Source organism: Streptomyces sp. NPDC046379 (genome assembly GCF_055587785.1).
On sequence record NZ_JBVJFP010000009.1, the window covers coordinates 1,118 to 43,325 of the forward strand.

Annotated in this window: 36 protein-coding genes; 28 read left to right on the plus strand and 8 right to left on the minus strand. The window is 73.8% G+C overall.

The features are described 5' to 3' along the window. The first annotated feature begins 192 nt into the window (after nt 1-192). Nucleotides 193-930, plus strand: a complete 738-nt coding sequence (locus ACZ6KF_RS17065) for a tetratricopeptide repeat protein (RefSeq protein WP_356627125.1) — start codon at nt 193-195, stop codon at nt 928-930. An 80-nt stretch (nt 931-1,010) separates the two neighbouring features. Here ACZ6KF_RS17065 and ACZ6KF_RS17070 read toward each other — a convergent pair whose 3' ends face one another. Further along, entirely contained in the window at nt 1,011-2,303 is a 1,293-nt protein-coding gene (locus ACZ6KF_RS17070) for a DUF1015 domain-containing protein (protein ID WP_469239080.1), read from the minus strand. An 82-nt stretch (nt 2,304-2,385) separates the two neighbouring features. On the opposite strand from ACZ6KF_RS17070, the gene ACZ6KF_RS17075 reads away from it, so the two are divergent. From ACZ6KF_RS17075 to ACZ6KF_RS17090, 4 genes are all read left to right on the plus strand, one after another. Further along, entirely contained in the window at nt 2,386-3,414 is a 1,029-nt protein-coding gene (locus ACZ6KF_RS17075) for an HAD hydrolase-like protein (RefSeq protein ID WP_469239081.1), read from the plus strand. Between the two features lie 107 nt (nt 3,415-3,521). Further along, on the plus strand, nt 3,522-4,565 hold the full coding sequence (locus ACZ6KF_RS17080; RefSeq protein ID WP_356626827.1) for a FecCD family ABC transporter permease: 1,044 nt from the start codon (nt 3,522-3,524) through the stop codon (nt 4,563-4,565). After that, nucleotides 4,562-5,623: a FecCD family ABC transporter permease gene (locus ACZ6KF_RS17085; protein ID WP_356626829.1), complete on the plus strand. Its 1,062-nt coding sequence runs from the start codon at nt 4,562-4,564 to the stop codon at nt 5,621-5,623. The genes ACZ6KF_RS17080 and ACZ6KF_RS17085 overlap by 4 nt, the downstream gene beginning before the upstream one ends. An 83-nt stretch (nt 5,624-5,706) precedes the next feature. Next, nucleotides 5,707-6,528, plus strand: coding sequence for an ABC transporter ATP-binding protein (locus ACZ6KF_RS17090; RefSeq protein ID WP_356626831.1), 822 nt, complete (start codon nt 5,707-5,709; stop codon nt 6,526-6,528). Nucleotides 6,529-6,637: 109 nt separating this feature from the next. Here ACZ6KF_RS17090 and ACZ6KF_RS17095 read toward each other — a convergent pair whose 3' ends face one another. After that, on the minus strand, nt 6,638-6,985 hold the full coding sequence (locus tag ACZ6KF_RS17095; protein ID WP_469159073.1) for a sterol-binding protein: 348 nt from the start codon (nt 6,983-6,985) through the stop codon (nt 6,638-6,640). 42 nt (nt 6,986-7,027) lie between these two features. Between ACZ6KF_RS17095 and ACZ6KF_RS17100 the strand changes: the two genes are divergently transcribed. From ACZ6KF_RS17100 to ACZ6KF_RS17120, 5 genes are all read left to right on the plus strand, one after another. Next, on the plus strand, nt 7,028-7,366 hold the full coding sequence (locus tag ACZ6KF_RS17100) for a hypothetical protein (protein WP_469239082.1): 339 nt from the start codon (nt 7,028-7,030) through the stop codon (nt 7,364-7,366). A gap of 7 nt (nt 7,367-7,373) precedes the next feature. Beyond that, nucleotides 7,374-8,189, plus strand: coding sequence for a hemolysin (locus tag ACZ6KF_RS17105; protein WP_356626837.1), 816 nt, complete (start codon nt 7,374-7,376; stop codon nt 8,187-8,189). After that, the gene (locus ACZ6KF_RS17110) at nt 8,186-9,091 is read left to right on the plus strand and encodes an NAD kinase (RefSeq protein ID WP_356626840.1); all 906 of its coding nucleotides are present in this window, start codon (nt 8,186-8,188) and stop codon (nt 9,089-9,091) included. Before ACZ6KF_RS17105 ends, ACZ6KF_RS17110 begins: the two co-directional genes overlap by 4 nt. A gap of 166 nt (nt 9,092-9,257) precedes the next feature. Further along, nucleotides 9,258-11,000 (plus strand): DNA repair protein RecN, encoded by a 1,743-nt coding sequence (gene recN, locus ACZ6KF_RS17115; protein WP_469239084.1) that lies wholly within the window; start codon nt 9,258-9,260, stop codon nt 10,998-11,000. Between the two features lie 237 nt (nt 11,001-11,237). After that, nucleotides 11,238-12,374: a glycosyltransferase family 4 protein gene (locus tag ACZ6KF_RS17120; RefSeq protein WP_356626843.1), complete on the plus strand. Its 1,137-nt coding sequence runs from the start codon at nt 11,238-11,240 to the stop codon at nt 12,372-12,374. 127 nt (nt 12,375-12,501) lie between these two features. Here the strand turns inward: ACZ6KF_RS17120 and ACZ6KF_RS17125 are convergent, their stop codons facing one another. Then, nucleotides 12,502-14,148: a PucR family transcriptional regulator gene (locus ACZ6KF_RS17125; RefSeq protein WP_356626845.1), complete on the minus strand. Its 1,647-nt coding sequence runs from the start codon at nt 14,146-14,148 to the stop codon at nt 12,502-12,504. 57 nt (nt 14,149-14,205) lie between these two features. Beyond that, nucleotides 14,206-16,008: a glycoside hydrolase family 15 protein gene (locus ACZ6KF_RS17130; RefSeq protein ID WP_356627126.1), complete on the minus strand. Its 1,803-nt coding sequence runs from the start codon at nt 16,006-16,008 to the stop codon at nt 14,206-14,208. A 421-nt stretch (nt 16,009-16,429) separates the two neighbouring features. On the opposite strand from ACZ6KF_RS17130, the gene ACZ6KF_RS17135 reads away from it, so the two are divergent. The 14 genes from ACZ6KF_RS17135 (at nt 16,430) to der (ending at nt 33,667) form a co-directional block, all read left to right on the plus strand. Then, on the plus strand, nt 16,430-18,097 hold the full coding sequence (locus ACZ6KF_RS17135) for a CTP synthase (protein ID WP_469239086.1): 1,668 nt from the start codon (nt 16,430-16,432) through the stop codon (nt 18,095-18,097). A 100-nt stretch (nt 18,098-18,197) separates the two neighbouring features. Beyond that, the gene (locus tag ACZ6KF_RS17140; protein ID WP_356626849.1) at nt 18,198-18,824 is read left to right on the plus strand and encodes an NUDIX hydrolase; all 627 of its coding nucleotides are present in this window, start codon (nt 18,198-18,200) and stop codon (nt 18,822-18,824) included. A 473-nt stretch (nt 18,825-19,297) separates the two neighbouring features. After that, nucleotides 19,298-21,364: a tetratricopeptide repeat protein gene (locus ACZ6KF_RS17145; RefSeq protein WP_469239089.1), complete on the plus strand. Its 2,067-nt coding sequence runs from the start codon at nt 19,298-19,300 to the stop codon at nt 21,362-21,364. 139 nt (nt 21,365-21,503) lie between these two features. Continuing rightward, nucleotides 21,504-22,619, plus strand: coding sequence for an alanine dehydrogenase (gene ald / locus ACZ6KF_RS17150; protein ID WP_469176571.1), 1,116 nt, complete (start codon nt 21,504-21,506; stop codon nt 22,617-22,619). 545 nt (nt 22,620-23,164) lie between these two features. Beyond that, entirely contained in the window at nt 23,165-24,157 is a 993-nt protein-coding gene (locus tag ACZ6KF_RS17155; protein ID WP_356627128.1) for a ParA family protein, read from the plus strand. Next, nucleotides 24,154-24,681, plus strand: a complete 528-nt coding sequence (locus ACZ6KF_RS17160) for a hypothetical protein (RefSeq protein WP_356627129.1) — start codon at nt 24,154-24,156, stop codon at nt 24,679-24,681. Before ACZ6KF_RS17155 ends, ACZ6KF_RS17160 begins: the two co-directional genes overlap by 4 nt. A gap of 803 nt (nt 24,682-25,484) precedes the next feature. Then, a complete protein-coding gene (locus ACZ6KF_RS17165) occupies nt 25,485-26,507 on the plus strand; it encodes a segregation and condensation protein A (RefSeq protein ID WP_469239229.1) in 1,023 nt (340 codons plus the stop codon). Then, on the plus strand, nt 26,504-27,157 hold the full coding sequence (scpB, locus tag ACZ6KF_RS17170; protein WP_356626855.1) for an SMC-Scp complex subunit ScpB: 654 nt from the start codon (nt 26,504-26,506) through the stop codon (nt 27,155-27,157). Before ACZ6KF_RS17165 ends, scpB begins: the two co-directional genes overlap by 4 nt. Continuing rightward, the gene (locus ACZ6KF_RS17175) at nt 27,157-28,230 is read left to right on the plus strand and encodes a pseudouridine synthase (RefSeq protein WP_356626857.1); all 1,074 of its coding nucleotides are present in this window, start codon (nt 27,157-27,159) and stop codon (nt 28,228-28,230) included. Before scpB ends, ACZ6KF_RS17175 begins: the two co-directional genes overlap by 1 nt. Before the next feature lie 96 nt (nt 28,231-28,326). After that, nucleotides 28,327-29,349, plus strand: a complete 1,023-nt coding sequence (locus ACZ6KF_RS17180) for an ADP-ribosylglycohydrolase family protein (protein ID WP_469239091.1) — start codon at nt 28,327-28,329, stop codon at nt 29,347-29,349. Between the two features lie 240 nt (nt 29,350-29,589). Further along, the gene (locus tag ACZ6KF_RS17185) at nt 29,590-30,675 is read left to right on the plus strand and encodes a prephenate dehydrogenase (protein ID WP_469239093.1); all 1,086 of its coding nucleotides are present in this window, start codon (nt 29,590-29,592) and stop codon (nt 30,673-30,675) included. Between the two features lie 115 nt (nt 30,676-30,790). Then, nucleotides 30,791-31,477, plus strand: coding sequence for a (d)CMP kinase (gene cmk, locus ACZ6KF_RS17190; protein ID WP_356626863.1), 687 nt, complete (start codon nt 30,791-30,793; stop codon nt 31,475-31,477). Then, the gene (locus tag ACZ6KF_RS17195) at nt 31,474-32,172 is read left to right on the plus strand and encodes a lysophospholipid acyltransferase family protein (RefSeq protein ID WP_356626865.1); all 699 of its coding nucleotides are present in this window, start codon (nt 31,474-31,476) and stop codon (nt 32,170-32,172) included. The genes cmk and ACZ6KF_RS17195 overlap by 4 nt, the downstream gene beginning before the upstream one ends. Before the next feature lie 16 nt (nt 32,173-32,188). After that, nucleotides 32,189-33,667 carry a ribosome biogenesis GTPase Der gene (gene der / locus ACZ6KF_RS17200; protein WP_356626867.1) on the plus strand — a complete coding sequence of 493 codons (1,479 nt, stop codon included), beginning with the start codon at nt 32,189-32,191 and terminating at the stop codon, nt 33,665-33,667. An 88-nt stretch (nt 33,668-33,755) separates the two neighbouring features. Here der and ACZ6KF_RS17205 read toward each other — a convergent pair whose 3' ends face one another. Together ACZ6KF_RS17205 and ACZ6KF_RS17210 are read right to left on the minus strand one after the other, a co-directional pair. Then, the gene (locus tag ACZ6KF_RS17205) at nt 33,756-34,226 is read right to left on the minus strand and encodes a hypothetical protein (protein WP_356626868.1); all 471 of its coding nucleotides are present in this window, start codon (nt 34,224-34,226) and stop codon (nt 33,756-33,758) included. Between the two features lie 69 nt (nt 34,227-34,295). After that, nucleotides 34,296-35,078, minus strand: a complete 783-nt coding sequence (locus ACZ6KF_RS17210; RefSeq protein ID WP_356626870.1) for a hypothetical protein — start codon at nt 35,076-35,078, stop codon at nt 34,296-34,298. A gap of 543 nt (nt 35,079-35,621) precedes the next feature. Between ACZ6KF_RS17210 and ACZ6KF_RS17215 the strand changes: the two genes are divergently transcribed. From ACZ6KF_RS17215 to ACZ6KF_RS17225, 3 genes are all read left to right on the plus strand, one after another. Beyond that, complete coding sequence (locus ACZ6KF_RS17215) at nt 35,622-36,269, plus strand: LysM peptidoglycan-binding domain-containing protein (RefSeq protein WP_356626872.1); 648 nt, start codon at nt 35,622-35,624, stop codon at nt 36,267-36,269. Between the two features lie 118 nt (nt 36,270-36,387). Further along, nucleotides 36,388-37,011, plus strand: coding sequence for a transglycosylase family protein (locus tag ACZ6KF_RS17220; protein ID WP_469239095.1), 624 nt, complete (start codon nt 36,388-36,390; stop codon nt 37,009-37,011). Nucleotides 37,012-37,280: 269 nt separating this feature from the next. Beyond that, entirely contained in the window at nt 37,281-37,496 is a 216-nt protein-coding gene (locus ACZ6KF_RS17225; protein ID WP_356626876.1) for an I78 family peptidase inhibitor, read from the plus strand. A 22-nt stretch (nt 37,497-37,518) separates the two neighbouring features. Here ACZ6KF_RS17225 and ACZ6KF_RS17230 read toward each other — a convergent pair whose 3' ends face one another. Then, on the minus strand, nt 37,519-38,571 hold the full coding sequence (locus ACZ6KF_RS17230) for a phosphatase PAP2 family protein (RefSeq protein WP_356626877.1): 1,053 nt from the start codon (nt 38,569-38,571) through the stop codon (nt 37,519-37,521). A 186-nt stretch (nt 38,572-38,757) separates the two neighbouring features. Continuing rightward, nucleotides 38,758-39,999, minus strand: a complete 1,242-nt coding sequence (locus ACZ6KF_RS17235; RefSeq protein ID WP_469239097.1) for a hypothetical protein — start codon at nt 39,997-39,999, stop codon at nt 38,758-38,760. 272 nt (nt 40,000-40,271) lie between these two features. Between ACZ6KF_RS17235 and ACZ6KF_RS17240 the strand changes: the two genes are divergently transcribed. After that, nucleotides 40,272-41,999, plus strand: a complete 1,728-nt coding sequence (locus tag ACZ6KF_RS17240) for an MFS transporter (RefSeq protein ID WP_469239099.1) — start codon at nt 40,272-40,274, stop codon at nt 41,997-41,999. Nucleotides 42,000-42,208 lie beyond the last annotated feature (209 nt).

Genomic DNA, 42,208 nt, shown 5'->3' on the forward strand with positions numbered 1-42,208 from the left:
CGTGGTGAGCGTCCCCCCTTCCGTCGGGACGACCGCCGGGATGATCGGCGTGACGACCGGCGTGACGACCGTCGCGACGACCGCGGTGGCCGTCCCGGTGGTGGGTTCCGGGGGCGGGACGACCGTCGTGGCGGTCCTGGTGGCGGGCGTTTCCGTGAGGAGCGGGAGCGCGACCGGGAGCCGATCAAGCGGCTGCCGATTCCCGACGACGTCACCGGCGACGAGATCGACAAGGATGTGCGGCAGGAGCTCCAGAGCCTGCCGAAGGGGCTCGCGGAGGACGTCGCCAGGAACCTGGTGATGGTCGCCCGGCTCATCGACGAGGAGCCCGAGCAGGCCTACGCCTACTCCAAGGTCGCCCTCCGGCTCGCCTCGCGCGTGGCCGCCGTACGGGAGGCCGCCGGGTTCGCGGCGTACGCCAACCAGAAGTACGCAGAGGCGCTCGCCGAGTTCCGGGCGGCGCGGCGGATGACCGGCGGCGTCGACCTGTGGCCCGTCATGGCCGACTGCGAGCGCGGGCTCGGGCGGCCGGAGAAGGCGCTGGACATGGCCGGGGCCCCCGAAGTGCACAAGCTCGACAAGGCCGGTCAGGTGGAGATGCGGCTCGTGGCCGCCGGCGCCCGCCGGGACATGGGACAGCTCGACGCGGCCATCGTCACCCTGCAGAGCCCCGAATTGGCCTCCCACTCCGTACAGCCGTGGACCGCGCGGCTGCGGTACGCCTACGCCGACGCGCTCCTCGAGGCCGGGCGCGAGCGGGAGGCGCGGGAGTGGTTCGCCAAGGCCGTCGAGGCCGACCGCGACGGCAGCACGGACGCGTCGGACCGGCTGGCCGAGCTGGACGGCGTCGAGTTCGTGGACGCGCTCGACGAGGACGACCTCGACGAGGACGTGGACACAGCGCCCGGCAAGGACGGCGACGAGGACTGACCTCCGGCGCACCCGCGCACGCGACGAGTGGGGGCGGGATCCGAAACGGATCCCGCCCCCACTCGCATGTCCGGGGCGCGTCAGAGATCCAGCGCGCGCAGCACCAGGCCCGACGCCGGCTTCGGACCGAAGGACGTCGACTTGCGGGGCATCGTCACGCCCTGGCGGGCCAGGTCGCGGACCACGTCCTCATGGACCGGGTGGAGCAGGACGGCCGTACCGCCGTCGCGTTCGGCCTTGCCGACGGTGGCGGAGGCGTCGTGGATGTAGGCGATGTGGGCCGGGGAGTCCTCGGGAATGCCCCAGACGTGGCCGAGGAGCGTGGCGTGCAGGACCGTCGCGTCCAGGGCGCGCCAGGCCGGAGGACGGTCGGCGGGGACCGTGCGGGCCAGCAGGTCCGGGTCGGGGCGGTCGACCAGATGGAAGGCGCCGTCGCCCGCGAGGAGGAAGGCGTTGCCGTCCGCCGCCGCTTCGCCGAGGAGTGCGAGGGCCTGCGGGAGCGGGGCCTGGACGCGGCGGACGCGGAACAACCCGTGCAGGGCCGCGACGGCGTCGGAGACCGGGAGGCCGTGCAGCAGGCGGTGGATGGCGCGGACCCGCAGCGGGTGGCGGGCGGTGTCGACCAGGAGGACCAGGCCGTGGTCCCAGGGGCTGGGGGAGGGGTGCTCGGCGCGGAGCCTGCGGTAGGTGGCCCAGCGGTGGTGGCCGTCGGCGATCAGGGCCTGGCGGCCGGCCAGGCCGGAGCGGACGCGGTCCAGGTCGCCGGGGTCGGTCACGGACCACAGGCGGTGGCGCACGCCGTCCTCCGTGGTGGTGGCGAGCAGCGGGGCCCGTTGTGCGGTGCGTTCGACGACCTCGGCGGCGGGGTCGGCCGGGCCGTCGCCGCGGTAGGTGAGGAGCAGCGGTTCGAGGTTGGCGCTCGTGGCGCGCATCAGGGCCGCGCGGTCGGCGACGATGTGCGGCATGACGTCCTCGTGCGGCAGCACGACGCCCTCCTCGGGGTCGGACACCCGCAGGGCCCCGATGATGCCGCGCTGGAGCGAGCCGTCGACGTCCCGCTGCTCGTAGACGTAGAGGGCGGGCTCCGGGTCGGCGGCGAGGACGCCCTCCGACAGCCAGCGGCGCAGGGTGCGGGCGGCCTGTTCGTTGCGGGCGTCCGGGGTGGCGGCCTCGGGCAGGATCAGCCGGACGATGTTGTGCGGGTCCGCGGACTGGAGTGCGTGGACGCCGTCCGGGCGGACCACCACGTCGTACGGAGGGGACGTCACGGCGGCCAGACTGCCGACCCGGTCGGGGTCGTAGCGAAGGCCTCGGAACGGGGTGAGTTCCAGGCCTCGGCGCGTCGTTGCTTCCGGGTGACCTGCTGTGTTCATCACGGCATCGTACGGGGCGTACGGCTGTCGGTGGCATGGGGGATGATCGGGGGAAAGCCGTCCGAGCGAGGAGCGATGTGGAATGAGCCGGGGCGTCAGGAGCAGGCCCGAGGGCAGTGGGCGGGCGCTGAGCGAGGCGTACGACACGGCGCTGCTCGATTTGGACGGGGTGGTGTACGCGGGCGGTGACGCCATCGCCCACGCGGTGGAGTCGCTGGGCGCGGCGAGCGCGGGCGGGATGCGGCTGGCGTACGTCACCAACAACGCGCTGCGCACGCCGGAGGCGGTGGCCGGACATCTGACCGAGCTGGGGATACCGGCGGAGGCGTCGGAGGTGATCACCTCGGCGCAGGCGGTGGCCCGGCTGATCGCCGAGCAGGTCCCGGCGGGAGCGCGAGTGCTGGTGGTCGGCGGTGAAGGGCTGCGGGTGGCGCTGCGCGAGCGGGGTCTGGAGCCCGTGGAGTCGGCGGACGACGATCCGGCGGCGGTGGTGCAGGGGTACGGCGGACCGGAGCTGCCCTGGGGGCGGTTCGCGGAGGCGTGCTATGCCATCGCGCGCGGGGTGCCGTGGTTCGCGTCCAACACCGACCTGACGATTCCGAGCGCGCGGGGCATCGCGCCGGGCAACGGGGCGGCGGTGCAGGTCGTGCGGATCGCGACGGGCGCCGAGCCGCAGGTGGCGGGCAAGCCGCTGCCGCCGATGCACCGGGAGACGATCCTGCGGACGGGCGCGCGGCGCCCGCTGGTGGTCGGGGACCGGCTGGACACCGACATCGAGGGCGCGTTCAACGGCGACGTCGACTCCCTGCTCGTGCTCACCGGCGTGACCGACGGCCGCCGGCTGCTCGCCGCGCCGCCGCAGCACCGGCCGACCTACGTCGACGCCGATCTGCGCGGGCTGCTCACCGGGCAGCCGGACGTGACGGAGGCCGCCGGCGGTTTCCGCTGCGGGGGCTGGACGGCCACCGCCGGTGCGGAGGAGCTGGAACTGGAGGGAGACGGCGAGGCGCTGGACGGGCTGCGGGCGCTGTGCGCGGCCGCCTGGACGGGGGCCGGCGAGGGCTCGTGCGCGCTCGACGGCAGCAAGGCGCTGGCGAGGCTGGGCATCTGAGGCCCTGTCGGGACTGACGGGCGCGACGGTCGTGAGGTGATGTGATCGTCACCTTTCGACCGTGCTCAGGATCTTGATCCAATAGGAGGGTAGGCTAACCTAACCTCGTGTTGGTTGAAAGTCCTCCCGAACAGCGCGCGGACATCGCCCCTGCGCCCTCGAACCGCCGGGCGATACGTGCCTTCGGGCTGCTCGTCTCCGTGGCGATCCTGGTGCTCGTCGCGCTGGCGAGCATCGCGATCGGCGCGAAGGAGCTGTCCCTGGACGAGGTCTGGCACGGCCTGTTCCAGGACACCGGGACGTACGCCGACGTCGTCGTCGGCGAGCGGCTGTCCCGGACGCTCCTCGGGCTGCTCGCGGGCGCCGCGCTCGGCCTGTCCGGGGCGGTCCTCCAGGCCCTGACGCGCAATCCGCTGGCCGACCCCGGCCTGCTGGGCATCAACGCCGGCGCGTCCGCCGCGGTCGTCACGGCCATCACCTTCTTCGGCGTCACCAGCGTCAACGGCTATGTGTGGTTCGCCTTCCTCGGCGCCGCCTCGGTCGGCGCGCTGGTCTGGTTCCTCGGCGGCAGCCGGGGCGCCACGCCGGTGCGGCTCGCCCTCGCGGGCACCGCGATCAGCGCGGCCCTGTACGGCTACCTCCAAGCGCTGATGATCATGGACGAGGCGGCGCTGGACCGGATGCGCTTCTGGACCGTCGGCTCGCTGGGCTCCGCGACCGACCGGACCATCGTCCAGGTGCTGCCGTTCCTCGTCGTCGGCTCGCTCCTCGCGCTCGCCCTGGCCCGGCCGCTGAACGCCATGGCCATGGGCGACGACACCGCCAAGGCGCTCGGCGCCCATCTGAACCGCAACCGCGCGCTGTCCATGCTCGCCGCCACCGTGCTGTGCGGGGCGGCGACCGCCGCGTGCGGGCCGATCATGTTCGTAGGCCTGATGGTGCCGCACGTCGTACGGTCCTTCACCGGGCCCGACATGCGCTGGATCCTGCCGTACGCGGCCGTCCTGTCGCCGGTGCTGCTGCTCGGCGCCGACGTCCTCGGCCGGATCGTCGCCCGGCCCGCCGAACTCCAGGTCGGCATCGTCACCGCGCTCCTCGGCGGCCCGGTCTTCATCTTTCTCGTACGACGGCGGAGGACGGCCCAGCTGTGAAGAACGCCCTTGCTGTGAAGTCCGACGCTCCCCGTGCCGTGCGGTCGCCGGGCGGGCTGTCGCTCCGCCTGGACCTGCGGGCCCTCGTCGTCGTCGTGCTGCTGCTGGTGCTCGTCCTCGCCGCCGGCGTGCTGCTCATCGGGACCGGAGACTTCCCCATCGCCGCCGGCGACGTGCTCAGGACGCTGTTCGGGCAGGGCGACCCCGGGCAGGAGTTCATCGTCAACGACCTGCGCCTGCCCCGGGTCCTCGTCGGGCTGCTGGTGGGCGCCTCGCTCGGCCTCGGCGGTGCGCTGTTCCAGTCCATCTCCCGCAATCCGCTGGGCAGTCCGGACGTCCTCGGCCTCGGGCAGGGGGCGACGGCGGGCGCGCTCGTGGTGATCGTGCTGGTCTCCGGCGACGCCCGTGACGTCACCATCGGGGCGCTGATCGGTGGTCTGGCCACCGGCCTCGCCATCTATCTGCTGGCGTGGAAGCAGGGTGTGCACGGCTACCGGCTGGTGCTGGTCGGCATCGGCATGTCCGCCATCGTCACGGCCGTCAACGGCTATCTGCTGACCAAGGCCGACATGGTCGACGCCGCCCGCGCGGTGGTGTGGATGACCGGGTCGCTCAGCGGCCGCGACTGGGAGCAGGTCTGGCCGCTGCTGTGGCTGTGCGCAGTCCTCGTGCCGCTGGTCCTCGCCAACGCGCGCGGGCTGCGGATGCTGGAGATGGGCGACGACGTCTCCCACGCCCTCGGCGTGCGCGTCGAGCGGGTGCGGGCGGTGCTGCTGGTGGCCGCCGTGCTGCTGACCGCCGCCGCCACCGCCGCCGCCGGCCCGGTCAGCTTCGTGGCGCTCACCGCCCCCCAGCTCGCCCGCCGGCTGACCCGCTCGCCGGGCCCCAACCTGGTCCCGTCGATGTGCATGGGCGCCGCCCTCCTCCTCGTCGCCGACTGGACCTCGCAGCGCGTCTTCGGCGCCGACCAGCTGCCCGTGGGCGTCGTCACCGGCGTGCTCGGCGGCGTCTACCTGCTGTGGCTGCTGGTCACCGAGCGCAGGGCGGGCCGGGTATGAGCGCCGGCAGCGCGACGGCGCCCCCGGCCGACCGAGGGCCGAACCACCATGTCAGCAGCGGGCTGACCGACCGAAGGAGCACCGTGAACCGTCTGTCCGCCGAGAACGTCACCCTCGCGTACGACCAGCGCGTCATCGCCGAACAGCTGTCGGTGTCCATCCCCGACAACTCCTTCACAGTCATCGTCGGCCCCAACGCCTGCGGCAAGTCCACGCTGCTGCGCGCCCTGTCGCGGATGCTCAGGCCCAGCGAGGGCCGGGTGCTGCTGGACGGGCAGGTCATCCAGTCGATGCCCGCCAAGAAGGTCGCCCGCACCCTCGGGCTGCTGCCCCAGTCGTCCATCGCGCCCGACGGCATCACGGTCGCCGACCTGGTCGGCCGCGGCCGGTACCCGCACCAGGGCATCCTGCGCCAGTGGTCGACCGAGGACGAGCGGGTCGTCCAGGAGTCCATGGCGCAGACCGGGGTCGCCGAACTCGCCGACCGGTACGTGGACGAGCTGTCCGGCGGCCAGCGCCAGCGGGTGTGGATCGCGATGGCCCTCGCCCAGCAGACGCCGCTGCTGCTGCTGGACGAGCCGACGACATACCTGGACATCCAGCACCAGATCGACGTGCTCGACCTGTGCGCCGAGCTGCACGAGGAGCAGGGCCGCACGCTGGTGGCCGTGCTGCACGACCTCAACCACGCCGCCCGCTACGCCACCCACCTCATCGCCCTGCGCGGCGGCACGGTGGTCGCCGAGGGCGCGCCCAACGACATCGTCACCGCCGAGCTGGTGGAGGAGGTCTTCGGCCTGCGCTGCCAGGTCATCGAGGACCCGGAGACGGGCACCCCGCTGATCGTGCCGGCCGCCCGCAAGGCGCGGGAGCGGGTGACGGCGTCCGCCGCGGAGGCTTCCTGAGCGGGAGGACTGCGCAGGCTTCATGGCCGGGAGGCCACAGGGCTTCCTGAGCCGGGGACTGCGCGGGCTTCCTGGCCGGAGAGCTACGGAGGCGTCGTGAGCCGCGGGGCTACAGCAGCTTCCTGAGCCGGAACAGGTCCCGCAGCCCCGCCTCCAGCTTCACCCGGCCCGAGCCCCAGGCCCGGGCGAAGTCCAGCTCGCCGTCGACCAGGGCCACCAGGTCGCCGCCGGCCAGCGCCAGCCTGATCTGGGCCTTCTCGCGCGGCGGGCCCGGGAACGTGTCGTGCACCTCGATCCGGCCGTCCATGAGGCGGCCGGCGAAGGTGACGTCCAGGTCCGTGACATGGCAGCTCACCGAGCGGTCCATGGCGGCGGCGTCGCGCGCGTCGCCCTCGGCGCCCCGCAGGTTCTCCGAGAACTTCTCGAGTGCGGTACGGCACTCCTCGATCGTGGCCATCGCCACCGACGGTACCGCAGCGGATCGCGGTAGCGTCGGGGCATGAGCGACACCGTTCCCGACGCAGGGGCGCCCGAGGAGCGCGAGCAGGGGCCCGAGCCCGGCCCCGCCGCCCCGGCCCCGCTGCACGTGCCCCGCACCCCCACCGGCGACGCCGGGATCGACGCCTGCCTGGAGCGGCTCGCGGACGCCGACTACCTCGCCACGGACGGACACGTCGAGGTGTACGAGGATGTGCACCGGGGGCTGCGCGACGCGCTCACCGCGCTCGACGCCCGCCCGGGACCTCCGGCGCCCCCTTCCGTCCGTCACCCGACCACCACCCCCCGACCAGACCCTTCGGGCCGCGAGCCCGGCACGCCGTACGCGAACAGGAGCTGAACCGAACGTGGCAGGAGTCGCACGCCGCCGTCTCGACGCGGAGCTGGTCCGCCGCAAGCTGGCGCGCTCGCGCGAGCACGCGAGCCAGCTGATTGCCGCCGGCCGGGTCAGCGTCGGCAAGACCGTCGCGACCAAGCCGGCCACGCAGGTGGAGACCGCGGCGGCCATCGTCGTCGCCGCCGACGACGGCGACCCCGAGTACGTCTCCCGCGGCGGCCACAAGCTCGCCGGCGCGCTCGCGGCGTTCGTCCCGCAGGGGCTCACGGTCGAGGGGCGGCGGGCGCTGGACGCCGGCGCGTCCACCGGCGGTTTCACCGATGTGCTGCTGCGCGCGGGCGCCGCGCACGTCGTCGCCGTGGACGTCGGGTACGGGCAGCTGGCCTGGTCGCTGCGGAGCGATGAACGCGTCACCGTCAAGGACCGTACGAACGTACGCGAGTTGACGCCGGAGGCGATCGACGGCGAGCCGGTGGACCTGGTCGTGGGGGATCTGTCCTTCATCCCGCTCGGGCTGGTGCTGCCCGCGCTGGTGCGGTGCGTGCGGCCGGACGCCGACCTGGTGATGATGGTCAAGCCGCAGTTCGAGGTGGGCAAGGAGCGGCTGGGCAGCGGGGGAGTGGTCCGCAGTCCGCAGCTGCGCGCGGAGGCCGTGCGCCAGGTGGCCGAGCGGGCCTGGGAGCTGGGGCTCGGGGTGAAGGGCGTGACCGCCAGTCCGCTGCCCGGGCCCTCGGGGAACGTCGAGTACTTTCTGTGGCTGCGGGCCGGGGCTCCCCGACTGGACCCGGCCGACGTAGACCGTGCAGTGGCGGAGGGGCCGCGTTGACACAGAACCGAGCTCGTACTGTTTTCCTGCTCGCCCACACCGGGCGGCCCGCGGCCATTCGCAGTGCCGAACTGGTGGTGCGGGGCCTGCTGCAGTCCGGGCTCGGGGTGCGGGTCCTGGAGGCGGAGGCGCGCGATCTGCCGCTGCCGGGCGAGGTGGAGCTGGTCGGCGAGGCGACCCCGCAGTGCCTCGACGGGTGCGAGCTGCTGATCGTGCTGGGCGGCGACGGGACGCTGCTGCGCGGCGCCGAGTTCGCCCGGGCGTCCGGGGTGCCGATGCTCGGCGTCAACCTCGGGCGGGTCGGTTTCCTCGCCGAGGCCGAGCGCGACGACCTCGACAAGGTGGTCGACCGGGTGGTGTCCCGCGCCTACGAGGTCGAGGAGCGGATGACCGTCGACGTCGTCGTCCACCGCAACGGCGACATCGTGCACACCGACTGGGCGCTGAACGAGGCGGCCGTGCAGAAGGCGGGCGCCGAGAAGCTGCTGGAGGTCGTCCTCGAGATCGACGGGCGGCCGGTCACCGGGTTCGGCTGCGACGGCATCGTGCTGTCGACGCCGACCGGGTCCACGGCGTACGCGTTCTCCGCGGGCGGGCCGGTGGTGTGGCCCGAGGTGGAGGCGCTGCTCATGGTGCCGATCAGCGCCCACGCCCTGTTCGCCAAGCCGCTGGTGACCTCCCCGGACTCGGTGCTCGCCGTGGAGGTGCTGCCGCACATTCCGCCGGGCGTGCTGTGGTGCGACGGCAGGCGGACGGTGGAGCTGCCGGCCGGGGCGCGGGTGGAGGTGCGGCGCGGGGCCGTGCCCGTGCGGCTGGCCCGGCTGCACCACGCCTCGTTCACCGACCGGCTGGTGGCCAAGTTCGCGCTGCCGGTGTCCGGGTGGCGGGGGGCTCCGCACTAGGGGGTAGGTGTCAGACACCCCCTGGCCGCTCCGCGGGGCGGGGCCGGGTGTCGTCGGCGTGTGCGGGTTGTCCGGGGCTGGCCGCGCGGTTTCCCGCGTCCCTCGGCAGCGTCCCTCCTGTGGGTGACAAGGGTGGGCCGGTCGCACATCGCGGCGCCGACCTCGTATGGTCGTGTCCGTGTTGGAGGAGATGCGGATACGGTCGCTCGGAGTCATCGACGACGCGGTCGTCGAGCTGTCGCCCGGGTTCACGGCGGTCACCGGTGAGACGGGCGCGGGCAAGACGATGGTGGTCACCAGCCTGGGCCTGCTGCTCGGCGGGCGCGCGGACCCGGCGCTCGTGCGGATCGGGGCCAGGAACGCGGTCGTCGAGGGGCGGATCACCGTGCCCGCGGACGCCTCCGCGGCCGTACGGGCCGAGGAGGCCGGCGCCGAGCTGGACGACGGGGCGCTGCTGATCAGCCGTACCGTGTCCGCCGAGGGGCGCTCGCGGGCGCACCTGGGCGGGCGGTCCGTGCCCGTGGGGGTGCTCGCCGAGCTGGCGGACGAACTGGTCGCCGTGCACGGGCAGACCGACCAGCAGGGCCTGCTCAAGCAGTCCCGGCAGCGGCAGGCCCTGGACCGGTACGCCGGGGACGCGGTCTCCGCGCCGCTGGCCGAGTACACCAAGGCGTACAAGAGGCTGCGGGCCGTCTCCGCCGAGCTGGAGGAGATCACCACCCGGGCGCGCGAGCGGGCCCAGGAGGCCGACATGCTGCGCTACGGGCTCGACGAGATCGCGGCCGTCGAGCCGCGCGCCGGCGAGGACGCGGAGCTGGCCGAGGAGGCCGAGCGGCTCGGGCACGCGGAGGCGCTGGCCTCCGCCGCGTCGGCCGCGCACGTCGCGCTGGCGGGCAACCCCGAGGACCCGGAGAGCGTGGACGCCGCCACGCTGGTCGCGGGCGCGCACCGGGCGCTGGAGGCCGTACGGTCGCACGACCCGGCGCTGGCCGCGCTCGCCGACCGGATCGGGGAGATCGGCATCCTGCTGGGCGACGTGGCCGGGGAGCTGGCCGGGTACGCCGACGACCTGGACGCCGATCCGCTGCGGCTCGCGGCGGTCGAGGAGCGGCGGGCCGCGCTCACCGCCCTCACCCGCAAGTACGGCGAGGACGTGTCGGCCGTGCTGGCCTGGGCCGAGCGGGGCGCCGCCCGGCTGACCGAGCTGGACGGCGACGACTCCCGCATCGACGAGCTGACCGCCGAGCGGGACGCGCTCCGCGCCGAACTGGGCGGCCTCGCCCAGGCGCTGACGGACGCGCGGACGGCGGCGGCGGAGAAGTTCGCCGCGGCGGTGACGGCCGAGCTGGCGTCGCTGGCGATGCCCCACGCGCGGGTGTCGTTCGCGATCCGGCAGACCGAGGACCCGGACGGCGTCGAGGTCGGCGGCCGCCCGGTGGCGTACGGGCCGGCCGGCGCGGACGAGGTCGAGCTGCTGCTCCAGCCGCATCCGGGCGCGCCGCCCCGGCCCATCGCCAAGGGCGCCTCGGGCGGTGAGCTGTCGCGTGTGATGCTCGCCGTGGAGGTGGTCTTCGCGGGTACGGACCCGGTGCCGACGTATCTCTTCGACGAGGTGGACGCCGGCGTCGGCGGCAAGGCGGCGGTCGAGATCGGGCGGCGACTGGCGCGGCTCGCGAAGACCGCGCAGGTCGTCGTGGTGACGCACCTGCCGCAGGTGGCCGCCTTCGCGGACCGGCAGCTGCTGGTGGAGAAGACCAACGACGGGTCGGTGACCCGGTCCGGCGTGAAGGTGCTGGAGGGCGAGGACCGGATCCGTGAGCTGTCGCGGATGCTGGCCGGCCAGGAGGACTCCGAGACGGCCCGGGCGCACGCGGAGGAGCTGCTCGCCACGGCCCGGGCGGACGTCTGAGGCGCCGGCCCGGCGGAACCGGTCGGCGGGGTCACTCGTGTGAGTGACCCCGGTCCCCGTCCGGGGCGGGGGCGCGGGAGCCGGCGGTGCCGCAACCGCCGTCCGCCCTGGCATGCTTGGCGGGTACGGGCAGGAGCCCGGGCGGTACACCCCATCCGTCCGGTCCTTCTGTACGTTTCTCCGTGACCGTCGTGAACGTCGTGACCGACCGACGCCGAATCAGGAGCCCCCGGCCAGGTGACCCCCGTGAGCAGCCGCGCACCGCACGGCCAGCCGGCGCTACGCACCGTGCAGGTGCTGGGCGGCGGCAACGCCGGCAGCAGCGCGCACGTGCGCTCGCTGTCCGCGGGGCTCGTCGCGAGGGGCGTGCGCGTCACGGTGTGCGCCCCCCTGGAGGCGGATCACACCCACGACTTCACCGGGGCCGGCGCCGACCTCGTTCCCGTGCCGCGCAGCAGCGACCCGGCGTCCGTCGGCGCGCTGCGGGCCGCGTGCCGGGACGCCGACCTCGTCCACGCCCACGGGCTGCACGCCTCCTTCCGGGCCGTCCTCGCGCTCGGCGGGCGCGACACCCCGCTCGTCGTCACCTGGCACGACCGGGCCCACGCCGAGGGCGCGCGCGCCCATCTGCTGCGCCTGCTGGAGCGGCGGGTGGCGCGGACGGCGTCGGTGGTGCTCGGGACCACCTCCGGCCTGGTCGACCGGGCGCGACGCTCCGGTGCCCGCGACGCCCGGCTCGCGGGGATCACCCTGCCCGGACGGCGCACCCCGCCGCGGCAGGGCGACCCCGACCGGCTGCGCTCCAAGATCCGTGCGGAACTCGGCGTCACCGGCCGCCCGTTGCTGATGGCCGTCGGCTCCCTCGACGGCCGGCGCGGCTACGACGTCCTGCTGGACGCCGCGCACGCCTGGCGCCGGCTGGACCCGGCCCCGCTCGTCGCCATCGCCGGAGAGGGGCCGCTGCGCCCGGAGTTGCAGCGCCGCATCGAGGGCGAGGACCTGCCGGTGCGGCTCATCGGCCGCCGTGACGACGTGGCCGAACTCCTCACGGCCGCCGACCTCGCACTGCTGCCGAGCCACTGGGAGTCCCGTTCCGTCCTCGCCCAGGAAGCCCTGCACGCGCGGGTGCCGCTGGTGGCCTCCGCGGTCGGCGGCATCCCCGAACTCGTCGGCGACGCCGCCGAACTCGTCCCGCCGGGCAACGCCCGAGCCCTCGCCGACGCCGTCGTCCGCCTCCTCGGCGACCCCGAACGCCGGGAGGAGCTGCGGGACAGGGGCGTACGGCAGGCGGCCACCTGGCCGACCGAGGACGAGACGGTCGCCCAAGTCCTCAGCGTCTACGACGAGTTGACGCAGCCCCGGCCGCTGATCTGACCGGCTCGGCCAACGGCGACTCGGCGGGCCGGACCCACCGGTCGACCCGCGAGCCGGCCGGGCCCGGCCCATCGACGAGCCTGCGCGCCGGACCGGCTCCGCCGATCGGCGAGCCGACCCGGCCCGGCTATTCCACATGTCTGCGCGCCCGCAGTGCGAGGCTCAACGCCAGGACGGTCTGCGGGTCGTCCAGGTCGGTGCCGAGCAACTCGCCGATCCGGGCGAGGCGGTTGTAGAGGGTCTGCCGGTTGAGGTGCAGCTCGCGCGCGGTCTCCGCCTTGCGGCCGGCGTGCGCGAGATAGGTCTCCAGGGTCGGCAGCAGCGGCGGCCGGGAGCGTCGGTCGTGCTCGCGCACCGGCCCGATCGCGCGGTCCACGAACGCCGCGAGGTCAGGGTGGTCCCGCAGCCGCCACAGCAGCAGGTCGATGTCCAGGCGGCGGGCGTCGTACCACGGCTGCTCCGGCAGTCCCCGGGCCGCGTTCGCCGTCTCCGCCGCGTGCCGCAGCCCCGCCGACGCCGCCGCCCAGCCTCCGGCCACCCCGACGACCACCACCGGCGGCTGCGCGCCCGGCCGCCGTACCCCCGACCGCTCCACACCGGCCCGCAGCGCCGCCGCCACCCGGTCGGCCACCGCCGGGCGCTCCGACTCCGACCGCAGCCCCAGCAGCAGCGGAACGCGTCCCTCCACCGGCCGTACGCCCAGCAGCGCCGGCACGCCCACCGCGGCCAGCTCCTCCGTGACCGCCCGCGCCAGCACCGCCCAGCCGCCGCCGGGCGACAGCACCTCGCCCAGCCGCATCACCACCGGCAGCAGCGGGCCGTCGCCCGGCCGAAAACCCAGCACCCGTGCCTGCGCCGGGGCGTCCTGCGCGGCGATCCGGCCCTCCGCCAGGTCGGTGAGGAAGTCGCCGCGTCCGCGCGCGGCCAGCTCCTCCTCCTGGCGGGCCTGCATCAGCACCACCGCCAGGATGCCCGCGGTGCGCTCGGCGGCGATCCGGTGCACCGGCGCCAGCGGCCGCCGCACCGGCAGCAGCACCAGCCGCGCCCGCACCGGGCCCGACCCCGCACCGGCCCCGCCCGGCACGTCCACCAGCACCGACCCGGCCGGCGGCGGCGCCTCCCGGTGCGGGCCGCGCAGCCCCTCCCACACCTGGAGCGGGTCGGCGCCCTCGGGACCGGCACCGGCGGCGTACAGCAGCCGCCCGTCCGAGGTCTCCAGGAAGACCGGGTTGCCGCCGAAGTCGGCCAGAACGGCCAGCACCTGCGGCGCCCCACCGCCCGCCAGCAGCGCCTCCGTGCACCGCCGGTGCACCTCCTCGGCCTGCTGGAGCAGCGCGTAGTGGCCGTTGACGATCTCGGTGTGGATCTCCTCCGTGACCGTGACGAACGGCACCTCGCGGTGCAGCTGGACCAGCGGCAGCCCGGCCGAGCGGGCCGTGTCCACCACGGTCGCGGGCAGCCGGGCGAAGCGCGGCCCCAGCTCGATCACCAGGGCCGCGATGCCCCGCTCGGCCAGGGTCCGCACGAACGCCCGCTGCTCGGCGGGCCGCGTGCCCATGCCGTACCCGGTGGTCAGCAGCAGCTCGCCGCCCTTCAGCAGCGAGGCGATGTTCGGCACCTCGCCCGCGTGCACCCAGCGCACGGTCCGCCGCAGCCGGTCGGCGCCCGCGAGCACCTCCGGCAGGCCGCTGCGCAGCCCGGGCAGCTCCAGCGCCCGCTGCACGGTGATGCCGGCGCCCGGGCCGTCGAAGGGATGGTCGGTGCGGCTGTTCATGCAGCGGACGCTACCCGGACGCCCGTTCGACGGGCATCTCCGGGGGCGGGCGCCGGCTCAGCCACCGTACGCCCCCGACGCCGTCAGCCGCAGCGCGGTGTCGATCAGCGGGACGTGGCTGAAGGCCTGCGGGAAGTTGCCCACCTGGCGCTTGAGCCGCGGGTCCCACTCCTCGGCGAGCAGTCCGAGGTCGTTGCGCAGGGAGAGCAGCTTCTCGAACAGCTTGCGGGCCTCGTCCACCCGGCCGATCATCGCCAGGTCGTCCGCCATCCAGAACGAGCAGGCCAGGAAGGCGCCCTCGTCGCCGGGCAGGCCGTCGACGCCCTCGTCCTCGCCGGAGGTGGGGTAGCGCAGGATGAAGCCGTCCGGCGTGGACAGTTCGCGCTGGATCGCCTCGATGGTGCCGATCACCCGCTTGTCGTCCGGCGGCAGGAAGCCCATCTGCGGGATCAGCAGCAGCGAGGCGTCCAGCTCCTTGGAGCCGTAGGACTGGGTGAAGGTGTTGCGCTCCTTGTCGTAGCCCTTCTCGCACACGTCCCGGTGGATGTCGTCGCGCAGCTCGCGCCAGCGCTCCAGCGGGCCGTCGGCGTCGCCGGACTCCAGCAGCTTGATCGTGCGGTCGACGGCGACCCAGGCCATGACCTTGGAGTGCACGAAGTGGCGGCGCGGGCCGCGCACCTCCCAGATGCCCTCGTCCGGATCCTGCCAGTGGTCCTCCAGGTAGCGGATCAGCTTCAGCTGGAGCAGCGAGGCGTAGTCGCTGCGGGCCAGGCCGGTCATGTGGGCCAGGTGCAGGGCCTCGGTGACCTCGCCGTACACGTCCAGCTGGAGCTGGTGCGCGGCGCCGTTGCCGACGCGGACCGGGGCGGAGTTCTCGTAGCCGGGCAGCCAGTCCAGCTCGGCCTCGCCCAGCTCGCGCTCGCCCGCGATGCCGTACATGATCTGCAGGTTCTCCGGGTCGCCCGCGACCGCGCGCAGCAGCCACTCGCGCCAGGCGCGGGCCTCCTCGCGGTAGCCGGTGCGCAGCAGCGAGGACAGGGTGATCGCGGCGTCCCGCAGCCAGGTGTAGCGGTAGTCCCAGTTGCGCACGCCGCCGATCTCCTCCGGCAGGGAGGTGGTCGGGGCGGCGACGATGCCGCCGGTGGGAGCGTACGTGAGCGCCTTCAGGGTGATCAGGGAGCGGACCACCGCCTCGCGGTAGGGGCCGTGGTACGTACAGTGCTCGACCCACTCGCGCCAGAAGTCCTCCGTCGCCTCCAGCGACTGCTCCGGCTCCGGCAGGGGCGGCGGCTCCTTGTGCGAGGCCTGCCAGGAGATCGTGAACGCGATCCGGTCGCCGGGGCCGACGGTGAAGTCGGAGTACGTGGTGAGCGCCTTGCCGTAGGTGTCCACGGGGGTGTCGAACCACACCGAGTCCGGCCCCGCGACGGCGACCGTGCGCCCGTCGTGCTTGTGCACCCACGGCACGATCCGGCCGTAGGAGAACCGCATCCGCAGCGCGGAGCGCATCGGGACCCGGCCGGAGACGCCCTCCACGATCCGGATCACCTGCGGCGCGCCGTCGCGCGGGGGCATGAAATCGGTCACGCGGACCGTGCCGCGCGGGGTGTCCCACTCGGATTCCAGGATCAGCGAGTCGCCGCGGTAGCGGCGCCGGGTCGCCGTCGGGGGCTCGGCGTCGGCGGCGTGCGCCGGGCCGATCCGCCAGAATCCGTGCTCCTCGGTGCCCAGCAGGCCGGCGAAGACGGCATGCGAGTCGAAGCGGGGCAGGCACAGCCAGTCGACTGTGCCGTCCCGGCAGACCAGTGCGGCGGTCTGCATGTCTCCGATGAGTGCGTAGTCTTCGATGCGCCCGGCCACGTGCAACTCCAGTCGAACGGCCACGTAAGCCCCATGGGGGGCTGTCGCTAGTGCGGTCAAGGGGTTTTGTAGTGCGTCGTCGAGCGGTGGGGCACAACCGTCGTGATGCCCCGGGGGCAAACGACCATTGTCGCTCAACGAACTGACGAGCTCTCGTTGTTCCGGTGCCTACGGGCGGGGGTGGTGCCGTTTCTCCGGCGTGCTCGGCAGCGAGTGTCCGAGCAGGATACGACGCACGCTGATGATCCGCGGCCCGCTCCGCGGATAACGCATGGGTATTACACCTCCGTGTCGGAGCGCGTACGCACCGTGCCCGGACGCCGTCCGGCCCGGTCGCTGATACCCTGGTAGCCCGTGGACCGGTGGGCGAGAAACCCCGGCACCGCACCCCCAGACCGACCACGGGAGCCTCCTCTTGGCCATGCCGCCCGCTGCTTTCCGAAACAGCACCGCCACGACGACCAAGCACATCTTCGTCACCGGGGGTGTCGCCTCCTCGCTCGGCAAGGGGCTGACCGCCTCCAGCCTGGGCATGCTGCTCAAGGCGCGGGGCCTTCGTGTCGTGATGCAGAAGCTCGACCCGTACATCAACGTGGACCCGGGCACGATGAACCCCTTCCAGCACGGCGAGGTGTTCGTCACCAACGACGGCGCCGAGACCGACCTGGACATCGGCCACTACGAGCGCTTCCTCGACCGCGACCTCGACGGCTCCGCCAACGTCACCACCGGTCAGATCTACTCCACGGTGATCGCCAAGGAGCGGCGCGGCGAGTACCTGGGCGACACCGTCCAGGTCATCCCGCACATCACCAACGAGATCAAGAACCGCATCCGGCGCATGGCCACCGACGAGGTGGACGTCGTGATCACCGAGGTCGGCGGCACGGTCGGCGACATCGAGTCGCTGCCGTTCCTGGAGACCGTCCGCCAGGTCCGCCACGAGGTCGGCCGGGACAACGTCTTCGTGGTCCACATCTCCCTGCTGCCCTACATCGGCCCCTCGGGCGAGCTGAAGACCAAGCCGACCCAGCACAGCGTCGCCGCGCTGCGCAACATCGGCATCCAGCCGGACGCGATCGTGCTGCGCTGCGACCGCGAGGTGCCGACGGCGATCAAGCGCAAGATCTCGCTGATGTGCGACGTGGACGAGGCCGCCGTGGTGGCCTGCCCGGACGCGCCGTCCATCTACGACATCCCGAAGACCGTCCACTCCGAGGGCCTGGACGCCTACGCGGTCCGCAAGCTGGACCTGCCGTTCCGCGACGTGGACTGGACGACCTGGGACGACCTGCTCGACCGCGTCCACAACCCCGACCACGAGATCACCCTGGCCCTGGTCGGCAAGTACATCGACCTGCCCGACGCCTATCTGTCGGTGACCGAGGCGCTGCGCGCCGGCGGCTTCGCCAACAAGACCCGCGTCAAGATCAAGTGGGTCACCTCCGACGACTGCCGCACGCCCGCCGGCGCCGCCCAGCAACTGTCCGACGTGGACGCCGTCTGCATCCCCGGCGGCTTCGGCGACCGGGGGGTGTCCGGCAAGGTCGGCGCGATCCAGTACGCCCGCGAGAACCGCATCCCGCTGCTCGGGCTCTGCCTGGGCCTGCAGTGCATCGTCATCGAGGCCGCGCGCAACCTGGCCGGGATCACCGATGCCAACTCCACCGAGTTCGACGCGGCCACCTCCCACCCGGTCGTCTCGACCATGGCCGAGCAGCTCGACATCGTCGCCGGCGAGGGCGACATGGGCGGCACCATGCGCCTGGGCATGTACCCGGCCAAGCTGGCCGAGGGGTCCATCGTGCGCGAGGTCTACGACGGCAAGGAGTACGTGGAGGAGCGGCACCGGCACCGCTACGAGGTGAACAACGCCTACCGCGCGGAGCTGGAGAAGAAGGCCCGCATCGTCTTCTCGGGCACCTCTCCCGACGGCAAGCTCGTCGAGTACGTGGAGTACCCGCGCGACGTCCACCCCTACCTGGTCGCCACGCAGGCCCACCCCGAGCTGCGCTCGCGGCCGACCCGGCCGCACCCGCTGTTCGCCGGGCTGGTGAAGGCCGCGGTCGAGCGGAAGAACGCCAAGTAGCAGGGCGGTTGTACGGTGGCCGGGGTGCCCGCCCTCGACGGGTGCGCACCCCGGCTCGCTGTGTTCGTACGTGTTGGGTGCACATGGGGAAGGACAGGGCATGACGATCAAGGACACCCCCGAGGAGTGGGAGATCCGGGCGACGGACACCCCCTTCGTGGGCAACAAGACCTCCGTCCGCACGGACGACGTGGTCATGCCCGACGGGACGGTGGCCCGCCGCGACTACCAGGTCCACCCGGGATCGGTGGCCGTCCTTGCCCTGGACGACGAGGACCGGGTCCTGGTCCTGCGCCAGTACCGGCACCCGGTGCGGCACAAGCTGTGGGAGATCCCGGCCGGCCTCCTGGACGTTCCCGGTGAGAACCCGCTGCACGCTGCCCAGCGCGAGCTGTACGAGGAGGCGCACGTCAAGGCCGAGGACTGGCGGGTGCTGACGGACGTGTACACCACGCCGGGCGGCTGCGACGAGGCCGTGCGGATCTTCCTCGCCCGTGATCTGGCGGAGGCGGAGGGGGAGCGGTTCCAGGTCGAGCACGAAGAGGCCGACATGGAGATCCGTCGCGTCCCGCTGGAGGACCTCGTGCGGGGCGTGCTGGCCGGTGAGCTGCACAACAACTGCCTGGTGGTCGGCGTGCTGTCCCTGGCCGCCGCGCGCGCCGGCGGGGACCTGGACGCCCTGCGCCCGGCGGAGGCGCCGTGGCCGGCGCGGCCGTTCGACGCCTGAGTCCGTCCGCTCCGCGGGTGGGGCTGGGAGCTGGGGGCCGCGGGGCGGTACGGGTCCGTGCGCGGTCGCGGACCCGGGATCCTCTGGGCCGTGGGGGTCCGTGCGCGGTCGCGGACCCGGGATCCTCTGGGCCGTGGAGGTCGCTGCGCATCCGCGAATCGGCGGGTCCGGTGCGCGTCCGACGACGGCTCCCGCGCGAGCCTGGCCCCGAGTCCGTGCTGCCTCGAACCGGGCGTCCACCCGGTTTCCGGCCTGTCCGGCACCGGCTCGGTCGCGCCTCCCCTCCGGAATCGCGCCCCGGGGCCGGGGCCGGCTTCCGGGACAAGGCTGTGGTGTGACGATCTGCTGATCCGATCGGGGGACGTGTCCGCCCTGCTCCGCCCGGAACGCCGCAAGGGCTGAACTAGGCTCTGGAAACGCCCGAACCGGAGTCCCGGCGGGCTGTGCACGTGCGGTGGACGGGAGTGTGGCCCGTGACGGATCAGGCGGTGGACACGGACGGCGTCCAGTTGTCGCAGGACACGTCGGCGCGGACCGGATTCCTGGGCCGTACGCGGGAGTTGAAGGAACTGCGCGCCGACATCGAGCGCGCCGGACTCGACACGCTGTCCGGGAAGAAGGCGCCCCGCGCGCGCGTGCTGCTGATCGCGGGGAAGCCCGGATCCGGCCGCACCGCCCTCGCCGAGGAACTCGCCGCGCGGGTCGCCGACCGCTACCCCGACGGTGTCCTGCGCGCCCGGCTCCGCGACCCCGACGGCACCCCCGTCCCCACCGAGCGCACCGCCCGCGACCTGCTGACCGCCCTCGGCCTGCCCACCCCGCCCGGCGCCGCCGAGGACGACCTCACGGCGTCGCTGCGCGCGGCCCTGGCCGGCCGCCGGTCGCTGCTCCTGCTCGACGACGCCGCCGACGCCGAACAGGTCGACGCGCTCCTGCCCGAGGCCCCCGACTGCCTCGTCGTCGCCGTCTCCCACGGCCCGCTGACCGGCATTCCGGACGTCCGGCCCTGCGCCCTCGGCGGTCTCGACACCAAGACCGCCGTCGACCTGCTGTCCCGGCACACCGGCTCGGTCCGCATCACCGTCGACCCCCGCGCCGCCGAGGGCCTGGTGGAGGAGTGCCAGGCCCATCCCGCCGCGCTGCTCCTGGCCGGCGGCTGGCTCGCCGCCCGGCCCAAGGCGGCCGTCTCCGACCTCGCCAAGCAGCTGCGCGCCGAGGGCGACGAGGGAACCCCGCTCGACCGCGTGTTCCGGCTGGTTCACGCCTCCCTGCCGAGCCCTGCCGCCCGGATACTGCGCCTGCTCTCCCTCGCCCCCGCCGGCCTGGTCGACCCGCACACCGCCTCCGCGCTCGCCGGCTGCTCCGTGGACGGCGCCCGCGCCACCCTGGACGACTTCACCGCCCTCGGCCTGCTGCGGACGGCCGACTCGCCGCTGCCCGAGTACGAGGTGCCCGGCTGTCTGCACCCCCTGCTGCGCGCACTCACCGAGACCCACGACCGCCCGGCCGAGCTCCAGCTGGCCCGCGCGCGGATGCTGGAGCGGTACGTACGGCTGCTCCAGTCCTGCCGGGCGATCACCGAGACCGACAGCCCCCAGGCCCGCGAGAAGCTCCTCGGCACGCCCCGCTCGCTGCGCTTCCCCACCGTGCGGGCCGCCGCCGACTGGCTGCGCATCCGCCGGCCCGCGCTGCTCGCCGCGGCCCGCCTCGCGGTCGCCGACGGCGAGCTGGACACCCTCGCCCGGCGGCTGATGTCCCAGCTGGTGCGGGCGATGGTCGCGCACGTCGGCACCGAGGCCGCCGGGCCCGACCTCTACGGCATCCACGGCCTCGTCCTGGACGTCGCCGAGCGCCGGGGCCTGCCCCGCGAGAAGGCTGCGGCCCTGCTGAACCTCGGCGACCTCGACCACCGCACCGGCCGCACCGCCGCCGCCCTGGTCCGCTACCGGGCCGCGCTGGACGCCGGACGCGAGGCGAACGACCCGTACGCCACCGGCCGCGCGATGGAATCCGTAGGCGGCGCCCACCTGGAGCGCGGCGACTACGACCGGGCCGCCGACTGGTTCGGCCGCGCCCTCGCCGAGCGCCTCGCCCGCGACGAGCGTGCCGAGGCCGCCCGGCTGTACGGCAGGATCGCCACCGCGCACACCTACGCGGGCCGCTACGGCGAGGCCCAGCGCCACTGGCGGGCCGCCGTCGCCGGTCACCGCAGGCTGGGTGATGTGGCCGCTCACGCGCGGGCGTTGAGCGAACTGGCCCGGGTCCAGGAGTACGCCGGCCGGCCCGGGGAGAGCCTGCGCACCTGCCAGGAGGCCGTGGAGTGGGCACGCCGCGCCGAGGACGCCCGGCTGCAGGCCGCGCTGCACCTCCGGCTCGCCGACACCCTGGAACGCCTCGGCGACCCGACGGCCGCCGCGCTGCACCGCAGCACCGCCCGGCGCATGCTGGGAGAGGAGCTCCCGGAGGGCGATGCGCCGGATCCAGCCATGGAACAAGCCGCTAACGCCTACGAAATCCGCAGTACATCCGCAGAAGATTGATGCAATGAAAGGCTAGACAGCGGGAACACCTTCATTAGACTGGCTCTGCCGCACGTTCTCCTGCGGTGTCTCCCGGTGTGCCCCGAGCCTTCCGGGTTTGTCGCGTACTACACCCTCTGAGCCAAGGACCGTGATCGACGTGAAGGTCGGCATCCCCCGCGAGGTCAAGAACAACGAGTTCCGGGTGGCCATCACCCCTGCCGGCGTGCACGAGCTGGTGCGCCACGGCCACCAGGTCGTCATCGAGCGCGGCGCCGGCGTCGGCTCGTCGATCACGGACGACGAGTACACCGCCGCCGGAGCGCGGATCCTGGACACCGCGGACGAGGTGTGGGCCTCCGCCGACCTGCTGCTGAAGGTCAAGGAGCCCATCGCCGAGGAGTACCACCGCCTCCGCAAGGACCAGACCCTCTTCACCTACCTGCACCTGGCCGCGTCCAAGGAGTGCACGGACGCCCTGCTGGAGTCCGGCACCACCGCGATCGCCTACGAGACGGTCGAGCTGCCGAGCCGCGCGCTGCCGCTGCTCGCCCCGATGTCCGAGGTCGCGGGCCGGCTCGCCCCGCAGGTCGGCGCCTACCACCTGATGCGCGCCAACGGCGGCCGCGGCGTGCTCCCCGGCGGCGTCCCCGGCGTCACCCCGGCCAAGGCCGTCGTCATCGGCGGCGGCGTCTCCGGCTGGAACGCCACCCAGATCGCCGTGGGCATGGGCTTCGACGTGACCCTGCTGGACCGCGACATCAACAAGCTGCGCGAGGCCGACAAGATCTTCGGCACCCGGGTCAAGGCCGTGATGTCCAACTCCTTCGAACTGGAGAAGGCCGTCCTCGACGCCGACCTCGTCATCGGCGCGGTGCTCATCCCCGGCGCCAAGGCCCCGAAGCTGGTCGGCAACGAGCTGGTGGCCCGGATGAAGCCGGGAAGTGTCCTTGTCGACATCGCGATCGACCAGGGCGGCTGCTTCGAGGACTCGCGCCCCACCACCCACGCCGAGCCGACCTTCCCGGTGCACGGATCGGTCTTCTACTGCGTCGCCAACATGCCGGGCGCGGTGCCGAACACCTCCACCAACGCCCTCACCAACGCCACGCTGCCCTACATCGTGGAACTGGCGAACCGCGGCTGGGTCGAGGCGCTGCGCCGCGACCCCGCGCTCGCCAAGGGCCTCAACACCCATGACGGCAAGGTCGTTTACAAGGAGGTCGCCGAGGCGCACGGCCTGGAGCACGTCGAGCTGGACTCGCTGCTCCGCTGATGGCGAACGGCTAAGTCACCTTTTCGTAAAGGCGATACGTCAACACGGCTCGTCAACCGCGCAAACCCGGCCGGACCTTGCCCGACAAGGTCCGGCCAGGTGTGTGTATGGTCACTTTGCACCACTCGGTCAACTCGCCTCGAACGTAACCCTTGAACCGATTCGCACACCGGTGAAACCTGCCGTGCGACGCTCGTACGCCCTTGACACAGGCGCCTTTCATCGCCGACACATCCGGCCGGGTCCGGCGGATTGTGTTGCTGCGAACCGCCGACACGCCATAGAGTCGCAAACCGTCGGCATGGTGCCACGCTGACCTGTCTAGAAGTTTCCTGGTCACCAAGGAGGTAAGACGACTTGTGAATGAGTCGACATTTTCTCCCGGGGGTGGTCAACCAGGAAGCCCTGCGCGGGGCGAGGTTCCCGCGGGGTTCGAGGCTGTCGGCTCCGTCGCGGTGCGCACCTTCGCAGCCCACCAGAGTCACCAGACCTCCCGCGTGACTCACCCAGCACACCAGAGCATGGATGGCCATCACGTGAACGCCATGGCCGGCGACGGAAGTGGCGCGCCCCACAACCATTTCGCCGACTACGACGAACTGCCCGAGGGGCACTTCTACGACCCCGACGCCGAGTACGAGCCCGATCCCGAGTACGCGGCCACCCTCGCGCCCGACGCGGCCCGCCAGCGCCGTGAGCGCATCGGCCCGACCGGGCGCCCGCTGCCGTACTTCCCGATCCCGGGCCCGCTGACCGACCACGGACCCGCGACGATCATCGCGATGTGCAACCAGAAGGGCGGCGTCGGCAAGACCACGTCGACCATCAACCTGGGCGCCGCTCTCGCGGAGTACGGGCGCCGGGTGCTGCTCGTCGACTTCGACCCGCAGGGCGCGCTGTCGGTCGGACTCGGCGTCAACCCGATGGAGCTCGACCTCACCGTCTACAACCTGCTCATGGAGCGGGGCATGGCGGCCGACGAGGTGCTGCTGAAGACGGCGGTCCCGAACATGGACCTGCTGCCCAGCAACATCGACCTGTCGGCGGCCGAGGTCCAGCTGGTCTCCGAGGTCGCCCGGGAGTCGACGCTCCAGCGCGCGCTGAAGCCGCTGCTGCCGGACTACGACTACATCGTGATCGACTGCCAGCCCTCGCTCGGCCTGCTCACGGTGAACGCGCTGACGGCCGCGCACAAGGTGATCGTGCCGCTGGAGTGCGAGTTCTTCGCGCTGCGCGGCGTCGCCCTGCTGACGGAGACCATCGAGAAGGTCCAGGAGCGGCTCAACCCCGACCTGGAGCTGGACGGCATCCTCGCCACGATGTACGACTCGCGCACCGTGCACAGCCGAGAGGTGCTCGCGCGTGTCGTCGAGGCGTTCGACGACCACGTCTACCACACGGTCATCGGGCGCACGGTCCGCTTCCCGGAGACCACGGTCGCCGGCGAGCCGATCACCACGTACGCCTCCAACTCCGTCGGCGCCGCCGCCTACCGTCAGCTCGCCAGGGAGGTGCTCGCCCGGTGTCACGCCGAGTGAGTCTGCCCGGGGCCGACGAACTGTTCCGCACGACAGGGGGAATGGCGCTCCAGGCATCCACTCCCCGGCGCCAGACGGGCGGCGACGCCCGGGTGCCGCCCCCCGCGGGGGAGGGCGACGCGGTGGCCGCCGGGACGGCGGAGGACGCCCCGCAGTCCGTTCCCGCGCAGGGCGGCGACGGGGAGGGCGCCGAGCACGTCGCGGCCGACGCCGAGCCGATCGACGCGGAGTCCCGCGGACGGCGGCGCCAGGCGGCGCAGGACGGCGCCGCCGCGCCCCGCAAGCGCGGGCGGGCCGCCGCCCGGCGGCCCAGCGGGCGGGAGCGGCACGACGAGAAGATCACGGTGTACGTGTCCGCCGAGGAACTGATGGACCTGGAGCACGCCCGTCTGGTGCTGCGCGGCGAGCACGGCCTGGCGGTCGACCGCGGCCGCATCGTCCGCGAGGCCGTCGCGGTGGTCCTCGCCGACCTGGAGACCCGCGGCGAGGCCAGCATCCTGGTACGCCGCCTGCGCGGCCGCTGAGCGCATCCGCCGGCCGCTTCCGGCGGTGCGGAATGATTCCGTCCGCCGCTCCGAGCGTGGGCCGTGGGCGGCAGGGCGACGGGATGCTCGTACGACGGCCGCGCGGGCGGGAGCGGTAGCCTGCGAGGGCCATGACCTCGAACGACGATTCCGCCCGCGGCCCCCGGCCCGCCCGGCGCCGCCCGCTGGGCCGGGGCCCGGGGACGGCCGCCCCCGCACCGCGGACGCCCGCCGAGCCGTCCGCGGAGCCGGAGGCCGCCGCCGGGTCCACGCGAGAGGCGGAGGCCGTCGCGGACGCGGACGGCACGCGCCCGCCGGGCGCGCCCGCGCGGGAGACGACGGAAGCCGTCGCAGGTGTCGCAGGTGCGCAGGGCAACCCTTGGCCGGGCACGGATGCCGGGGCCCTCCCGCCCGAGGCGGCGGGTCCGGCTTCGGCGGTGCGTCCGGCGGAAGGTGAGGCGCCGGCCGAGACGGAGCAGCGGACCGGCCCCGCAGGCGTGACCGGCCCACCGGGACCGGCGGGCTCACGTGCCGCGCGGGAACCCGGCCGGGCGGCCGTCCCCGATCCGCCGGCGCCGTCGGCGGGTCCGGCCCCGGCAGCCCCGTCGGACGACGCGGCGCGCGCAGGCGCAGGGAGTCGGCCGGGTCCGCCCGGCGCGGTCGCGCCGAGTTCTGCCGTGCCGGGGGCCGCGAGTGTCCGGGCGGTGCCGGCATCCGGCCGGGAGGCCGGGGACGTCGTGTCCGAGGACGCGCGAGGTGCGGGTCCGGCGGCCGGGAACCTCCCCGGGAGACCGGGCGTGGTCGTGCACGCTCCTGGGGCGGCGGAGGCGGCCGCAGGCCCCCGGACGGCGGCGGAGCCCGCTGCGGAGGCCCGGGAGGCTGCCGAGGCCGCCGGGAGTGCGACGTCCGCCCGCACCGGGCGTCGGTCCGGGGCAGGGGCGGACGGCCCGCGGGATGTGCCGGCCGGCGGGGCGGGGCCCGTGCCGGAGGGGACGGGCGAGCCGGCGGGTGAGGACGACGGGGTCTTCAAGGTCCGGCTGGCCAACTTCGAAGGGCCGTTCGACCTGCTGTTGCAGCTGATCTCCCGGCACAAGCTCGACGTCACCGAGGTCGCGCTGTCCAAGGTGACCGACGAGTTCATGGCCTACATCAGGGCCATGGGGCCCGACTGGGACCTGGACCGGACGACCGAGTTCCTCGTCGTCGCCGCCACGCTGCTCGACCTGAAGGCCGCCCGGCTGCTGCCGGCCGCCGAGGTGGAGGACGAGGCCGACCTGGCGCTGCTGGAGGCCCGCGACCTGCTGTTCGCGCGACTGCTGCAGTACCGGGCGTACAAACAGATCGCCGAGATCCTCAGCGGGCGGCTCGACGACGAGGCCCGCCGCTACCCGCGCACCGTCGGGCTCGAACCGCACCACGCCGACCTGCTGCCCGACGTCGTCATCAGCATCGGCGCCGAGGGGTTCGCCCGGCTCGCGGTGAAGGCGATGCAGCCCAGGCCCAAGCCGCAGGTGTACGTCGAGCACATCCACGCCCCGCTGGTCAGCGTGCAGGAGCAGGCGGGAATCGTCGTCGCGCGGCTCCGCGAACTCGGCGAGGCCAGCTTCCGGACCCTGGTGGCGGACACCGGCGACACGCTGACGGTCGTGGCCAGGTTCCTGGCGCTGCTGGAGCTGTACCGGGAGAAGGCCGTCGCCCTGGAGCAGGAAACCGCCCTCGGCGAGCTGCTGGTGCGGTGGACCGGCGGGGACGGCGACCGGGCGCCCACGGTCACCGACGAGTTCGACCGGCCGCCCGAGGAGCCCAAGGAGGAGAGGAAACCGTGAGCGAGGACAGCGACGGCGTCGCCGCACTGGAACTCAGGCCCGCCCTCGAGGCCGTGCTGATGGTCGTGGACGAACCCGCCACCGAGGAGCACCTGGCGAAGGTGCTGCGGCGGCCCCGCCGGCAGATCGCGGACGCGCTGCGCGCGCTCGCCGACGAGTACACCGCCCAGCGGCGCGGCTTCGAGCTGCGGCTCGTCGCCGGCGGCTGGCGCTTCTACACCCGCCCCGAGTACGCCGCCGCCGTCGAGGGCTTCGTCCTGGACGGCCAGCACGCCCGCCTCACCCAGGCCGCGCTGGAGACCCTCGCCGTGGTCGCCTACCGCCAGCCGGTCAGCCGCAGCCGCGTCTCCGCCGTGCGCGGAGTGAACTGCGACGGTGTCATGCGCACCCTCCTTCAGCGCGGTCTCGTCCAGGAGGCGGGCACGGAACCCGAAACAGGTGCGATCCTGTACACGACGACGAACTACTTCCTGGAGCGGATGGGCCTGCGCGGCCTGGACGAGCTCCCCGAGCTCGCGCCCTTCCTCCCGGAGGCGGAGGCGATCGAGGCCGAGACACAGGAAGGCGTACCGTCGTTCGATCCGGACGCCCCGGACGCGGACGACGGACCCACGACGAACATGCCTGACACGACGACGACGGAACTTTGATGCGAAGCAGCGGCAGCGGAAACAGCGGCGGGCGCGGTAACTACCGCGGCGCCGGCAACGACAGGGACCAGAAGCAGGGGCAGGGCCGCCCCCGCAAGCCCCGCCCCGAGGAGCGCCGCTACGACGTGGGCCCCGGGGCCACCAAGGACGGCCCCAAGGCCGGCCGGGGCGGCGCGGCCCGCGGCGGCGCCAAGAAGCCCGGCCAGGGCGCCGGCGGCGGCCAGGGCGGGCGCGGACGCACCGCCCCGGCGCGCTCGCGCGAGTACGAGACGCGGATCGAGGAGCGCAACCGCGAGCGCTACGCCGACAAGAAGGACGTGAAGCTCCCGAAGACCTTCCCGGGCGCCGAGCAGGAGGGCGAGCGGCTGCAGAAGGTCCTCGCCCGCGCCGGCTACGGCTCGCGGCGCGCCTGCGAGGAGCTGATCGACCAGGCCCGCGTCGAGGTCAACGGCGAGATCGTGCTGGAGCAGGGCAAGCGGGTCGATCCGGAGAAGGACGAGGTCAAGGTCGACGGCCTGACGGTCGCCACGCAGTCGTACCAGTTCTTCGCGCTGAACAAGCCCGCCGGCGTCGTCTCCACCATGGAGGACCCGGAGGGCCGCCAGTGCCTCGGCGACTACGTGACCAACCGCGAGACGCGGCTGTTCCACGTCGGCCGGCTGGACACCGAGACCGAGGGCGTCATCCTGCTCACCAACCACGGTGAGCTGGCCCACCGGCTGACCCACCCCAAGTACGGCGTGAAGAAGACCTACCTCGCGCACATCGTGGGCCCGATCCCGCGCGACCTCGGCAAGCGCCTCAAGGACGGCATCCAGCTCGAGGACGGCTACGCGCGCGCGGACCACTTCCGGGTCGTGGAGCAGACCGGCAAGAACTACCTGGTCGAGGTCACCCTGCACGAGGGCCGCAAGCACATCGTGCGCCGGATGCTGGCCGAGGCCGGCTTCCCGGTCGACAAGCTGGTGCGCACCGCCTTCGGCCCGATCACGCTGGGCGACCAGAAGTCGGGCTGGCTGCGCCGGCTGTCCAACACCGAGGTCGGGATGCTGATGAAGGAGGTCGACCTCTAGGTCGCCGGCACCCGCTCGCGGGTCGCCGTACCCGCTTGTGCGTTCCCCGCCCCTCCCCTTATCGTCAGAGTGACTTTAAGGGGAGGGGTTACCCGTATGACCACCACCGCCGTCCGCAAGCGCGCCGCCACCGGCGCCCTGCTGGGCCTCGCCCTCGGGGACGCGCTCGGCTTTCCCACCGAGTTCGACGACGTGCCCTCGATCCTCGCCAAGTGCGGCCCCTGGCGGGAGATGACGCTGACCACCCCCGCGGTCGTCAGCGACGACACCCAGATGACCCTCGCCCTCGGACGCGCCCTGCGCACGGCCATGGACCGGGGGCCGCTGGGACCCAAGCGCCTGGAGCGGCCCCTGCGCGAGGAGTTCGTGGACTGGTACCGGTCGCCGGACAACAACCGCGCACCCGGCCGCACCTGCATGGTCGCCTGCGGTCTGCTCAAGGAGCCGGGACGGCCGTGGCAGGCCGCCAGCCAGACCGGCTCCAAGGGCTGCGGCGCCAACATGCGCGTCGCCCCGCTCGGACTCGCCCCCGGCCTGAGCGAGGAGCAGCGTGCCGGCGCCGCCCAGTTGCAGGCGGCCCTCACCCACGGCCACCCCACCGCGCTCGCCGCCTCCGATCTCACCGCGCACGCCGTACGCCTGCTCGCCGAGGGCGCGGAGCCCACCGGACTGGTCGGGCTGCTGCGCTCGTACGCCTACGACAACCGCACCCGGTACCACGAGCGCTGGCTCGGCGACCTGTGGCAGCGGGCCGGCGACCCCACGCCCGGGCACTTCATCGCCCGCGGCTGGGACGAGTGCCAGGCGATCCTCGGCCGGCTCCAGGACGCGGTGCGCAGGGTCTCGCCCGAGACCGACCCGTGCCTCGTCACCGGAGAGGGCTGGATCGCCGAGGAGGCCCTGGCGACCGGGCTGCTGTGCTTCCTGCTGTTCGTGGACGAGCCCCTCACCGCCCTGCGCCGGGCCGCCTGCACCGCCGGCGACTCCGACTCCATCGCCTGCCTGACCGGCGCCTTCGCCGGCGCGCACCTCGGCTCCGACGCCTGGCCGGCCGACTGGGCGGACCGCGTCGAGTACCACGGCGACCTGGTGACCCTCGGGGCGCTCTGGGACGCCTGACCGCCCCCGCCGGGCCCGCGCGCCCTCCGTCTCAGCGGGCGGGCGCGGCGCACCGGCGGGTCCCGGGCTGACTACGCTGGACGGACACGAGGAGCCGTAGCAGAGCACCACCAGCAAGGCGAGGAGCAGCACCGTGGCGGTACGAGCGGTCCGGGGCGCCGTCCAACGCGCACACGACGAGGCCGGCCACAGGAACGTCCACCCCGGCGGCGCCGCCGCCCCGCGCGAGGACGTCGCCCGGTGAGGAGCGCACTCGTCCTCGGCACCGGCCTGATCGGCACCTCCGCCGCCCTGGCCCTCGCCCAGCGCGGCGTCACCGTCCACCTCGCGGACCGGGACCCGGAACAGGCCCGTACGGCCGCCGCGCTCGGCGCCGGCACGGACGAGGCGCCCGACGGTCCGGTGGACCTCGCGATCGTCGCCGCCCCGCCCGCCCACGTCGCCCCGGTCCTCGCGGACGCCATGCGGCGCGGGGCCGCCCGCGGCTACCTCGACGTCGCCAGCGTCAAGGGCGGGCCGCGCCGCGAGCTGGAGGCCCTCGGCCTGGACCTGTCGGCGTACATCGGCTCCCACCCCATGTCCGGCCGGGAGCGCTCCGGGCCGCTCGCCGCCACCGGCGACCTCTTCGAGGGCCGCCCCTGGGTGCTCACCCCCGCCCGGGACACCGACACCGAGGTGCTGAACCTCGCCCTGGAACTGGTCTCGCACTGCCGTGCCGTCCCGGTCGTCATGGACGCCGACGCCCACGACCGTGCCGTGGCCCTCGTCTCGCACATGCCCCACCTGGTCTCCAGCATGGTCGCCGCGCGCCTGGAGCACGCCGACGAGGCCGCCGTACGGCTGTGCGGGCAGGGCATCCGGGACGTGACACGGATCGCCGCCTCCGACCCCCGGATGTGGATCGACATCCTCGCCGCCAACCCCGGCCCGGTCGCCGACCTGCTCGCCGACGTCTCCGCCGACCTGGACGAGACCGTCCGGGCGCTGCGCGCCCTGCAGTCCTCCGACGAGGCCAAGCGCCGGGAGGGCGCCGCCGGCGTGGAGAACGTGCTGCGGCGCGGCAACGCCGGCCAGGTCCGCGTGCCCGGCAAGCACGGCACGGCCCCGCGGGTCTACGAGGTCGTGGCGGTGCTCATCGACGACCAGCCGGGCCAGCTGGCCCGCATCTTCGCGGACGCCGGACAGGCGGGCGTCAACATCGAGGACGTGCGCATAGAGCACGCCACCGGGCAGCAGGCGGGCCTCGTGCAGCTGATGGTCGAGCCGAAGTCGGCCCCCGTGCTGTCGGCGGCGCTGCGCGAGCGCGGATGGGCGATCCGGCAGTAGGGCCGGGCGCCGGCCACCGGGTGCGGCCGGACGAGTGACGCGTGCCCGGTAACCTTGTGCGGGGCACAGTCGCGCCCCGCACACCCACCGCCTCGCACCAGGAAGGTGTCCCCCCGTGGAAAACGGCGCCGCCCAGCCCGTGATTGTCGCCATCGACGGCCCCTCCGGCACGGGCAAGTCCAGCACGTCCAAGGCCGTCGCCGGACGCCTCGGACTGAGCTACCTGGACACCGGCGCCCAGTACCGGGCCATCACCTGGTGGATGGTGAACAACGGGATCGACGTCGAGGACCCCTCGGCGATCGCCGCCGTCGCCGGCAAGCCGGAGATCGTCTCCGGCACCGACCCGGCCCACCCGACGATCACCGTCGACGGCACCGACGTGGCCGGCCCCATCCGCACCCAGGAGGTCACCTCCAAGGTCAGCGCCGTCAGCGCGGTGCCCGAGGTGCGGACCCGGATCACCGAGCTGCAGCGTTCGATCGCCGCGTCCGCCGGGCGCGGCATCGTCGTGGAGGGCCGGGACATCGGCACCACCGTGCTGCCCGACGCCGACCTGAAGATCTTCCTCACCGCCTCCCCGGAGGCCCGCGCCGCCCGCCGCAGCGGCGAGCTGAAGGGCGCCGACGTCAACGCCACCCGCGAGGCGCTGATCCAGCGGGACGCCGCCGACTCCTCCCGCAAGACCTCCCCGCTCGCCAAGGCGGACGACGCCGTCGAGGTAGACACCACCGAGCTGACGCTGGACGAGGTCATCGAACACGTCGTCGCCCTCGTCGAGGAGAAGCGGGCCGCGAAGTGACCGAGGTTCCGTCCGCGAGGGGCGCCGAGGCCGGGCGGCGCATGGGCGTGCCGCTGATGTACGGCCTGTGGCGGACGCGTGTGCTGGGCGCCTGGCGCGTCCCTGCGGCCGGACCGGTGATCCTCGCGGTCAACCACGCGCACAACATCGACGGCCCGATGGTGATGGGCGTGTCACCGCGGCCGACGCACTTCCTGGTCAAGAAGGAGGCGTTCGTCGGGCCGCTCGACCCCCTGCTGACCCGGCTCGGCCAGGTCAAAGTGGACCGGTCGCGCACCGACCGCACCGCGGTCACCCGGGCCCTCGCCGTGCTGGACGCCGGCGGTGTCCTCGGCATCTTCCCCGAGGGCACCCGCGGCGAGGGCGACTTCGCCGCGCTGCGCGGCGGACTCGCCTACTTCGCCGTGCGCAGCGGGGCGCCGATCGTGCCCGTCGCCGTGCTGGGAAGTTCTGGCGCCGGCGGGCGGTTGATCAAGGCGCTGCCGCCCCTGCGCTCCCGGATCGACGTCGTCTTCGGCGAGCCGTTCGAGGCGGGCGACGGCAGCGGGCGGCGCGCCCGCTCGGCGCTGGACGAGGCGACCGAGCGCATCCAGAAGCAGCTCACCGCCCACCTGGAAAACGCCAGGCGCCTGACCGGGCGCTGGGCGACACTGAGTAGTGGATCACTTCACGTGGTCCACCGATCACCACGATGAACGAGGTACGGACTTCATGAACGACCACATCCACTCCGAGGGCTCGCCCGGCGAGCACGACCACGGAGCGCTTGGCGACGCCGAGTACGCGGAGTTCATGGAGCTCGCCGCGGAAGAGGGCTTCGACGTCGAGGACGTCGAGGGCGCCATCGAGGCGGCCGGTCACGGGCCGCTGCCGGTGCTCGCCGTCGTCGGCCGCCCGAACGTGGGCAAGTCGACCCTGGTCAACCGCATCATCGGCCGCCGCGAGGCCGTCGTGGAGGACAAGCCGGGCGTCACCCGCGACCGGGTCACCTACGAGGCCGAGTGGGCGGGCCGCCGCTTCAAGGTCGTCGACACCGGCGGCTGGGAGCAGGACGTCTTCGGCATCGACGCCTCGGTGGCCGCGCAGGCCGAGTTCGCGATCGAGGCGGCCGACGCGGTCGTCTTCGTCGTGGACGCCAAGGTCGGCGCCACCGACACCGACGAGGCCGTCGTGCGGCTGCTGCGCAAGGCCGGCAAGCCGGTGGTGCTGTGCGCCAACAAGGTCGACGGCCCGAGCGGTGAGGCCGACGCGTCCTATCTGTGGTCCCTCGGCCTCGGCGAGCCGCACCCCGTCTCCGCGCTGCACGGCCGCGGCACCGGCGACATGCTGGACGCCGTCCTGGAGGCGCTGCCCGAGGCGCCCGAGCAGTCCTTCGGCACGGCCGTCGGCGGTCCGCGCCGGGTGGCGCTGATCGGCCGCCCGAACGTCGGCAAGTCGTCGCTGCTGAACAAGGTGGCGGGCGAGGAGCGCGTCGTCGTCAACGAACTCGCGGGCACCACCCGCGACCCGGTGGACGAGCTGATCGAACTCGGCGGCAAGACCTGGAAGTTCGTGGACACCGCCGGCATCCGCAAGCGCGTCCATCTCCAGCAGGGCGCCGACTACTATGCCTCCCTGCGCACCGCGGCCGCCGTCGAGAAGGCCGAGGTGGCCGTCGTCCTCATCGACGCCTCCGAGTCGATCTCCGTGCAGGACCAGCGGATCATCTCCATGGCCGTCGAGGCCGGCCGCGCCCTCGTCGTCGCCTACAACAAGTGGGACACCCTGGACGAGGAGCGCCGCTACTACCTGGAGCGGGAGATCGAGACCGAGATGGCCCAGGTCGCGTGGGCGCCCCGGGTGAACGTCTCGGCGGCGACCGGGCGGCACATGGAGAAGTTGGTCCCGGCGATCGAGACCGCGCTGGCCGGCTGGGAGACCCGGGTGCCGACGGGTCGGCTGAACGCCTTCCTGGGCGAGCTGATCTCCGCCCATCCGCACCCGGTGCGGGGCGGCAAGCAGCCGCGCATCCTGTTCGGCACCCAGGCCGGCACCAAGCCGCCGCGGTTCGTGCTGTTCGCCTCCGGGTTCATCGAGGCGGGCTACCGGCGCTTCGTCGAGCGCCGGCTGCGCGAGGAGTTCGGCTTCGAGGGGACGCCGATCCACATCTCGGTGCGGGTGCGCGAGAAGCGTGGCGCGAAGAAGAAGTAGCGCGACGGCCGTGAGCCACGGCCAGGTGTGCGACATGGGAGAGGGCGGCCCCGCGGGGCCGCCCTCTCCCATGTTCCGCAACCCCCGGTCACGTCCCTCTGCGCGGACTCGGCGGCAGCGCGGCCGGGACGTGGTGGGGCTGCGGCTGCGCGATCCGGCCGACGCGCTGCCACGGCGACTGCGCGGACTGCGGGGCCGGCTGGGACTGCGGGGATTCCCGGGACTGCCGCGGCTGCTGGGAGTGGTGTGTCTGGCTGTGGTCCGTCCGGGCGTGGTACGGCTGGTGGCCGCTGGTGTACCGCGTGCTCTGCGCGCCCACGCTGTAGGCGCCGTACGAACTGCTGAACGTCCCCGAGCCGTGCGGGATGTCGCTGAAGGCGGTGAACCCCAGCTTCTCCTCCCCGCTGCGGTCGCCCGGCAGCGTGCGGAAGGATGTGACGTACTCGTCGTAGAGCGCGTCGTAGATCGGCGTGGCCGAGGGGCCGCCGGGATCCTGAGCCGCTCGCGCGGAGGGGACCGGCTGCAGGGCGTGGCGGCGGGGAACGTCGTATGCGTGCACGTATGTCCAAACGACCCCGGTCGGGAAGGGATGCGGCCCGGCGGGGCCCTCGGGGAAGGGGCGGGGCGCTCAGGTGCCCGCGAGCGGGAGCGTGGCCGCCACCAGCTTGCCGGTGGCCGCCGCCCGGTCCAGGGCGTCTCGCAGCAGGTCCTCGCGGGGCTGCCGGCCGATGGAGCCTGCGGGTGCGGCGAACATCAGCACCTGCTGGTGCTTGTTGGCGGCCGAGCGCCAGCCCTCGGTGACCTGGAGCGGTTGGTGGGCCTGCCACCAGGCGACCGGCTGGCCGCCGAGGGCGTTCGGCTGGAGCACCGCGTGCAGCCGGCCCATGGCCAACAGCACCGACCAGCCGTGCAGCACCGGGGGCACGGCGGACAGCTCGGTCAGCGGCATGAAGCCCTGCTCGATCAGCAGCGGCAGGAAGTCGTCTCCTGCGGCCAGGGAGCCGGGGCGCACGATGGGGCCGGTGGGCTCGACGACCAGGGCCGGGTGCAGCTCCCCGGCGATCAGCACCAGCCCGCTGGTCACCCCGAGCACAGCCTGCTCGGGCGCGGTCCGCTCCGGCTGCGGCGCGGGGGTGTCGCGGCCGATGGCCCGTACGGCGCCCTGGAGCTGCTCCTCGGTGACCTGGACGACCTGCGAGGGCAGACAGGTGGCGTGGGCGAAGGCGAGCACGGCGGTCTCGTCGCCGATGAACAGCACGGTACTGGTGTGCTCGCGCTCGGAGTCGCCCGGGGTGCGGCAGGACGTGCAGTCGTAACTGCCCGGGGCGTTCTCTCCGGCGAGCAGCCGGTCGGCTTCTTCGTCGCCGATCTCGGCGCGTACCTCGTCGCTGACGTCGAGCATGCGCGGCACGGGTGGCTCCCTCGGTCTGCGGTGCGCGGGGGCCGGGTGGCTCCCGGCCCGTGGCCGGGGCGGGCCCCCGGCTCATGAAGAAGACAACGGCCGATCTGTGGCGGGAGTCACGCTGTACGACGAACGGAATCGAACCATCCGGCGCGGAGCGTGATGCCCGGTGCGGAAACGGTCACTCACCGTCAAAAGGTCGTAGCGCCAAGGTAGTTGAACGCGTGATGTGAGTCATGGTTTTGCGGGGCGGTTGGTCGACAAATCCGGAAATCGGCGAATGAAGTGGGTGACCGAAAATCGCCGATACCTCGGGTAACGGCGAAGTGGCCTGGAATGACAAGCGCGTTGTTGTGACCTCCCCGTGATCTCCGTACATTCCTCCGCCGTGTGCAACGAGCACCGCTCGGGTACGTCCGCCCACCGCGGAGAACCGGACGCCAATGCCGGTTCTCCGCGGGGCGCGGCGGACGGGGCGGAGCGCGACGACCGCGTCCGTGCGCGGAACCGCGCCCCGTCCGGGGGAGCCCGGGTCCGTGGAGAGGGAAGTGGATGTCGGACAGTACGGGTTGCGGCACCGCGCGCGCCGGGTTCGCCAGGGCGACGACGCGCACCAGGGCCGCCCTCGCCGGGGCGGCGCTGCTGGCCCCGCTCGGCCTGCTCGCCGCGGCGGGCGAGGCGACGGCGGCCGACGGCGGGGTCTGGGACCGCATCGCCCAGTGCGAGAGCGGCGGGAACTGGCACATCAACACCGGCAACGGCTACTACGGCGGACTCCAGTTCTCCGCCGGCACCTGGCGCGCGTTCGGCGGGGCCGCCTACGCGCCGAGGGCCGACCTGGCGACCAGGGACCAGCAGATCGCCGTCGCCACCAAGGTCCAGCGCGTCCAGGGCTGGGGAGCCTGGCCCACCTGCGCGGCCCGCGCCGGCGCCCACGGCGACGCCCCCGCGACCGGCACGCCGTCCGGCTCCCCGGCGCCCGGGGCGGCCCCGGCGGCGCCGTCGAACGCCCCCGCCCGCCCCTCGGCCCACACCGACCGCAGCGCCTCCCGCGGCGACTACACCGTCCGCCGGGGCGACACGCTCAGCGTCATCGCCGCCCGCCACGGGACGACGTGGCAGCGCCTGTACGACGTCAACCGGGCCGTCATCGGGGCCGACCCGGACGTGATCGTGCCGGGGCAGCGGCTCGACCTCTGAGCCTGCGCCCGGCGCACACCCGGCGCCGCGCCCCGCCCGGTCCGCCGACCGGGTGGGGCGCCGTCCGCAGCGGCGCGGCCCGGCGGGCGGGCCGGGCCCGTCGGCCTAGCGTGGTCCGATGATCAGCACGCCGATCGTGGCCGCCCTCGCGGCGGCCCTGCTCACCGCCCCCGCCGCCCAAGCGGCAGCCCCGTCCTCCGCCCCCGCCCACGCACCCTCCCCGTCCTCCGCCCACGCACCCTCCCCGTCCTCCGCCCACGCACCCTCCCCGTCCTCCGTCTCCGCCCCGGCCTGTGCCGACGACCAGTGGCCCTGGGGCTGCATCGCCGAGTGCGAGAGCGGCGGGAACTGGCACATCAACACCGGCAACGGCTACTACGGCGGGCTCCAGTTCTGGCAGCCGACCTGGGAGGAGTACGGCGGCCTGAAGTACGCCCCGCGCGCCGACCTCGCCACCCGCGACGAGCAGATCGCCGTCGCCCAGGAGGTTCTGGCCTGGCAGGGCTGGGGCGCCTGGCCCGTCTGCTCGAAGCGGTACGGGCTCTCGGGCCGTATGCACACGGTGAAGCCCGGGGACACGCTCTCCTCGATCGCCGACAAGTACGGCGTCAAGGGCGGCTGGCAGGGCCTCCACACCGCCAACCGGAAGACGATCGGCGCCGACCCGGACCGCATCGAGGTCGGCGCGCTGCTGGTCATCCCGCCGGGCTCGACCGGCACGCGCCGTGCGGGGATTCTGTGACCGAAACGTGTATTTCCTGCGTGCGCGTAGTCCCGCGGGGCGTCCGGAACCGGCCGGGAAAGGCGTCTTGAGGGGGGTTTCTCGAGGGATTCTCGAGTGTTTTGCGCACGGGCTATTCCGAGCGCGTCGCACCCCGCGGGAATTCGTCTTCCACGGAGTGCGCGAGCGGCGGAAAACCGCTCGTCCGGGTGAACCCCTGCGGCCGAACGCCTGTCGTGATCCTGTGACGGAAGCGTGACCGCAGGGGGATCCATGACTAGCGTGGCGGCATGGCATCGATTCCGACACCCCCCGCCGAACCGAACGACAGCCCGGACGCCTACGCCGGCCTCGACGCGGCCACGGCCGAGCGTCTCGCCCGCGAACGCGGGTGGTCGGCGGTGCGTTCCCTGCCGCCGGGGGCGATCATCACCATGGAGTACCGCGTGGGACGGCTGAACTTCGAGGTGCGCGACGGAGTGGTCGTCCGGGCCTGGAAGGGCTGACCGGCCCCGAGGGGCCGACCGGTCAGCCGCCCGTCAGCGGGCGCGCCGTCGAGGCGGAACCGCGGGCGACGCGCTCGGGGTGCGGCGGGCGGCGGCTGCCGACCGGGGTCACCGGCGTGCGCTCGGAGCGGGTGGTGTGCGGGCCGGGGGCCAGATAGGCGGGCGCCCGGCCGGCGCGCGCGGCCGTCTGCGGGATCGTCTCCCGTACCACCGCCGCGGGCTCCTCCTCCGACACCGCGGCCGGGGCCGGCGGGCAGGGCGACTCGTCCGCGACGGGCACGGGCACGGGCCGCGGCGCCGTACGGCTCCGGCGGGGCAGATGACGGTCGCGCAGCTCCAGCAGCCACGCCTCGGCGCGGGCGATCGGCGGCTCGAACCACGGCAGCGCCAGCAGGATCAGCAGACCCGCGGCCCAGCCCAGCAGCACATCGCTGAGCCAGTGCGTGCCCAGGTAGACGGTGGTGAGACCGACGCTGAGCGAGAGCACCGCCGACAGGGCCGACAGCCAGCGGCGGGTGCCCGGCGTGGACGCCAGATAGGCGAGGATGCCCCAGGTCACGACGGCGTTCGCGGTGTGACCCGAGGGAAATATGTCGCTGCCGGCCTGGAACCAGTGCCACATCTCGTTGGAGCCGACCTCGGTCGCGTAGTGCGGACCGGAGCGGCCGAGGCCGTATTTCACGGCGCCCACCGTCACGTTCAGCAGCAGCAGCGCGGCGCCGAACGCCAGCAGCGGCCGCAGCGTGTGCTGCCGCCAGCAGCGCCAGCCCAGCCAGGCCGCCACCATCACCGCCGTCGGGCCGCGCTGCCCCAGGACCACCCAGTAGTCCAGGAAGGCATGGATCTCCGGCCACTGCTGATAGGGCCGGAAGAGCATCGCCTGCCAGTCGAAACGGACCAGCCACGAGGTGGTGACCACGGCCAGCACGATCGTGAGGTAGAAGGCGAGCGTCGCGCCGAAGAGCACCGCCCGGTGCCGGGTCATTCGCGGCACGTCGAGGACCGGCCGCTGCGGTTCGCGGTCCAGTCGGGCGAAGATCCGGTCGAGCCGGGTCGGCTTTGGTTCGGTACGCACGGAATCGACGTTACAGCGAGTGAGCTGTCTTCCCGGTCGAATCACCGGGTTTGTAATGACCATGTGATGTGGCATTGCTCTCAGCAAGGGGTTTATTTCCATGGATTCCGGCAATCCGTAGGGGCCCTTCCTGGTAATTCCTTTGATCATTACCTGCGCACAGTTTTCCCGCTCTTTAGCGAGGGTTCACGGCGGCCCGGAGCCGTTCAGCCAGAACGCCCCGTACGCCGCCGCGGCCACCGCGGCCCCGCCCGTGACCAGCGCGGCCGTCACGGTGCGCAGCCGGGCCAGGGCCAGCGCCGGCGGCAGCAGCAGCGGGAAGGCGGGGAGCAGCAGCCGGGGCTTGGAGCCGAAGTAACCGGACGCGCCCAGCGCCAGCGCGGTGACGACCCCCGCGTACACCAGGAGCGGCAGCGGCTCGCGCCGGCGTACGCACAGGGCGTACAGCCAGAGCACCAGCCCCACCCCGGCGATCAGCGCCGCCCCGGCGAGCGTCGAGGGGAAGGAGGCGAGCAGACCCCCGACGAAGCGGGCGAAGGCACGGCCGCCGTCGAAGCCGTTGCGCCAGCCCGCCTGGACGTCGAGGTAGCCGAGCGGACCCCGGCCGGTGCGGTGGCCGACCCACAGCACGTACCCGGCGGCGCCCAGAGGCGCGAGCAGCATGCCCAGGGCGCGCGGCCAGACCGGAGCGCCCCCGGCGGGGTGGTCGGGGGAGGGGACGGGGGCGTACGCGCCCAGGTGCGCGCCCGGAGCGGGCGTCGCGCTCCGGGCAGGCCCGGATGGAGCAGTGCGCCGCTCTCGTACGAGGGACGCCAGGGCCGCCGCCCACACCGCCGCGCCCACCGCGAGCCCCACGGGCCGGGTCAGCCCCGCGCACAGGGCCAGCGCGCCCGCGGTCACCCAGCGCCCGCTGAGCACCGCGTACAGCGCCCACGCGGCCAGCGCGGTGAACAGCGACTCGCTGTACGCCATCGACTGCACGATCCCCACCGGCAGCACCGCCCACAGCAGCACCGCACAGACCCCGGCTCGGCGTCCGTGCACCAGGTCGACGACCGCGAAGATCCCCCACGCCGCCGCCACCGAACCGCATGCGGCGACCACGAACCCGGCGTCCGCGTACGAGAGCCCGGCCACCGCGCGCAGCCCCCGCTCCAGCCACGGCAGCAGTGGGAAGAAGGCCAGGTCGGAGTGGACGTCGCCGTTCGGCAGCCGCACCTCGTGGCCGTACCCCCGCTCGGCGATCCGGGCGTACCAGAGGGCGTCCCAGCGGGCGGTCAGCAGGGTGTACGCGCTCTTGTCCCGCGCGGCGCTCCACCCCGCCAGCGTCAGCAGCACCAGCACGCGGACGGCCGCGTACCCGAGCAGGGCGGGGGCCGCCCGGCGCAGGGCCGGGACGCGGGAGCTGCGCGTTCCAAGATCGGTCACGGGCTCGATTATCGGCGGCGCCCGGGCGCGGACCGCCGGACCGGGCCCCGGTCGTGACGTACGGCGACCGGCGGTGCGTGGCGTACGCCACACGGGTTGCCCGGAGGTGTGAGAGGTCCGCCACTCGACCCCCGTGCGAACTCGCGTACGCTGACGTGTCACTCGCCATTCGTTGCGCGGGCCGGAGACCTCCGCTCCTCTCCGGCCGAGTCACGAGGGAGTCCCCACCCCCGTGAGCCCGCCGAACGCGAGAACATCTGGGAGGTACGTACATGTCCGGGACGACCACGGCCGCCGTCGGGCTGCGCCGTCGGGCGGCCGGGGCCGGTGCCAACCGCTGGGTCGTCCTCGTGGTCCTCTGCGTCAGCCTGCTGCTGGTCGCCGTCGACGCGACCGTGCTGCACGTCGCGGTGCCCGCCGTCACCGAGGACCTCCGGCCCAGCGCGATAGAGCTGCTCTGGATCGTCGACGTCTATCCGCTCGTCTGCGCCTCGCTCCTGATCCTCTTCGGCACCCTCGGCGACCGCGTGGGCCGCAGACGGGTCCTGCTCCTCGGCTACGCCCTCTTCGGCGTCGCCTCCGCCCTCGCGGCCTTCGCCGACACCGCGCAGGTGCTCGTCGCGGCGCGGGCGCTGCTCGGCGTCGGCGGCGCGATGATCATGCCCGCGACGCTCTCGATCCTGCGCCAGGTCTTCCCCGACCGGCGCGAACGGGCGCTCGCGATCGGCGTCTGGAGCGCGGTGGCCGCGGTCGGCGCCGCGGTCGGGCCGCTGCTCGGCGGCTTTTTGCTGGAGCACTTCCAGTGGGGCACGGTCTTCCTCGTCAACATCCCGCTGATGCTGGTCAGCCTGCCGGTCGGCCGTCTGCTGCTGCCCGAGTCCAAGGGCGAGGGCGACGGCCCCTGGGACGTGGTCGGCGCGCTGCTGGCGGCCGTCGGACTGTTCGGCGTGGTCCTCGGCGTCAAGCGGCTGGGCGCCGGCGAACCTGCGCTCGGCCCGCTCACGCTGGTCCCGCTGCTCGTGGGCGCGGTGCTGCTGGTGCTGTTCGTGCGCAGGCAGCGGCGGCGCCGGCATCCGCTGGTCGACCTGCGGATGTTCGCTCGGCCGACGTTCAGCGTCTCCGTCGGGTGCATCGTGCTCGCGATGCTCGCCCTGGTCGGCCTGGAGCTGATCGCCGCCCAGTACCTCCAGCTGGTCCTCGGGCTCTCGCCGCTGGAGACGGGGCTGCGGCTGCTGCCGCTGACGGTGGCCGCGATGGCGGCGGGACTGGCCGGGGCGCGGATGCTGCGCCGGTTCGGGCCGCGCCGGATGGTGTGCACCGGGTTCTGTCTGACGGCCGCGGCGGTCGTGCTGCTCACGGCGATGGGCGGGCAGGACGATCCCGCGCTGATGCTCTCCGGGTTCGTGCTGCTCGGCTTCGGCCTGGAGACGACCCTGTTCGGGGCGTACGAGTGCATGCTGAGCGAGGCCCCGCCGGAGCAGGCGGGCGGCGCGGCCGCGATCGGCGAGACCTCCTACCAGCTCGGCGCGGGCATCGGCATCGCCCTGCTCGGCAGCGTGATGAACGCGGCGTACGCCCCCGGACTCTCCTCCGTGCCGGGCGTCCCGGCGTCCGCGACCGAGGCGGCCGGGCACTCGCTCGGCGAGGCCTACCATGTCGCCGGCCGCCTCGGAGGGTCCGCCGGGGAGGCCCTGCGCAGCGCCGCGAGGGACTGCTTCGTGCACGGCCTGCACGTCACGCTCCTGGTCAGCGCGGGCCTGCTGCTCCTCGGCGCGGCGATGGCACTGCGGCTGCCCCGCGCGATGCACTGCGAGGCGCCGCCGCTGCACATGCCCGCACCACGCGAGTCCGGCCAGGGCGGGCGGGCCGGGCAGGGTGTGCCGGGCGCGTCGGCCGCGCCCGCCGGGGGGACGGCGAAGGCCGGGAAGACCGTGGAAGCCGGGAAGACGGCTGAGGCCGGGAAGACGGCGGAGGTCGCGGGCTCGCGCGTTTCGGCGTGATGCCCACTCCGGAAGCCGCCGCACGGGGTGCGGCTCACCGTGGCGTGGCCGGATGCCGGGGCTGGGCGAGGGACCGCGAGGTCCCGAAGGACAGCGCTCCCGCCGCTCCCGCGGCTCCCGCGGCTCCCGCGGCTCCCGCGGCTCCCGCGGCTCCCGCGGCTCCCGCGGCTCCCGCGGCTCCCGCGGCTCCCGCGGCTCCCGCGGCTCCC

What these genes read in the sequence shown, in the direction of transcription:
- ACZ6KF_RS17140 (WP_356626849.1), top strand. Translation starts at nt 18,198, where the DNA reads ATGACGATCAAGGACACCCCCGAGGAGTGGGAGATCCGGGCGACGGAC.
- ACZ6KF_RS17155 (WP_356627128.1), top strand. Translation starts at nt 23,165, where the DNA reads ATGGCCGGCGACGGAAGTGGCGCGCCCCACAACCATTTCGCCGACTAC.
- ACZ6KF_RS17125 (WP_356626845.1), bottom strand. Translation starts at nt 14,148, where the DNA reads ATGAACAGCCGCACCGACCATCCCTTCGACGGCCCGGGCGCCGGCATC.
- ACZ6KF_RS17095 (WP_469159073.1), bottom strand. Translation starts at nt 6,985, where the DNA reads ATGGCCACGATCGAGGAGTGCCGTACCGCACTCGAGAAGTTCTCGGAG.
- ACZ6KF_RS17225 (WP_356626876.1), top strand. Translation starts at nt 37,281, where the DNA reads ATGGCATCGATTCCGACACCCCCCGCCGAACCGAACGACAGCCCGGAC.
- recN (WP_469239084.1), top strand. Translation starts at nt 9,258, where the DNA reads ATGGTCGTGTCCGTGTTGGAGGAGATGCGGATACGGTCGCTCGGAGTC.
- der (WP_356626867.1), top strand. Translation starts at nt 32,189, where the DNA reads ATGAACGACCACATCCACTCCGAGGGCTCGCCCGGCGAGCACGACCAC.
- ACZ6KF_RS17100 (WP_469239082.1), top strand. Translation starts at nt 7,028, where the DNA reads ATGAGCGACACCGTTCCCGACGCAGGGGCGCCCGAGGAGCGCGAGCAG.
- ACZ6KF_RS17175 (WP_356626857.1), top strand. Translation starts at nt 27,157, where the DNA reads ATGCGAAGCAGCGGCAGCGGAAACAGCGGCGGGCGCGGTAACTACCGC.
- ACZ6KF_RS17075 (WP_469239081.1), top strand. Translation starts at nt 2,386, where the DNA reads ATGAGCCGGGGCGTCAGGAGCAGGCCCGAGGGCAGTGGGCGGGCGCTG.
- ACZ6KF_RS17215 (WP_356626872.1), top strand. Translation starts at nt 35,622, where the DNA reads ATGTCGGACAGTACGGGTTGCGGCACCGCGCGCGCCGGGTTCGCCAGG.
- ACZ6KF_RS17180 (WP_469239091.1), top strand. Translation starts at nt 28,327, where the DNA reads ATGACCACCACCGCCGTCCGCAAGCGCGCCGCCACCGGCGCCCTGCTG.
- ACZ6KF_RS17135 (WP_469239086.1), top strand. Translation starts at nt 16,430, where the DNA reads ATGCCGCCCGCTGCTTTCCGAAACAGCACCGCCACGACGACCAAGCAC.
- ACZ6KF_RS17070 (WP_469239080.1), bottom strand. Translation starts at nt 2,303, where the DNA reads ATGAACACAGCAGGTCACCCGGAAGCAACGACGCGCCGAGGCCTGGAA.
- ACZ6KF_RS17220 (WP_469239095.1), top strand. Translation starts at nt 36,388, where the DNA reads ATGATCAGCACGCCGATCGTGGCCGCCCTCGCGGCGGCCCTGCTCACC.
- ACZ6KF_RS17240 (WP_469239099.1), top strand. Translation starts at nt 40,272, where the DNA reads ATGTCCGGGACGACCACGGCCGCCGTCGGGCTGCGCCGTCGGGCGGCC.